The sequence below is a fragment of the Rhodococcus sp. T2V genome (assembly GCF_029269925.1).
GTDB lineage: Bacteria > Actinomycetota > Actinomycetes > Mycobacteriales > Mycobacteriaceae > Rhodococcus_F > Rhodococcus_F koreensis.
Genome location: NZ_JARJBD010000086.1, coordinates 1 through 44,828, shown reverse-complemented (window position 1 = coordinate 44,828; position 44,828 = coordinate 1). Strand labels below are relative to the sequence as shown.

Genomic DNA, 44,828 nt, shown 5'->3' with positions numbered 1-44,828 from the left:
CCTCGATCTTCCAGCGGTCGGTGAACAGCGCGTCGACGTCGATGCCGTGCTGCGCGACGAAGCGGGCGCATTCGCCCATCCCGACGTGGGAGAACGTGTAGGAGCCGATCCGCCCGCCGGAGTGCTCCGAAGGCAGTGCCTGTGCCGCAAGCGATTGCAAGGAGGGGCCGGTACTACTTGTCGGTTGACGCATACACCAGTTCGAGGATCCCGGACGGGAAGGCAGCGCTTTTCACCAAACGCAGGGTCATGGGCTGATCCAACTCCGGCAACAGCGCCGCCTCTTGCCCGTGGCAGCGGGCAACACCCACAGCCGGTACTCGTCCACCACCCCGAGCTTGATCAGCGAGTTCACGAACTCGATGCCGCCGGCGGCGAGGTCCTTGCCGGGCTCGGCCTCGAGCGTAGCGATCTCCTCGGCCGCGTCACCGCTGAACCATCCAGGTCCCAGTCGCACGGCTGATTTCAGGGTACGAGAGAGCACGACCTTGGGGATCTCGTTCGTGGCCCTGGCGGAGGGTGATCGGAGGTGGGCCAGTAGCCGGCCATGATCTCGTAGGTGTTGCGGCCTGTGAGGAAAGGCCCAGCATCACACAGCCGACTGACGAAGTATTTCATTTCTCTTGCTCGGGGGCGTCGATGCTCATCATGACGTCGGTGTGTCCAGCGGTATCGACTGCGGAGCCACTCGAAATTCATCGATGCAGCCGAGATCGTGTGCTGGAGACTGCTGGAACTTCTGGTCCCCATTAACCTGGGGTTATGGAAGCACTACGTGCGCAAGGAACCGATCCCGTCCGAGCCCGCGCGCACCCGACCTGAGGCACAGGATCCACAGGATGACGTTCCGAGACCTCCGCCGTAGTCTCCGACGACTTCTCCACGACCGGCGAGAGCCCCTATTCGTCGGCCTCACCTCGGCGCACGGACGGCTCCACACCGACATCTTCCATTTCAGCAGGAGTGGCGGCGTGGTAGGCAGCGGACTCTAACCCCAAGTTACGCCGGGTAGTGGTGGCGGTTTCGTGCGTGGCCTGCTGTTTCCTGGATTCTCCACTCGGTGGATGTAGTCAGAATACTGGGCATGTCACGACAGTAATGTGCTGCGAATTCGGCTAACATGACGGTTATGGCAAAGCGTGGCGACGCGGTTCATGTGGTCAGAGTGCGGAAGTCGCACGTGGACAAGCAGGGACGACACCGCGACTACCAGTCCGCCTATCTGCGGCGGACGTTCCGCGAGGGCACCCGCGTGCGCAACGAGACGGTGGCGAACCTGTCCACCCTCCCCGCGCACGTGATCGACTGGGTCGAGGCCGGGTTGAAGGGACAGACGCTGGTGCCCGCCGACACCGCCGCCACGGTGATCCGCTCCGTCCCGCACGGACACGTCGCCGCGGTCTGGGCCCAGGCCAAGGCGCTGGGCCTGCCGGCCCTGCTCGGTCCGGCCGGCCGGATGCGGGATCTGGCGATGGCGCTGATCCTCGCCCGGGCGGTGGCCCCGGCCTCGAAACTCGCCACCACCACCTGGTGGGCCGACACCACCCTCGGGGAGGACCTCGACGTCGCCGCGGCGTCCACCGACGAGGTATACGCGGCGATGGACTGGCTGACAGGCCGCCAGGACCACATCGAAAAACGGCTCGCCAGAAAACATCTGGACCCGAAGGTGAACCCCACCCGGATCGCGATGTTCGACCTGTCCTCGTCCTGGGTGACCGGCCGACACTGCGACCTCGCCGCCCGCGGCTACTCCCGCGACGGGAAGAAGGGCTGCGAGCAGATCGAATACGGGCTGCTCACCGACCCCGAGGGTCGCCCGGTCGCGGTGCGGGTGTTCGAAGGCAACACCGCCGACCCCACTGCCTTCACCCACGCCGTGACGGCGGTCAAGGACACCTTCGGGCTGGAGAACATGCTGATGGTCGGTGACCGCGGCATGATCACCGCCGCCCGCATCACCGCCCTCAAAGAACTCGGCGGCCTGGGCTGGTTGACCGCGCTGCGGGCCCCGCAGATCGCGGCGCTGGCCGCCGACGACGGGCCGCTGCAGATGTCACTGTTCGATACCCAGAACTTCGCCGAGATCAGCCACCCGGACTACCCCGGGGAACGGCTGATCGCCTGCCGCAACCCGGCCCTGGCCGACGAACGCGCCCGCAAGAGGAGTGAGCTGCTGAATGCCACCGAGGCGGAACTGGGCAAGGTCGTCGCCGCGGTCACCGCGGGCCGGCTGTCCGGGGCCGGGAAGATCGGGGTGAAGGTCGGCCGGGTATTGGGGAAATACAAGATGGCCAAGCACTTTCGCCTCGACATCACCGACGCCACGCTCACCGTGGAGCGCGACCAGACGGGCATCGACGCCGAGGCCGCCCTCGACGGGATTTACACCCTGCGCACCACCGCCACCGTCGACGAGCTCGGCACCGCCGCGGTGATCGACGCCTACAAGAACCTCTCCCGCGTCGAACGCGACTTCCGCTCCCTCAAGGCCATCGACCTCGACCTGCGCCCGATCCACCACCGCCTCACCGACCGGGTGAAAGCGCACGTGCTGATCTGCATGCTCGCCGCCTACCTCACCTGGCATCTGCGTAAAACCCTGGCACCGTTGACGTTCACCGACGAACACCCACCCGCACGGGAGGATCCCGTCGCCCCCGCGGCCCGCTCGGCGGCCGCGACCCGCAAGGCCTCACGCCGCAAAGACGACACCGACCAGCCCGTCCGCTCCTACCAAGGCCTGCTCGCCCACCTGGCGACCCTGACCCGCAACGACCTACGCTACGGCGACGACGGGCCGATCGTGCCCACCCTCGCCGTCCCCACCCCCACCCAACGGCGCGCCTTCGAACTCCTCGACACCACCATCCCCCTCACCGTCAGGTAGCCAGAACAACCACCACCGGACAGCAACGAACCCCCAGCTCAACCGCGGTTTCGCCCGTCCTCATGGCAGTAACTTCGGTCTAACGCTCGCGAAGGAGCAAGAGCATGGCAGATACCCGACCCCTGGACATCACCTTCACCGCCCGGCTGAGCAAGGTCCGTCCCGGGGACACTTGGACGTGCGTGCAGCTGCCCGACTCGGCACGGATATTCGGTACCCGTGGTCTGGTCAAGGTCGCTGGGACCATCGACGCGCACCCGTTCACCGGAGCGTTCATGGCACTCGGAGATGGCACCCACAAGCTGCCCGTAGCTGCCGCCATCCGCAAGGCGATCGGCAAGAACGACGGTGACGACGTCGAGGTACGCCTCACGGAGCGACTGAACTGAAGCCACCGAAGGCAGGACGTCCGGTACGGGATCCACTTTCGGGACGGCCCCTGCCCACCGTGCGCTGAGCGCGGAGGGTTCCCGCTGTCGGAGGCCCCGTCAGAGCTGGTCGGGGACCGCTCGGTGGGGCGTGCGGGCGATGCGGCCTCTCTGGAGTGGGGGTACAGGTATGCGGTGCCGATGATCGACCACACGATGGCCCAGGCAGTGCCGCATCCGATGCTGTGGGTCAGGTGTGAGGCGTCGTGCTCTCATTCGTACTTCGGCCGGGGATCCTCATGCGACAAGACGTTCGCCGAATCACGCACAGCGTCGGCGCCCACAGATGACCGAAGGCATCTTCGGTCGAGCCTTCTGACAGGAAGATGAGTTGCTGCCCTCGGCGTCACCCCGATGTGGTGACGATCTCACGTCGACCGGCAGCGAGTGCAATGCAGGAGAGGGCGGCGGAGGCTACGCCCAATCCCGTGCGAATCCAGTTCCAGCGATACCAGGCGGTCAGCTCGGCGTGCACGGCCTGGGGTGGGAACGCGGGGTCGAGCAGGGCGAGGTTCGCATCCAGGAAGTAGATGGGGAGCAATACGAATGTCCCGACCATGCACGTCGTCGCCAGAGCCCACGCGAAGCGGCCGGGTCGGCGACTCGTGACGGTCGAGTACGTCGTCATGCTCAGCAGCACGACCGAGGCGACCTCGAACGGGAAAACGGTCGCTCCGGTGGCGGGTCCGAGTCTCGCGAACTCCGACAGGAATGCCGCCGGATCCATTTCCCGCCAGTGCGGAACAATCACGGTCTGGGTGAGCAGGGCTCCCCCGGCGAAGGCCGAGGTAAAGGCAACCGCGGTGGTGTCGATGATGCGGGCTGCGGACCCGGTCGCGGGTCCGCGAGGGGGCAGCGCACTCGAGGGCTGAGCCATTGGGTCACTCCGGATCTCTCGCTCGATCGATTCCGGTCGGCGGCGTTTGCGTTGGCGACAATTCCGCACAACTCCATAGTCGCCGCCTTGACGCTCTTCGTCGACAAGCAAGGGTCTGCCTGCGCCGGTGATGGCTCGCTTTCGGGGCTGGGTTTGCCCATCGCGAGTTGGCGTCGAAGACAGGTTCAAGAGAATGGGGCGGCCATCCCTGAATATTCCGGTACCGGTGAACAGTTGGATTCGCATGCGGACGAGGCATTCTCGTGGTTCTCGAGGAAGGTCGATGCGCGCCCACAGGGGCGGGTGCGCAGCACTGGTCCAAACCGCGTCGCTGCTCATGACGGACCGATTCCCGCTGCCGGATGCTCGGTCGGTGATGAGGATGTCGCCGAGTGCGGACGGACACTGGCGGCTGCGATACTGAGCTGATGGACGGTCCAACTGCTCATGCCTTCGACAGTGCCGCGCGACGGTTTCTCGAGGTCAGCGCGTCCGCGACAGGTCACTATGACTCCCCCGGTCTCGGTGAGTGGTCCGTGCGCGACCTGCTGGGGCACACCAGCAGGTCGCTGACGACGGTGGAGACCTACCTCGACGTCGACGGCGACGACTCCGGCCCGGTAGATCTAGCCGACGCCGTCGCGTACTACCTGGCCATCGCCGGTGCCCTGGCTGACACCGCAGCGGTGGCGCAGCGGGGACGCGCCGCCGGCGCCGCGCTCGGGGAGGACCCGACGGCCGCGCTGACCGTGCTGGTTGCCCGGGTACCCGAGCGGGTCCGGGCCGCTCCGGCCACCGCCTTGGTGCGCACACCGTTCGGGACGATGACCTTGCAGGGCTACCTTCCAACCCGAACCCTCGAGCTGACGGTGCACACCTGCGACTTGGCAGCCGCCCTCGGCGTCAGCGCCGACCTCCCCCACGATGCAGTAGCCGAGACGTTCGCCGTCATCGGTGGCCTGGCCGCAGCGCAGGGAACAGCACCCGCCGCGCTGCTGGCCTTGACCGGCCGCCTCCCCCTGCCCGCCGGTTACTCGGTCCTCTGACGCATCACCGCTCTCCCACCATCCAGCGTCGACCGCGTGCCGCGAACCCATTCGCATCCGGGCACATTGCGCGCGCTCGATCGGGATCACGACGAAGTCCGGAATCGCGCGCCGCCCTCTCGTGTGCGGTCCTACCCTGGGACGCGAGAGACGGAAGGTGGATCAGTCATGCTGCTGCAGAACCGCACCGCGATCGTCCACGGGGGAAGTGGCGCTGTCGGCTCCGCGGTCGCGCGGGCGTATGCGAGGGAAGGTGCCGAGGTACACCTCACCGGACGCACGCGAAACACACTCGAAAATGTCGCCCACCGCATCAGGGACGACGGCGGGATTGCGCACTTCGCCGTTCTCGACGCGGTGGACCGGGACGCAGTCGAACAACATGCCGCTGCGGTGGCGGATCAGAGCGGCCACCTCGACGTCTGCTTCAACGCCACCTTCAACGACGACGTCCAAGGCACGCCGCTCGTCGACATGCAGGTCGGCGATGTCATGCAGCCGGTCGCCAAGGCGGTCACGTCGAGCTACACCGTGGCTACGGCCGCCGCGCGCCACATGGTGAAACGCGGCACCGGCGTCATCCTCGTCATGGCCGGCGGACGGGAGGCGATCCCGAACCTCGGTGGCTCCCACGTCGCGTGGGCCGCACTCGCCGGCCTCTGCCGGCAGTTCGCCGCCGAACTCGGTCCGCAGGGTGTCCGTGTCGCCTGGCTGCTGTCGCCGGGCTCCCCGGAACCGGACGAGCCAGATCTGGACGCCACGCGTCTGCTGCTGCCACGTCGCCCGAGTTATGCCGATGTCGCGAACGCTGCCGTCTTCGCCGCGTCCGACTGGGCCTCGACGATGACCGCGACCGAGATCAACCTGACCGGGGGCGCCGTCGTCGACTGACGAGGTCTGCAGGATGGACGAACGCCCGGATCAGGAGCGACGCGGTGATCTCAGCGTGATCCGCTCCTGACCGGTACGCGTCGGCAACCACTGGCATGGTTTCTGAACAACGCTGTTGCTCAGTGTTTTTCGAGGCGGTCCTCCGGCCCGAACAAGGGGGGATTCAGGCCGGAAGACCTGGCTGGCGCGCCGCCATCGCATGCTGCGCGCGCAGCGTCCACACGGAGTACCCGCGACTGACCGGTTCATGCCCCGGCGATCACCCTGATTCGCGCAGCAGAATATGCGACGGTTGACCCACGAGATCTCCAGCGCCGAATGTAGAGCGGAGGACATCATGTTGCTCGACGGGGTCAACCATATTGCCTGGGTATCCAAGGACGCCGCCCGCCTGGGCAGGTTCTATGCCGACGTATTCGACGCCGACGTCGGACCGACACGGCCGCACGGCCGCGACGGAGGAGAAACGATGACCGTCATCCGGATCGGCCCGCATACCGAGTTGAACATCTTCGTGATCGACGGCAACACCGAAGCCGAGCGTCAGACACCGATGTGGGGGCGGGGTCGCATCGACCACGTCGGTCTGCAGGCGGCCTCACCGGAGGCCTTCGAGGTGATCCGGCAGCGGCTGATCGACGCGGCCGCCAGCGATGGAGCCATCAACGACTTCGGTACTGCACAGAGCATCTTCTTCCGGGACCCCGACGGCCTCGAAGGGGAAGTGCTGATAGCCACGGCAGGATGAATACCGACCACTCGGCGCTCTCGTTTGAGGCGCCGAGGCCACGGGTAGGCGGAGAACACGGCACCGGTCGGAAGGTTGCAGTCCTACGACGAGTGGACGGTCGACGAGCTCGAGAAGCGAGCCAAAGAACTGGGTGTGAACGGCTACTCGAAGCTGAACAAGCAGGAACTCATCGACAAGCTCCGCAATCACTGAGGCGGCACGCCCTCAATCATTGCCGTGAGCAACAGGGTTGGTACGACGCGTCCGCGGGGCGATCCACAGTGTGGGCATGTTCGTTTGGGTTCTTCAGTTGGGGGCACGCTGTGTAGAGGGCGTTCGGACGACGGTCCGGCTGACCCGCTCGTGCCACACAACAGTCAGGAGATGTCATGCAGAAAGTGTTGACCTTCGCAGCGGGCGCGGCCGTGGGCTTCGTCCTGGGCACCCGATCCGGCCGGCAAACCTACGAGAAGATGAGACATCAGTCCGTCGAACTCTGGCACAACCCCACCGTGCAGGAGAAGGTGAGCGACGCGACGGAAACCGTCAAGCACAAGGCGCCGCAAGTTCAGCACAAGGTCGGTGAACTGGCGAAAAAGGCTACCCACCGGCACACCGACACGAACTCGACGACTGCGCCCACCAACGGAGCGTCGCTGGGTGACGCTGCAACCCCGGCTCCGGCGGCCCCCACTCCGACCGACGCGGACACCGCGACGGGTCTTCCGCCGACGCGCGGCCAATCTGCGGGGTGAGGCTGGATCATTCGTGCCGGATCATGCAGTCGGCAGTCGCGAGCACGCCCGAGTGATGCGGAACGCGATGCCGTGGTGCCCGTGTACCCATCCAGGCACACGTCAAGGCGTCGATGCGGCGTCATGCAGTTCGGCGTACGAATCTTCCATCGCCACCGCCAGCCGGGCAATATCGGGCAGCGCCTCGGGGTCGGTGCAGAGCCCGATTCCGACGACACCGGCGCAGGAAATCGCTGAGATCCTCAGTGCGTGGTGAACGGCGGGCTCCGAGGACGAGAAGAGCCGCTCCACCCGACGTCCGGCAACGCTCACCGGCACCGGCGGGCCCGGGACGTTCGAGATCGCGAGGCTGAATTCCCGCGCACTCCCGGCCAGACGCTGTACAGCTTCCCCGACGCGCTTCACGCGTCCGAGAGCGTGGAAGAGATCATAGAGTTCGTCGGCGTCGTCGAGGTGCTTGCGCTTCCTGGTCTCGGCGCTGATCCGGTCGAGTCGGGTGAGCGGATCCGGCTCGGCGAGCGGCAGATCGATGTTCAGGAAGGAATCGCGGTTTCCGACCTCCGCTCCCTCATCTCGGTGGTGAAGACTGACTGGAACCTGAGCCCGAAGGCGCGGGAGCGTGCCCGCTCCGGCGGAGAGCCAGCTCCGCAGGCCGCCGGCGACGATCCCCAGGAGCACGTCGTTGACAGTGGCGCGAGTGGGACGCGAGGCCCCGATGGTTTTCAGCTCCGAGAGCGGGGCGACGGTGAACGCGAGCTCGCGGGCGGCACTGATCGGACGGTCGAAGGGCGAGCGTGAGCCGCGGTGGCCGAGCTCGCGGTGCATCGCCGCCGGCATCCGCAGCACCTCGTCGACCTTCGAACGCTGCGTCGAATCGGTGCGAACACCCGGTCGCGACCGGCGCGAGCCCGGTTCGGCGTGTCGATCCCAGAGAACGTCGTCCAGGAAGCGCACCGCAGCAATCCCGTCGGCCATCGCGTGATGGATCCGGACGGCGATCGCCTCGCGCCCGTCGCCGAGGGGTCCGAACAGATCGAAGGTCCACAGTGGACGCTCGCGGTCGAGGTGCTCGGACATCAGCGTGCTGACGGCCCGCCACAGATCGGCCCGCGACGCACACGCAGCATCTTCCCGGCGCCGGATGTGGTAGCTGATGTCGAAGGCGGTCGCGGCGGTCCAGCGCGGCTCCGAACCCGAGGTGTCGATCCGCTGCGTCGCGCGCGGCTGGCGCGAAAGGCGCTCGGCCACCGCAGTTCGCAGGGCATCGAGGTCCAGCGGGCCGGAGCCGGGCTCGAGGATCACCAGCTTCAGGGTATGGCCGGATATCACCGTCGATTCGAGCCCCAGAATATGGGCATCGTCGGCGGAGAGCCGATCGGGATCCTCGCGGGTCACCTCGGCAAGTCTATTCGCCTCTGTACCTCGTCGAACCAGGAACGTCGAACCAGGCCCCCGGACTTCACCCAGTGGACGCCGGACTCCCCGTGACGGCGACCGCGGATCCCACCCATCGGCGCAGATACGCACGCAGTTCGTCCTGGCTACGCGGCGGGTTTCCCGGCGAGATGAAGAACGACTGCATCGTCCGCAACTGATACTCGACGAGCTCACGCAGGGCGTGCTCCCCGTAGCCGTGCCGCTCCCAGTCGACATCGAAGCGCCGGATCATCGTCATTCCGAAGGCGAGGGCTTCCTCGGATGTGATTCCCTCGGTATGTGAATGGGAACCGGACAGCATGATGCCGAGTTGCGGAACGCGGGGCGCTTCGTTGAGCGTGTAGATCACGGCCTCGACCACAGCCTCTGCGGGATCCTCGATGCCGGCGACGTGTTCCGTCAAGCGGTCGAGGAATCCGTCGACCGCGGCGATGGCTGCGGCCCGCAGGAGTGAGTCGGTGCTGGGAAAGTACCGGTACACCGTCTGACGGATGACGCCGAGGGATTCCGCAACGTCGGCGATGCTGATCGCCGTGCCTTTCCGGCTGATGAGCTCGACTGCGGCGATGACGATTCGCCGGGACGCTTCCTCGTCACTTCCGGGTGGGCTGCCACCCCACCCACGCCTGCCTGCCATTGCCCGTTCCCCTACCTCTCGCACTGCGCCGTCGGCCCGGACGGGCTGCACGGGACGACGGCACAGTGCCCGACCTGGACTCAGAGGTTACCGCGAGCGCGTCCCGCTTCCGGCCACCGCAGTTCTCCCCGAATCTGTCGAAAGTAATCATACAGCGACTAGGGTATGTGTATGTTATTGAGCTTGGTCTCCACTTGCCCGCAGACTTCAGCCCACTCGGCCGCACGAGACGAGGAATTGCACATGTCCGACCTGCATCCCAGAAAGATGGATTTCGCGTTCGACGAACGGGACGTCCCGTTCCTCTGGAACCCCGACAACCCCGCCTGGTCGAGCATGTCGAACGCGATCTCGTTCCTGGCCATTGGTTTCGAGAAAATGATCGTCAAGGCGATCATGCAGGCCAAACCGCTGATGACCGATCCCGAGGTCGCGGAGGAAGCCGTGGCGTTCATGCGCCAGGAGGGCCACCACTCGACCGCACACCGTCAGCACGTCAAGGCCCTGATCAGGCGGTATCCGGGACTCCAGAACACGCTCGACGCGGTGATCGGCGAGTACGACCTCCTCACCGAGGCGACGAGCCTGAACTACCGACTCGCCTACACCGCAGACCTGGAGGCGACGTTCACACCGGTGTTCAAGCTGATGCTCGACAACGACGCGACCCTCTTCCGGCCGGGCGACGACCGGGTTGCGTCCCTGTTCATCTGGCACTTCGTCGAGGAGGTCGAACACCGAAGTTCAGCGCTGGTGATCTTCAATTCCCTTGTCGGAGAGGAGCTGTATCGGATGAGGATGGCGCCGTCGATCTTCACGCATGCGATGAAGGTCGTCCGAATCGCCTGCGCCGGGTTCAACCAGCACGTCCCGCTGAGGGAGCGGAAGGTCGATTCGATGTCGATGTTCGCGACGCACCGCACCAAGCAGAAACTGCTCACCGCGTTCGCGCCCTACCTGAGCAAAGGAATCATGCCGCGCGCGTTCGACGACCTCCCCCGCGGGGAACAACTCACCGCCCTGGCCGGCGTCGTCCGGAGTCAGATGCCGAAGCACAACCCGACGCACGAGAAGCTGCCCGCGCTCGCCGACGAGTGGTTCACCCGATACGACGCCGGCTACGACTGCACCCGCTGGTACACCGCCGAGTCGGGTGACCGTCGGACCGAGTCCGCGGCGGCGGTGGTCAACTGATGACCGATCTCTGCTCACCCACCTTCGACCAGCTGTCGACGGCGCTCGGCTTCTCGTGCGCCGAGGCCGGTGGACTCGTCGAGGTCCGCAATCCGTTGGCCCTGGAGAACTGGACGCTGCCGGTTCTCGAGTTCACGATCGTGCTCGGGTCGGTGCTCGCACTCGTGTTCGCGATCCTGCGCTGGCGCCGCAACGGCGATCCGACCACGCTGGTGCTCTGGTTCGGCGCCACCGCGTATCTGTTCGTCATCGAACCGCCGCTGTACTTTCCGGCGGCGTTCGGGATCGAGGAACACGTGGACACGATGTTCGCGCACAACGTGTTCACGGTGGACTTCCTGTGGGGCCGGCTACCCCTGTACATCATTGCGATCTATCCGCTGATGGCCACGGTGGCCTTCGAGCTCGTCCGGATGCTCGGCGTCTTCCGGAAGTACGGCGTGCTCGTCGGCGCGGTCTGCGTGGGCTTCGTGCACCACGCGTTCTACGAGATCTTCGACCAGCTCGGACCGCAGCTGAGGTGGTGGGAGTGGTCGACCACCAACCCGGTCAACCAGCCCATGTTCGATGCGGTCCCACTGCCGAGCGTCGTGGTGTTCGCGGCACTGTGGCCGATGTCGCTGGCGCTGTGCGTCCAATTCTTCGTGGGTCGCCACACCGACCGGGGCCGAACCTTCACCGGACTCGAACTGGTCTGGCGGACAATCGTAATCGACCTCCTGGCGTCGGCCGGCACGTTCATCCTCCCGATCCCCGCGACAGTCTTCGGGATGGAGAGCACCACGGTGCGGGGATTCCTCTACGCGGCGGAACTCGTCGTCGTCGCGCTCGTCGCGATCCCGGTCCTGGTGCGACAGTGGTCGCGGCTGCGCGGGCGGACGCCGGACGTTCCCGCCTACTCGAACGACTTCGTTCGTGTCTACAGCGTGGTGTACCTCGGCGTGATGGGCCTGCTGTGGGGGACTGCGTTACCGGACTACCTCGCCGCCGTCGACGGCGTCACGAGCAACGGCGATCCCATCGGAAACATCTGGTACACGATCGCCTGCTTCGCGATCGCGATTCTGTGCGTCGCCGCCACCTTCACCGTGCCGCGGAATTCCGTGGACGGACGCGGCCCGGTCGCCGGCAACAGGGAGCCACACGCCGTCCGATAGTTGCCGCGCATCCTCGTGACCGACGACCGCCTCCTGCCAGTCCCGGTCGGTGACCGGGCCGAGTGGCACAGGACCGGGTATGTGGTGTACAACATAGTCGGCCACGATGTGAACCAGATCACAGACGTGACCCCGAGGCACACATATCGGTACCCGACGAAAGCAGGACGCATGGCGACAGTCTCGATCACCCCGGCAACTCCCACCGTGTCGCGGACGCCCCGCCACGGCGGCTCCATGAGCACCGCGGAGATCAAGTCGAGGATCGAGGCCATGTTCGCCGACGACCGCACGCCCGCCCGACGCGCGGGCACCGCAGTCTCCCCGTAGCTGCAGCGGACGCTGTGCTGCCCTCATCCCACTCGACCAGCAGCAGGTAGACGTTCGGGCGCTCGTGGCCGCGTGACAACTGCGGTCGGCGGAATCCGGGCATCGACGAGATGATCGGCTGTGCCTGCCCGAATGCAGATTCGAACTCGGCGACCCTGTCTGGGGTCACGGACAGCAGTGCGTGTTCCACGATCATCCGCACAGTATGCGACTTCGCACGGACCCAACGATCTCGGGGCGTCGGCACAACCGCCGACGCCCCCTCTTTCTACCCGTTACGACACGACGACCCGCGTCGCCTTGTCGGCGATCATCACGTGGTGAGCGAGGACGGGTCCGATGCCTGCGAGGGCTTCCGGACTCGTCATCTGCTGGTGCGACACGGGAACGTTGTGCACGAGGATCTCGCCGCTGATGTGCCGCCGCCACGCGGAGACTCCCGTGGGAGCGTCGACGGAATCTGCCGCTCCGAAGTAGAGCAGATCGACGCCGCTCGGTGTCGACGGGCGGTGCGCGAGCGTGAGGTCCACAGTCTGCGTGAACACCCGGTGCACGGCCTCGAGGTCGCCCGCGGTCACGGCCGCGAATGGTCCGCCGGTTCGCCGCAGCACCTGCACGGCACGATCGGCGGTCGTCGCATCATCTCCGTCATCCGGGACCACCGCGCCGAACTCCGCGAGAAGCGCTGCCATGGTGGGCTTCTCGGCCGTGCGATCGAGGCCCCCGGCCAGATGGGTGTCGAGCATCGCGAGGGTGACCACCTCGTCGCCGGCGGCCGTGAGCTGCACCGCCATCTCCTGGGCGATCTGGCCGCCGACCGAATAGCCCACCAGGTGGTACGGGCCGTGCGGCTGTACCGCACGGATCCGGTCGACATACCGAGCGGCGAGGTCCTCCAGGGAGCCGACGTGCAGGTCCGGGTCGGTCAGCGCCGGGGACTGCAGCCCGTACACGGGACGGTCGCCGAGGTACTGCACCAGTCCGGTGAAGCACCAGGCCAACCCGATCGCGGGATGGATGCAGAACACCGGGCTGCCGGTTCCAGTGGTGCTCAGCGGCAGCAGCACGTCCAGTGACCGGTCTGCCTCATCCTCCGATCCGGGATCCTCCGGCGCCGTGACGATCATGTGTGCCAGGGATTCCGGCGTCGCATGGGAGAAGATCCACTGCACCGGCACGGCCCGCGCGGAAGACTCGGCGATCCGGGCGATCACGCTCGTCGCGGTGAGCGACGTGCCACCGAGCGCGAAGTAGTTGTCGTCGAGGCCGACACGGTCCAGTCCGAGCCCCTCGGCGAACGCGGCGGCCACCACCTCCTCGGTCGCGTTGCGCGGCGCCCGGTACTCGGCGCGCCCCGCGGTGAAGTCCGGTTCCGGCAGGGCCGCGCGGTCGAGTTTCCCGTTCGCTGTCACCGGCACGGCGTCGAGCACCGTCACGGTCGCAGGGACCATGTGCGGGGCCAGGCGCGCGCGGGCGTGTGCCAGGACGGCCGAGGTGTCGAGTTCCGATCCCGCGACGGGGACGACGTAGCCGGCCAATCGTTCGCCGCTGGTGTGCACGACGGCGTGGTCGATTCCGGGGTATCCGAGGAGGGCTGATTCGATTTCGCCGAGTTCGACACGGAAACCACGAATCTTCACCTGAAAATCCGAACGACCCACATACTCGAGCACCGGCCCACCCGGACCCTCCCGCCACCGCACCACATCCCCCGTCCGATACATCCGCTCCCCCGGACCACCGAACGGATCCGCAACGAACCGCGCCGCCGTCAACCCCAACCGATTCCGATACCCCCGCGCCAACGCCGGACCCGACAAATACAACTCCCCCGCCGCCCCGAACGGCACCGGCCGCAACCGCGCATCCAACACCAACTCACCGAACCCACCAACCGGACCACCAATCGTCACCGACTCCCCCACCACCAACGGCTCGCTCGCATTCGACATGATCGTGGCCTCCGTCGGCCCATACGCATTGAACATCTCCCGACCCGGCGCCCACCGAGCAACCAACTCCGCCGGGCACACCTCACCAGCAACCACCAACGTACCCAACGCATCCAGACCGGACGGATCCAACGACGACAACGCCGTCGGCGTCAACACCGCATGCGTCACCCCCTCACAATCCAGAATCCGCGCCAACTCCTCCCCGCCATACACCGTCGGCGGCACCACCACCAACCGGCCACCCATCCCCACCGCCCACACCAACTCGAACACCGACGCATCGAAACTCGGCGACGCACACTGCAACACCCGCGCACCGGCGACAGATCCAAAACCCGAACGCTGCGACGCCACCACATTCGCCAACCCCCGATGCGTCACCACCACCCCCTTCGGCAGACCCGTCGACCCCGACGTATAGATCACATACGCCGCCTGACCCACCCGCACCGGAGCACCCCGATCCACATCCGACACCGCCCCCGCCGACACCGACGACAACCGCTCCACCATCTCGACATCATCGAGCACCACCCACCGCACCGCACCCGGCAACCGCTCCACCGAAGCCGACACCGTCACCCCCACAACCACACCCGAATCAGCAACCATATGCTCGATCCGACCCACCGGATACTGCGGATCCACCGGCAAAAAAGCCGCCCCCGTCTTCGCCACCGCCCACACCGACACCACCGACTCCACCGACCGCGCCACCGCCACCGCCACCACCGACTCGGCACCCACCCCCACCTCCAGCAACACCCGCGCCAACCGATTCGACGCCGCATCCACCTCCCGATACGTCAACCGCCGCCCCCCACACACCACCGCCACCGCATCCGGATCCACCCCCACCGCCGCCGCCAACAACCCCGGCAACGACACCTCCGGGACCGACCCACCACCCACCACCGGCGTCAAACGATCCAACTCCCGCGCGCCGAGAACGTCGATGTCGCCGATCGGGCGATCCGGCAATGCGGTGACCGCGTCGAGGATCCGGACGAACTGATCCGCGAAGCCGCGGACGGTACCCGCGTCCAGGACGTCGGTGGCGAAGCCGAATGCGGCGGACATCCCTGCGGGCGCGCCGGTTTCGTCGATGTTCTCTCTCAGCGTCAGGAACAGATCGCATTTGGCGACCTCGACGCCGGCGTCGACGACCTCGACGGTCAGACCGGGCAGTTCGAGTCGGCTCTCCTCGGTGTTCTGGAATTCGAGCAGCACCTGGAACAGCGGGGCGTGCGCCGTGGACCGCACTGGGTCGACCGCCTGCACGACCCGGTCGAACGGCACTTCTGTCTGCCCGAACGCGCCGAGATCGGTGTCGCGGACGTGCGCCATCAGGTCCGTGAAGGAGCGTTCGGGTGCGACGTCGGTCCGTAGCACCACGGTGTTGACGAACATGCCGACCATCTCGTCCAGTGCCGCGTCGCCGCGGCCGGCGACGGGCGTGCCCACTGCGAGATCCGTCGCACCGCTCAGCCGACCGAGCAGGACGGCGAGAGCGGCGTGCGCGACCATGAACAGTGTCGAATCATGACTCCGAGCAAGTTCGGACAGCTTCCTGTGCAGGTCCGCGCCGATCGCGAACGGCACGGTGGCGCCGTGCGAGGACCGCTGCAGGGGTCGCCGGCGGTCGAGCGGCAGCTCGAGCAGCTCGGGCATCCCGTCGAGGGTCCGGCGCCAGTAGTCCAGCTGCGCCGAAATGGGAGAGTCCGGGTCGGTGTCGCTGCCGAGGGTGCGGCGCTGCCACAGCGCGAAGTCGGCATACTGCACCGGCATCGGCGACCACGCGGGCGGACGTCCGTGTGAACGCGCGGTGTACGCGACCATCACGTCGCGAGCCAGCGGCGCCATCGACGACCCGTCCGCCGCGATATGATGCAGGACCAGGGCCAACACGTGTTCGTCCGGACCGACTCGCAGAAGTGCGATGCGCATCGGGACCTCGCTGCGCACGTTGAATTCGGCCGACGCCAGTGACACCAGCTCGGTCCGCAGCGCCGCTTCGTCAGCGACGGTGACCGGAGTGAGGTCGAGGGTCACCTGGTCCACGGGAAGCACCACCTGGTGCGGGCCGTCCGCGGAGCCGGGGTAGATGGTGCGGAGTGGTTCGTGCCGGTCGACGACGTCCTCGAAAGCGGCGCGCATGGCCTCGATGTCGAGTTCGCCGGACAGGCGCAGCGCGATCGGAATGTTGTAGGCGGGCGAAGCCGTGTCGACCTGGTTGACGATCCACATCCGCTGCTGAGCCAGCGACAGCGGCAGGCGATCGGGGCGTACGCCCCCAGTGAGTGCAGCACGCGCCCCGACGCGGCGATCCGCGTCATCGGCGCGGGCGGCGAACCCCACCACCGTGGGTGCCTCGAACAGCTCGCGGACCCCCAGGCCGGTACCCAGGGCGGAGTTGATGCGGGCGACGACGCGGGTCGCGCTCAGCGAATTGCCGCCCAGATCGAAGAAGTTGTCGTCGAGTCCGGCCCGGTCGAGTCCGAGTACATCGGCGAAGGCATCTGCCACGGTCCGCTCGGTCGCACTGTCCGACGCACGGAAGACGGTGCGTACCACCGCGAAATCCGGTGTGGGCAAAGCCTGCCGGTCCAGCTTGCCGACCGGGGTGAGGGGCAACTCGTCGAGGATCACGATAGTCGCGGGCACCATGTGCGCGGGCACACTGCCGCGCACATGGTCGGTGACCTCGGCGACGTCGGGTTCGCCGGCACCGGACGGCAAGACGTAGGACACCAGTACGGTGTCCCCGGACGGGGCGGTGCGACCGAGGGTCACCGCGAACGCAATACGGGGATGCTGCGTCAGCACCGCATCGATTTCGCCGAGTTCGACACGGAAACCACGAATCTTCACCTGAAAATCCGAACGACCCACATACTCGAGCACCGGCCCACCCGGACCCTCCCGCCACCGCACCACATCCCCCGTCCGATACATCCGCTCCCCCGGACCACCGAACGGATCCGCAACGAACCGCGCCGCCGTCAACCCCAACCGATTCCGATACCCCCGCGCCAACGCCGGACCCGACAAATACAACTCCCCCGCCGCCCCGAACGGCACCGGCCGCAACCGCGCATCCAACACCAACTCACCGAACCCACCAACCGGACCACCAATCGTCACCGACTCCCCCACCACCAACGGCTCGCTCGCATTCGACATGATCGTGGCCTCCGTCGGCCCATACGCATTGAACATCTCCCGACCCGGCGCCCACCGAGCAACCAACTCCGCCGGGCACACCTCACCAGCAACCACCAACGTACCCAACGCATCCAGACCGGACGGATCCAACGACGACAACGCCGTCGGCGTCAACACCGCATGCGTCACCCCCTCACAATCCAGAATCCGCGCCAACTCCTCCCCGCCATACACCGTCGGCGGCACCACCACCAACCGGCCACCCATCCCCACCGCCCACACCAACTCGAACACCGACGCATCGAAACTCGGCGACGCACACTGCAACACCCGCGCACCGGCGACAGATCCAAAACCCGAACGCTGCGACGCCACCACATTCGCCAACCCCCGATGCGTCACCACCACCCCCTTCGGCAGACCCGTCGACCCCGACGTATAGATCACATACGCCGCCTGACCCACCCGCACCGGAGCACCCCGATCCACATCCGACACCGCCCCCGCCGACACCGACGACAACCGCTCCACCATCTCGACATCATCGAGCACCACCCACCGCACCGCACCCGGCAACCGCTCCACCGAAGCCGACACCGTCACCCCCACAACCACACCCGAATCAGCAACCATATGCTCGATCCGACCCACCGGATACTGCGGATCCACCGGCAAAAAAGCCGCCCCCGTCTTCGCCACCGCCCACACCGACACCACCGACTCCACCGACCGCGCCACCGCCACCGCCACCACCGACTCGGCACCCACCCCCACCTCCAGCAACACCCGCGCCAACCGATTCGACGCCGCATCCACCTCCCGATACGTCAACCGCCGCCCCCCACACACCACCGCCACCGCATCCGGATCCACCCCCACCGCCGCCGCCAACAACCCCGGCAACGACACCTCCGGGACCGACCCACCACCCACCACCGGCGTCAAACGATCCAACTCCCGCGCGCCGATCGCGGCGAGTGGAGTGCCGGGGTCCGCGGCGAGCAGTTCGTCGATCAACCCGACGACGGCGGCGTGATGCGACCGCAGTTCGTCGTCGCGGTAGCGGTACGGGTTGGCTTCGAACTCGACGATCGTCGATGCCGGGGTGCCGCTGCGATACACGTTGACGGACAGGTCCGGGACGGGACCGGTGGTGAGGATCCGGAAGTCTCCGGTCAGCGACCCGAACGTGAGGTCCTGATCGAACAGCATCACGTTGATCATCGGTCCCGAGATCCTGCGGGCTTCGGCGGACACACCCAGGTCGCGCAGGATGTCCTCGACGTTGCCGCGCTGGTGTCGCATCGCTCCCATCAGTTCGTGCTGCACCCGGGCCACGAGGTCGCCGACCGTGTCCCCGGATCGGACCTGCACCAGCAGGGGCGCGACGTTGGCGAGCATGCCGCTGGACCGTCGCAGGACGGCGGTGGTGCGGGCAGACAGCGGAATGTCGACGAGGACGTCCTCCCGTCCCGTCCGCCGCGAGAGATGGCAGGCGAAAGCGGCGATCAGCGCGGCGGCCGCCGTCGCGCCCGGCCGGCCGCCGGTGTCCTCGAGCCGGGCGACGGTATCGGGCGACAACGCCGTGCGCACGGTCAGGCTGCGGGCGGCGGGGGGAGCCTCGACATCGGTCAGGGAGGCCCCGTTCGTGCGCCGGTGGAGTCGTTCGGCCCAGTAGTCGCGGTCGGACGAGAACCGGTGGGATGCCCGGTAGTCCTCTTCGAGGCTATGCAGGGTGTGCAGGTCCGCGGCACGGTTCGGTTCGGGAGAACGGTCTTCGACCGCCGCGGTGTACAGGGCGGCGACACGGTTGACCAGCGTCATCGCCGCATATCCGTCAAGGGCGACGTGATGGATCCGGCTGTACCACAGGTGCCGCTCGTCACCCACGCACAGGAGCGACGACTCGCACAGGTGGTCGTGTTCGAAATCTACTCGTGCCGTGTAGTTGTCGTGCATCCACTGCTCTGCCGCCGCCATCGGGTCGGATGCGCCGCGGAAGTCGACGACGCCCATGGCCGCATCGGCAGGCGGATCGATCATCTGGTGTGGTTCCCCGTCGACGTCGATCAGACGCAGGAACACCGACTCGTATTCGTGACCGGCCACGAGCGCGACCGCACGGAACAATTCGACGTCCAGCGGCCCACGAATGTCGACGAACTGCGCGATGCAGATCGGCACATCCGGGGCGAGTTGCTGCGCAAACCACAACCCGTGTTGTGCCGCAGACAGCGGGAAGGGATCCGTTCGGTGCTCACGGTAGATCGCTGGTGCGGCGTGTTCCATCACATCACCAATCAGGGTGTTTGCGCCGCTGGGCTCACGGCGGGACGCTCGGTCCGTCTGTACAGGGGCGCCGGACAAGCCGGTGCCACTACAGTCCCTTGGAACGCCGTGCGCGAGAACACACCCTAGGTGTGTGGTGTGGGCACCCAGATCACTCCACGAGCGACTCGCTCTTCAGCCAGTCGTACGCGACATCTGCGGGATCCTCGCCGTCGATGTCGACTCGGCCGTTCAGTTCCTGCATCAAGTCGTCGGTCAGTCGCTCGGAGACCACACCCAGCAGGTCGGCGATCTCCGGATATCGAGTGATGATCTCGTCCCGGACCACCGCGGTGCCGCTATAGGGCAGGAAGAACTTGCGGTCGTCGTCGAGAACTGAGAGGTTCAGGTTCTTCACGCGACCGTCGGTGGTGTAGACCATTCCGAAGTTGCAGGGCGCTCTGCGCCGTGGACGTGTACACCACACCGGCATCCATCCGGGTGACGTTGCTCGACGGAACACCGCCGGGCGCGTTGAGCGGGATGCCGTAGGTCTCGAGCATCGGAACGAACCCGTCCGCACGACTGAAGAATTCGTCGTCGACTCAGAATGTCCGTTCGGATTCCGGCAAACGTGCGACATCCGAGAGCGACGTGACGCCCAGCCGCTCGGCGGTCGGTGCCGATGCGGCGAAGGCGTACGTGTCGTTGAAGTTGGCCGACGGCAGCCATTCGAGGTCGTGGTCGCGCTGCTCGACATCGTGCACGCGCTGCCACAGTTCCCCGGGATCCGAGATCGTCTCCGTCTCACCGCGGTAGTTCACCCACCCGGTGCCGGTGTACTCCCACAGGATGTCGGCGTCACCGTTGAGTTGTGCTTGCCGTGAGGACGCGGATCCCGGCGCGCCCGTGAGGTCGGTGACCTTCGCGCCCGCCGCGGCCAGGCAGGTCGCGGTGATCTTCCACCAGAACCACCGAGGCGACCTCGCCCAACCAGGCCCGCTCCGGGGTCTTCTTCGCCGCGGTGACCACCCGCTTCTGTACGGCGGTATCGGACAGGCTCACCCCGGCCGCATACGCATCCTGGCGGATGCGCAGGCAGTCATTGAACACCACCCGCGCACACCCGAACGACCGGGCCAGCATGTCCTGCTGACCGGGCGTCGGATAGACGCGGTACTGGTATCGCAACTGCGCACCCACAGAATATCCTTGGTCTATAGTTTCTGAACCGGGATACAGACGCGGCCGCTCTGTTGTTTCCGCCCTGCACGTCCATTTGGTCTTTGTGACCAAGTATCGGGACGGAGTCCTCACCGACGAGATGCCGAGCACGTGCGAACAGGTGATGCGCAGCGTGTGCGACGACTTCGGTTCTCGGCTGGTCGAGTTCACTGGGGAGGGCGACCACGTGCACCTGCTGGTCGAATACCCTCCGACGATCCCAGTCTCGAAGCTGGTGAACAGCATCAATGGCGTCTCCGCACGCCGCCTGCGCGGCCAGCACCGCGAATGGGTGAACCGGCACTCCATGAACGGACATCTCTGGTCCCCGAGCTACTTTCGCCGCATCGTGCGGCGGGGCACCGATCTCGATCATCCGGCAGTACATCGAGCAGCAGCGACAACCGCCTCGCGCTCCCGGTCGGCCGAAGTCGATGCACTAACCCGGCCCTGAAGGACCGGGCCTGCGCGCTACGCTCTGCGCCATGTGAACTCCTTCTGTGGGACCGGCAGCGGCATCGCGCGGCACCGTCCATTGCGTCCGGGGCAAAGGGTTCAGGCGGTCCGGCGGACCGTGTGGGTGGCCGCGCACATCGGGCACCACGTCGCCTCACCGACGATCCACCCGTTGGTGCGCGCAAAGGCGACCGCCTCCGGACGACCGGCGACGGCGGCATCGAATCGGTGCTCACACAGATCGCACCGCAGCATCCATCCACGCTTCCCTGAGGACCGCACCAGTATGTGAACAGTCATGTCACCCCCGTGACTTCGTCAGACTTCGTTCTCAGCATGGCACACCCTGCCCCGCGCTGAGTTGTCCCACACCGGCGCTCCGGGCCGCCGCCCGAACCGACTCTCGTGTTCGGCTGCAGGTGCGCCGTCGCGACGGAGGCGCGACAATTCCTCGACACCAACGGATTCGGAGGTTTCGAACACGCCGACCAGTCGCCGGATCCGCCCTCCGCAGTCCGTGCTGTGGGCGCGAACCCGAGTAACCATCACGCCGATCCGAACCCTCTGCCGCATCCGCGAGGGGCATTAGCATCGTTGGTATTCAGCGGTTTCCGGTGTCTGTTCGCGCGGACGGTCCGGCGTCTCGCCGGCACTCCCCACCCGAAACACACCAGTCATCTGCAACCAACTCGCGCGGTCAATGGAGTCGATCCAGTATGTCGAACAATGAAAATGTCAACGCCGGTCGCCGGTGGAGTGCGATTACGCGCCGCATCGTAGCCGTGACGGCGCTCGGAGGCGTGGCGCTGCTCGGCTTCGCCGCACCTGCCGCGGCGCATGTCCACGTCGACAGCGCGGAGCAGCTCTCGAAGGGCGGATACGGCCTGGTGCGCCTCATCGTTCCCACCGAGTCGGACGACGCGTCGACAATCGGCCTGACCCTCACGGTCCCCGAGGGCGTCGACTTGACCTCGGCTCGGACGCTGCCGATTCCGGGATGGACGGCGACGGTCGAACGTGAGCAGTCGGGCGGCGGGGAACGGGTGTCACGAGTCAGATGGCAGGCGACGGACCCCGCGAATGGATTGAAGACAGCGGAATTCGGGGTGTTCACCCTGTCGGCGGGGCCGTGGCCCGAGGACGTCGACTCGGTTCCGCTACCCACTGAGCAGTTCTACAGCGACGGATCGGTGGTGTCCTGGAACGAGGTTGCCGTCAACGCGGGCATCGAACCCGAACACCCGGCTCCCGTCGTCACGCTCGCCTCCGGTGGCGCGCACGGCGACGGGCACGGCGGCACAGCAGATTCGGCATCGGCGGACGGTTCGTCCCATGTGGCCGCATCCGACAGCGATTCGACAGCGTGGCTGTGGCGCACGATCGCTGTGGTCGCCCTGGTGCTCTCGCTGGGGGCGGCAATCGCGGTGATCACCCTCGTGCGTCGGGGTCATGTCCGAACCTAGCCCGCCGGTGCTCGTGCAGAACGACAACCGCCGATTCGCGGTCACGATGACGCGAGCTGTTGCGTTCGCCTGGCTACTCGCGCTCGTTGCGACGGCAGCATGGTTGGCGCCGCCCGCGTCGGCCCACGCCACCATCGTCTCGGCCACTCCGGGCGATGGGTCGCACGTCGACGTGTCGCTGGAGGTACTGGCCTTCGAGTTGAGTGAGCCGGTCACGCTGGTCGAGGGGTCGGCGCAGCTGATCGACAGCACCGGTGCCCGCCATGCGGTCGCGATCGACCGGGTCGAGGACGGCGGCCGCCGGATCGTGTTGGTGGTCGACGGAAAGATTCCCGACGGGGCGTATCTCGCTACGGCACGGGTGATCTCCGCAGACACCCACGTGGTGTCGCTGTCGAGCAGATTCACGGTGGGCTCGGTCACCCAGTTCGGACACACCCTAGACGCCGGTGCGACAACGACCGGAGCCGAGCAGTACCTCCGCTACCCGAGCAAGTCGGCGGTGTACCTCGGAGTCGTCCTCTCCTCGGGTCTCATGATCGCCGGCCGCTGGGTCTGGCCCACTGCACTGGGCGACCGCCGTTTTCGCACGGTCTACCGGGTGGGAACGGCGGTGTCGACCGTCGGGCTGCTCGGTCGATTCATCGTGCAGGTTGCGGGACAGTCGGGCGGGCTGGTCGACGCGTCGGCGTCGGCTGTCGCAACCGTCCTGGGCGGTCAGCTGGGTGTCGCGATCGTCGTGGCGGTGGTGCTGAACCTCGCCTGCTTCGCGTATCCGCCCGGGACGAACCGGACCGCCGACGTACTCGGGTACCTCCAGGCCGCGTCGGCGGTTGTCGCGATCACGCTCGGCGGTCACGGGGGGTCCACCGAAAGATGGCCGCTGGCGTTCATCGGCACCGCGGCGCACGTATACGCCGCCGCGGTGTGGCTCGGCGGAGTGTGCATCCTGGCTCTCGTAGTCGACGGTGTCGCGCAGCTCGAACGATGGCATCGGGTGGCCGCAGGCCATGTGGTGCTCGTGTCCGCCACCGGTCTGACCCTCGCGATCCTGCAGGTCCGCCCCATCGAGGCGCTGTTTCGCACCTCGTACGGACTGGTGCTGACCGTCAAGGTCGTACTGGTCGGGCTCGTCGTGGTCGCCGGTTACCTGACATACCGTCGGTACCGTCACGGAACGACCGACCCGGCCGGGGACCGCGGTGAGAACCCGCGGCGCTCGCGCACCGTGATCGTCGAGGCCGCTCTCGCGGTCGCGGTCCTCGCTGCGACATCGTTGCTGTCGTCTCTCACACCTGCCAGGGACAGCTACACCACGAGTGTGCACACCGAGCTGAATTTCGGTGCGTCGGAGATCCTGGACGTCGAGATCGACTCCGTTCGCCGCGGCCCCCAGACCTTGACCGTCCGGTTCCGGACCCCGGATGCGGGGTTCGCCGCGGGCGCAGCGCTGCCCGACGTGGACGTCGAACTCTCCTCGGCCGTCGCCAATGTCGCACGGATGCCGGTCGAACTCACCAGAACGGGACCCGACGGCGACGGACTCACCTGGATCAGTGACGGGATGATCGTGCCGACCGCCGGGGAGTGGAAGGTCACCGTTCGGTTCGAGGGCACCCACGGACCCAAGCTGGCGTCCTTCGATTACGAGGTCCTCTAGAGAATCCGGCACTGTCGACAGGCCCCCGACCGTGCGTCACTCGCTCTCCGCCGCGGCCACCGGAATGTTCGCGCCCCGGAATTTCGTTTCCAGGAACTGGGCCAGTTCTGGGCTTTCCAGCGCACGTGCCAGTTCGAGCACTCGCTGGTCGCCCGCCAACCTCGACGGCGCGACGAGCACATGCGCATAGGGATTCCCCGGGCCCGGTTCGATCGCGAGCGCGTCTTCCGCCGGCGTCAGACCGATGGATGCCGCGTCATCCGGATTGAGGACCACTGCGTCGTAATTGTCGTACAGCGACTGGAGGTAGTCGTCGTAACCGAGTCCCAGGAGTGTCAGGTGCCGGAGCGAGTCCAGCACGTTCGCCTGGGTAATCGTGAGATCCACCGCCGAGGTACCACCGAACGGGCGATCCAGCTTCACCAGCCCCGCGCTCTGCAGCAGATAGAGCCCACGCGCGAAACCGGTCGACGTCGCGGGGAGCACGACCTGCGAGCCATGGGGAAGACTCCGTCCGGTCACCTCGTCCGCCACCAGGCCCACGTTCACCCAGCTCTCGGTGTCTTTCACGTCCTTCCATTTCGACGAGTACAGGCCGTATGGAACGACATTCACCTTCGACACAATGCTCAGATTGTCGTACGAATGCGTGCCGAGATCGGCTTCGAACGCGGGGATGTGCTGATAGAAGGATAGGTCGCCGTCCCCGGCAGCCACCTTCGCGTTGGAATCTTCCGACGCGTCGACGAGTTCGATTTTCGCCGAGGCCGGCAGGAGATTCTCGACCGCGTACTCCACTATCTCGCGGTCGTCACCGGCGCCGACGTAGACGACGAGCGAGTCCCCGGAACCCCCGGCGGTCTCGTAATCGACCTGTGTGTCCGACCCGCAACCAACCAACCCTGTAACGGCCGCGAGCGCGAAGGCGACGGTCGCGAGGACGCGGCGCCGGTTGAGAACCACATTTGCGCTGACGAGGCTGTGGTGACTTGCGCGTTGCATCTGACCACTCACTCCACTCTCAGAGGTTTTCGACACGGAAAGACCGGCACCCAGGAACCCGGGCGCGGGGTTCCTGGGTGCACGGAAGGCTGACGACGATCTATCGACCGTTGCGGACGTCGGTACGGACTCGCGTGTTCATCACTTGTTCGTCAGTCCTCGCTGCCATGCGGTCAGTCGCCATTCGGCACCGGTGAGCACGCCGTTGACGAGGATTCCGATGAGACCGAGGGTGAGGATGCCGGCATACATCTGCGGGGTCTGATAACGCAACGCGGCGTTGTTGATATAGATACCCAGACCCTGCGCACCACCGACGAGCTCGGCGGCGACGAGAGCCGTGAACGCGTTCGCGGCGGCCAGACGGATCCCCGGGAAGATCGCCGGGATCGCCGCCGGAAGAACCACGCGGCTGAAAATGTACACCCGCCCGGCTCCGAGTGTCCGGGCCGCATTCAGCAGGATGCGCTCCACACCCCCGACCGCTCCGACCGCGTTGATGAAGATCGGCCAGAAGCAGGCCCACACGACAATGGCCACCTTGGACTCCTCGCCGATTCCGAGGAACACGACGAAGACCGGCAAAAGCGCGAGCAGCGAAAGATTCCGGAAGAACAGCAGGAGCGGTTCAGCGAGCTTCTGGAAGATCCGGAACGATCCGACGACGATGCCGAGGGTGATGCCCGCCACGAGCGCAATGGCGAATCCGGTCAACGCACGCTCGACACTCGGCCAGATCTCGGAGCGCAACGTGCCGTCCGTAAGTCCGTCGACGAACGCCGTGGCCACATCCTGTGGCTTCGACAGATACAGTGCGCTGACGTACTCGGAATCAACGATCCACCACCAGAGCACCAAAAAGGCTGACAGCCCGATGATTCCGTAGATCAATCTATCGTATTTCACGAGCCACGGGTTGGGCGCCTTGGGCGGGGTGAGATCCTCGTCCAGCAGTTGCTCCTCGCCGCGTGCCGGCTCAGTGATCGTCGTTGCCAATGTGCACCTCCTCCTCGAGGACGCGTGCGACGCGCGACCGGATGTGCGCGAACTCCTCCGAGTTACGGGAGTCGCTGTCCCGGGGCCGCGGAAGCTCGACGTCGAACAGCGTCTTCACCTTGCCGGGTGCACGGGTCATGACCGCGATCCGATCCGACAGGAAGATGGCCTCGTCGATCGAGTGGGTGACGAAGAGGATCGTCTTCTTCGTGTCACCGGATTCCCAGATACGCAGCAACTCGCCCTGCAGGAACTCTCGGGTCTGCGCATCGAGGGCGGCGAACGGCTCGTCGAACACCAGGATGTCGGGTTCGTATGCGAGGACGCGCGCGATCGCGACCCGCTGACGCATACCACCGGAGAGCTGGTGCGGAAGCCGGTTGGCGGCGGCTTCCAGGCCCACCGTCTTCAGCACCTTGGCTGCCCTCGCCCTACGTTCCGCCTTGGGGACGCCGCGGATCTTCAGACCGACCTCGACGTTCTTCTGCGCCGTCAGCCAAGGGAACAGGGCGTAACCCTGGAAGACGACGCCGACGTTCTTGTTGACGCCTTCGACTCGTTTGCCGTCGACGAGAACAGCTCCCCCGTTGTGAGTCTCCAAGCCCGCGAGGATGTTCAGAAATGTCGACTTGCCGCAACCACTCGGCCCGAGGAGGGAGAGAAACTCGCCGCTCTTGATCTGCAGGTCGAATCCGTCGAGGACTGCGGTGGCGTCCTTGGTCGACCTCGATCCCGGTTTCGGATAGATCTTTGCGACGCGCTTCGCCTCGATCTTCCAGCCCGTACCGTGCGCACGGGGCGCGATCGGCCCCGCGTCCTGCTCGAATCGCTCAGCTAGCACTTGTTGAGTCATGTTGTGTGACTTCCTGTCGGGTGCGGATGGCGCCGGATCACTTTTCGAGACCCTCGATGTCGACAAGGTGCGTCTTGAAGATCCCGTCGTTCTGCTCTTCGGTCACGATCTCAGTGTTGTCTTCCTGGGATTCCAGAAGGTCTGCTGACTTCGCGTAGGGGTTGAAGGCATTGGTCGCAACATCTTCGGGCTTCAGATTCTCCGAGCCCGGCAGCGGCTTACCCACCTCTTCCACGAGATCCCACCACAGCTGCAGGCTCGCCTTGTCGAGCAGAGCGTTGGGTGCGTAGTGCCAGTTGGTGGTCTGCTCCACGGGATATCCAGTGGTCTTGTCGGCGATCTCCGCGGACTCCTTCGGGTGGGCGTTGGCCCAGTTGGCCGTCTTGGCGATCACGCCCACGAACGCACGCGCCGCGTCCGGGTACTTCTGCAGCCACGCGTTGCTTGCGACATACGGTGCCTGGCCACCCAGCGGGCCCCAGTCTTCGAAAGACGTGAAGGCCTGGGTGAACTTGTCCGGCTGGCTCTGCAGCACACCGACCAGCGGCGGGTGGAAGACCCCGAGGTCGACCTCGCCTCTCTCGATCGCGGGTGCAATGAGCTCGTTCTTGAGCTCGAGGAAGTTGACCTTGTTCAGGTCCACACCGTTGTTCTGCAGGTATCGCTTGATCACCAGGTCTGTGCAACTGTTGGACCCGGAAAGACCAATCGTCTTGCCCTCGATGGCCTTCAGGTTCTCCTTGGTGATGTCCGAGCCCGCCTTGGTGAAGTAAGCCATGTGCGGCATGTCGGGCAGGTCGAGCATGCTCGAGGCGATGGCCGTGAACTTGAAGCCCTTTACCTTCCCGTCGATGTCGTTGTTGAACATGCCCGTCGCGATGTCGATCGCGCCCTGATCGAGCAACTGCACCGCGGGCACAGCCGTGGCAGGCCCGACGTACTCCGGACGGACCCCGGCGTTGTCCCAATACCCCAATTCGTCAGCGATCCTCACCAGCGACAGGGCGGTGGGTGAGTTGGCGAAGCGGAACGTCACCGCCCCGTCGTCATCGCTACCACTGCCGCACCCGGCCAGCACCAGCGGCGCTGCAACCAACAGCGCGGACCAGGTGGCCAACTTCTTCGTCAGGCGCATGTTGCAAGAGACGCTCATGCTCGCGCCTCCCGGTGCGTGGTTCTGCCACTCACGGCATTTCCTCTCTCTCGCGGTGGATGTGGTCGTCGGTTCCCGGTTGGCCGGTCACTCCCGAGGAATAATTCGATTGAGAAGATAATGCTCGGGCACAGGCTTTCCTACGGATAGATTCACCATGAGCCAAGCTCCCATGACCCGAAGCAGTATTCGACCGTGTAAAGCGCAGTTGCTCAACGGATGTGGACTTGCTCGACCGGGTAAGAGGTGACGGAATATGAAGAATTCATTAACGATGGAGCAATGATCTTGTAGATGGGAATTGTGAATCTTTCGTTCCCAGTGCAATAGGATGATCAGCTCATGATTCACTGCATCTGAATGTCGACCTCATCCCCCGCGGGCGTGTACCGAGACTGTGTGGCCGAAGGCTCGGCCGGCCGACGCTGCGCTCTGTTCCGCCCCGATCGTCCGTACGGCCCAATTCGAGCAGTACGTTCGCTGACTCGGCGAGTTGCGGTGTCCGCATCTGGGACAACCACAGACCTGGACCGACTAACGCTGCGCTGACGTCGCACAGACGAGCGAGCCGTACTCGGTCCAACTCCCGTCATAGTTCTTGACGTTGTCGTTGCCGAGAAGTTCCGTCAGCACGAGTCACGGCGTATCCCGTCCTGCAGATCCTCCTTCCAGTCGAGTTTGACGGCGCCGTCGATGTGGCCGCCGTCGTAGGCGGTGGTGTCTCGCCGACCTGAATCGAGCGACCAGCGGGTAGATCTGAGAGTTTGCACGGCGAGGATGGCACCGGCAACCCCGGTCGAGAACGCGGTCGCGACCAGAACCGCGACAAGCACCGCAGTCGTGATCGAGGCAGCGAACCTGGGGCCGCGTACATCGACCTGATCGCCGACCGACGTCGTGGTGGGTTGGGCTGAGGATGTGGACATCGCCACGCTCCTCCAAAGGAATTGGCAGGGGATGGCAGGAACGGGTTTCCCGTCAGGAGCGGCGACCGGCATCGGCGGCCAGTTGGTGGAGGACGGCGACCATCCGGTCCACCTCCTCACAGGTGTTGTAGAACGACAACGACGGCCGCACCGTGCCCTCGACACCGAATCTCCGCATGATCGGTTGCGCGCAGTGATGTCCCGCGCGCACCGCGATGCCCTTCGAGTTGAGCGCCTTACCCACCTCGAGCGGCTCGTACCCGGCGAGCACGAACGAGATCACGCTCGCCTTTTCCGCCGCGGTACCGATCAGCCGCAACCCCGGAACGTTCTCCAGTTCTGCGGTGGCGTATTCGAGTAGGACATGCTCGTAACGGTTGATGTTCTCGATCCCGATCCGCTCCACGTACTCGATGGCGGCGCCCAACCCCACTCCGTCGGCGATACTGCCGGTACCGGCCTCGAATCTCCCTGGTGGCAGCTGATAGGTGGACCGCTCGAGGGTCACGTCGGTGATCATGTTCCCACCGCCCTGCCACGGCGGGGTATCCGCCAGTACATCGGGCTTGCCGTACAACGCGCCGATCCCCGTCGGGCCGAAGATCTTGTGCCCGGAGAAGACGAAGAAATCGGGGTCCAACGACTGCATGTCGACCCCGGTGTGCGGCACCGACTGCGCACCGTCGACCAAGACGATCGCACCCGCACGGTGCGCTTCTTCCGTGATCTCGCGCACCGGGGTGATCGTGCCCAGCGCATTCGATACCTGGGCCACGGCCACCAGCTTCGTACGGTCCGACAGCAGCCTGGTGTACTCCCCCATCATCAACTGTCCCGAGTCGTCCACCGGGATCACCCGGATCACCGCGCCCGTCTCCGACGCCAGCATCTGCCACGGGACGATATTCGCGTGATGCTCGAGATGCGCGATCACGATCTCGTCGCCCTGGCGAATGTTCTTGCGTCCCCACGTCTGAGCCACCAGGTTGATCGCCTCGGTGGCGCCGCGGACGAAGACGATCTCCTCCGCCGACGAGGCACCGATGAACCGTGCCACCGTCTGCCGTGCTTGCTCGTAGGCATCGGTCGAACGCGCCGCCAATTCGTGTGCGGCGCGATGAATATTCGAATTCTCGTGTTCATAGAAATAGCTGATCCGGTCGATCACCACCTGCGGTTTCTGCGTCGTGGCGGCGTTGTCGAACCACACCAACGGATATCCGTTCACCCGCTCACGCAGGATCGGGAAGTCACGTCGAACCGCATTGACGTCGAATCCGGGATGCGCATCCACCATGGCGGGTCCGTGCGGCCCGGCCCGGCCCATCGGCGGCGCAGTGTCGGTCGCTCCCGTGCCTCGGTCGAGAAAGTAGAAGCTCGGTGCTCCCACGTCGGAGGTCGATGGGACGAACATCGACGCGCGCGCCCGATCGGACACCGCGGGCATCTCTTGTGGCGAGACAGGGATCGTGTACCCGCGACTCGTGTCGACACCGCCCGACCCGGACCGATAACCGTTCGGTGGGTCGAGGAAGTAGAACGACGACGATGCAGGGGCGTCCGTGGACACGCCTGGGAGTTCGGTGGTCAGTTCGGACGGTGAGACGCCCTCGTCTATCCACGGCGCGGCGACCTCGGCTGGGGTGGCGCCATACGACGTTGCGGCGCTACTCGCGGATGATCCGTCCGGCGGGCCGGTCGGTGACGCGGGCGCGACGGGCACCTGGCTCTCGAAGCCCTGGGGAACGGTGACCGTATCCAGCGACGCGCCTGGCACCTGACCCGGCTGACTCGCGCCGTCTGCCGCGGCAGTTGCCGGTGACGCGGCGGCACCCGACCCCGGTAGGCGCGAGAAATATTCGCCGGCCAGCCTGTTCAACGTCGCTTCGTCGGGCAGTTCCCATCCGCCGACACCTGGCTGGTCGTCCGGCTCACTTCCGGTATGAGGGGGCGTAGTCATGGAACTTGTCCACCTCCGCGTCCTCGAGCAAGGCGATAGCGTCGTCGGTCAGGATCGCGAGCGAGCAGTACAGCGAGACGAGATACGACGCGATTGCGCTGCGGTCGATTCCCATGAATTTCACCGACAGGCCCATCCCCTGCTCGCCGGCCAGGCCCGGCTGGTACAGACCGACCACGCCCTGGCGGGACTCGCCGGTTCGGATCAGCAGGAACTTCGTCTTACCGCCCTCGACCTTGACCTTGTCCGAAGGGATGATCGGGATGCCCCGCCATGTCACGAACTGGGAACCGAACATGCTCACGGTCGGCGGCGGTACACCGCGGCGCGTGCATTCCCGGCCGAACGCGGCAATCCCCTCGGGATGGGTCAGGAAGAAGGCCGGCTCCTTCCACACCCTGGCGATCATGTTGTCCAGATCGTCCGGCGTCGGGGGCCCACCGACCGTGGAGAGTTTCTGCTTCTTCGCCGTATTCGCGATCAACCCGTAGTCCGGGCTGTTGATCAGCTCGCCCTCTTGGTGCTCTTTGATCGCCTCGATGTGAGGCGCAGCTGCTGCGCGATCTGGTCGTGCGGGCTCGAGTAGAGGTCGGACACCCTCGTGTGCACGTCCAAAATGGTGTGAACGGCCTTGAGCCGATACTCCCGCGGTTCCTTCTCGTAATCGACGAACGTCTCCGGCAGCGGGGACTCGTCGAAGTTGTCACACTTGATATCGACCGACTCCGGATGCACCACCCGGTTCAACCGGTAGATACCGGCTTCCACCGGGATCCAGCTCAGGCAGTGCACCAACCACCGTGGGGTGATCGACTCCATCTGCGGAACGGACTTCGTCGCGTTCGCCAGAGTGCGCGCGGCATCATCACCCAATGCCATCGGCTGCGGTTTTGCATTCGTCATCGGCCACTCCTGCCCGAGCGTCAGCGCCGGACAGCCGCCCGACAGTGCCCAATCCTAGGCCCTTTACCTGCAGGAATCGACCCCGTTCCCCGACCACTCGACGATCGGTGTACGAACAGAATCGTCGCGACGGGCCCTGCACATGGCGGTCCGCCCACCGCTGGTAGACCTTCAGACTGGAGTCGCCGAGCCCGTTCGTATGGTCGTGGGCGGCGACCCAGTCCATGAGGTCGTCGAAGCGTTCCTTGTAGCCGTCGGTTTGCTGCCACAGCACGTCGTTCCACAGCCACTCCTGGTCGACCGCGGAATCGAGGACCATGCGACCGGTGCGGTGCGGGCTTAAGACTCTTTCCAGTGAATCTGCACGATTCGAACCATTCCCATTCCATGGCGATTCGACGACAGTGATCCGATCGATCCACACCCGTCATCGATGAAGGGACCACCGAGTGAGCGGCCGGCTTCACATCAACGTCGATATCCTCAACGCCGGGGTGTTCGGTGGATCGTGGCGATTCCCAGGGACGGACGGCCAGGCCAGTTACGCGATCGACCACTACACCTCGATCGCGACGTCGTCCGTACAGGGACGCCCGGTCGTCGTCGCCGCCGACCCGGACGTGCTCGGCTGGGCGGCGGCGGCACGGTCCGCCGGCGCCAGTGCGCACACACTGGCCGACGTACTCGCCGGATGGATCGACGACGTCCTGGCCGCGGTACGCACGCTCGTGCCGCTGCTGTCCGCCTCGACAGGACCGACGCTGCGGGCATCCCTCGGCCTGCGCGACACCGTGGAGACGTTGTCATGACCGCTGTGTACCCGGAACACGAGTCGATCGAAGCGACATCGGTCTCCGGACTCACCGTGGCGGGTATCCGCGCCGCAGTCCGGCCCGTCCTGCGCCGTCTGGGCGATACCGCCGGGGCGCGGGAGAAGGCGCGCGACTACGCTTTCGCCGAGGTCCGTGCACTCGCGGACGCGGGGATTGCGCTGGTCGGCGTTACCCGGGACGACGGCGGTGCTGGTGGTTCGCTGCGTGATGTGGCCGACGTCGTCATCGAAGTGGCGCGCGCCGACTCCAGTGTGGCGCAGGCATTGCGCAGCAGTTTCCTCGTCGCCGAGCAGGTATCGACCCGGCCCGATCTGCCGCACCGCGACGTGATTCTGACGCGGCTGCGCAACCGGGATCTGTTCGCCGGAACGAGCAATGAGCGAACCGGAGGCGCGAGCGGGCAGGTCAATGCGACGGCCCGGCGTGAGGGTGCGGGCTGGGTGGTCGACGGCGAGAAGTACTACTCGACCGGCGGGCTGTACGCATCCTGGTTCTCGACCCAGGCACTCGCCGAGGGCGGGACGGTGGTTCGGTTCACCGTGCCCGTCGACCGCGAGGGAGTCGAACGGCTCGACGACTTCGACGCCGTCGGTCAGCGGCTCACCGCCAGTGGCACCACCCGCCTGACGAACGTGCGCGTATCCGACGACGAGGTGACCTTCCCCGACCAGGCCCAGCCCGACAACCCGTGGCCCGGCACCTTCGCGCAGTTCTATCTCGCGGCGATACAGGCCGGTGTGGCAGCGCGAGCCCTCGACGACGCGGTCGGGTACGTGCGGGAGAAGGCCCGGCCGATCAAGCACAGCTTCGCGGACACCAGCGTCCAGGATCCCTATGTGCGGCAGACAATCGGGCAGATCGCCGGCCGCGCCCAGGCGGCGCGGGCCGTCGTGCTGTTGGCAGCCGAGACACTGGAAGGTGTCCGGGGACTCACCGGGCCCGCCGCACGCACCGCCGGTGCTGCTGCCGCGGTTCACGTCGCGCACGCGAGTGCGATCGCAATCGAGTCCGCGCTCGACGCTGCGGAACTGCTCTTCGACGTGGGCGGTGGCTCCATCACCAATCGAGACCTCGGATTCGACCGGCACTGGCGCAACGCGCGCACGGCCGCCAATCACAACCCGCGGCAGTGGAAGCAGGCGATCGCGGGGGCATACCACCTGACCGGCGAGGAACCACCCACCACCGGCCTCTTCTGACCACCGACCCATAACAACAACCGATCAGAACGGAACAGACGACAACGATGACCGCCAGCCCCTTCGATCTCACCTACGCCGCCGCCGAGGACCGCTACGAGAAGGTCCCCTACCGTCGCACCGGAAACTCCGGCCTCGATCTGCCTGCCTTCTCGTTCGGTCTGTGGCAGAAGTTCGGTAGCGACTACGCCTTTGCGACCCAGCGGGAGATCATTCTCCACGCATTCGACCTGGGGATCACCCACTTCGACAACGCCGACCGCTACGGCCCACCGCACCGCGCGGCCCAGCAGAACTTCGGCAGGGTTCTCGCGAAGGACCTCGCGCCCTACCGGAACGAACTCATCCTGTCGACCAAGGCAGGCAACCCGATCGGTCCGAGCCCCTATCTCAAGGGCGGCTCGCGCAAGTCGATCCTCACCTCGCTCGACCACAGTCTGCGCGACCTCGGCACCGACTACGTCGACATCTTCTACCACCACAGCCCCGACCTCAGCACGCCGCTGGAAGAATCGGTCGGTGCACTGGTCAGTGCGGTGGAGCAGGGCAAGGCTCTCTACGTCGGTATCTCCAACTACCTCCCCGATCGCACCCACGAGGCCGCCGAGCTGCTCCGCCAGGCCGGTGTCCCGCTGCTCATCCACCAGGCGCGTTACTCGATCTACGACCGGCGCCCCGAACGGAACGGCCTGCTGGACACCGCCCATCAGGACGGATTCGGGCTCATCGTGTACTCGCCGCTGGCGCAGGGCCTCCTGACCGACAAGTACCTGGAGACGATTCCCGAACACGCACGGGCGCAGAACAGTTCATTCCTGACGCCGGATGTGATCGACGAGACGTACCGGCAGCGCACCGCCGAACTCAACAAGATCGCCGAAGCCCGCGGGCAGTCACTCGCCCAGCTCGCGTTGCAGTGGGTGCTGCGCAGGCCGGAGGTCACGTCGGCACTGATCGGTGCGAGTTCGACCGCGCAACTCGACCACAACATCGCCGCCCTGAACTTCCCGGCGCTCACCGACGACGAACTGGCGCTCATCGAGGAACACGGCGTGCACGGCACGGGGCTCGAGCTCTGACCGAGCAGATTTCGGCAGACGACAACTGAAAAGCCCGCCCGGGCCGATGCTGCGACAACCGCGGCATCGGCCCGGGCGGGCAAGCGCTTCCGCGCTCACTCCGCCAGTAGCGGCAGCAGCTGAGTGCCCTGACGTTCGATCTCCCGCAGATACGGGGTGTCCGACAGCACGAAATGGGTGATGCCGAGGTCCTGATACTTGCGCAACGACTTCGCGACGTCCTCCGGCGAGCCGACCAGCCAGGTCGTGCCTGCGCCGCCGCCACCGAACTTGCCGGGTGCGGTGTACAAATTGTCGTCGAGCACCTCGCCGCGAGTAGCGAGGTCGAGGAGTCGCTGCTGTCCCACGGCGGTCTGGCGGTGCGGGTTCTGTGCCGGTGCACCCTGGTTCTTCGCCATCTCCGCTACCTTCGCTTCCGCTTCGGCCCAGGCCTGCTCGGTCGTGTCCCGGACGAGGGTGGTGATCCGCAGACCGAACTCGAGCGGTGCGTGCTCTCGGCCGAGTTCCTCACTCAGCGCCCGCAGGCGCTCGATCCGTTCCCGCACCCCTTCGAGGGGTTCGCCCCAGAAGAGTTGGACGTCGGCTTCGGCGGCCGCTACCCGCTCAGCGGCGTCGGAGGCCCCGCCGAAGTAGAGCTTCGGGTGGAGCCGGTCTCCGCGCGGCGCGATCCGGGGCAGCACCGTGGAGTCGGTGACCTGGAAGTGCTCGCCACGGTAGGTGACGTTCTCCTCCGTCCACAGCTTGCGGACGAGTTGCAGGAACTCCTTGGTCCGGGCGTAGCGGGCGGCCTGGTCGCTCTCGCGTTCGCCGTACGCTCCCAGGTTGTCCTTCCCGGACACGATGTTGACCCGGACCCGGCCACCGGACAGATGGTCGAGACTCGCTGCAGCGGAGGCGAAGTGAGCCGGGGTCCAATACCCGGGCCGAACCGCGACGAGTGGCTCGAACGTCGACGTCCGGGCAACGAGGGCCGTGGCGACGGTGAAGGTGTCCGGGCGACCCCAACCGGTGCCGATCAAGGCGCCCTTCCAGCCGTGCTCCTCCAGGGCCTCCGCCTGGGCCGTGAGGGTGTCGAGGCTGTTGTGGTCGACCGTGACGGGCTCGCCGCGGTGTCCCGGCGTCACCTGATTCGGGATGTACCAGAGGAATTCGAGACTCATGGGATGGTGATTCCTGTTCGGTGGTGGTGATCAGCGGGCGAGTTCGGCGAGCTGGGCTCGGCGAACGTCGGTGGTCTGTCCTTGGACCAGGACGAAGAGCGCCGACCGCGCGTGGAGCTGCGCCGTGTCGTCGCCACTCAGTCCCCGACCGGCCCGCGCTATGAGCAGTGCCCGGGTGATCGTGGACAACGCCTCGCCGCTGGCGACCTTGGTCGCGAGGCGTTCGCCGATCCGATGCGGACCGCCTCCCGCGGCGGTGGCCTCATCGGACAGCTCGTACGCGGTGCCCCGAATCCGCGCGATGCGTGGTCGCCACGTCGCCGCCACGTCCTGGGCCAGCGGGTGTCCGGACTGCTCCAACTCTCGGAGAACTGCCTCTGCAAGCCCGAAGTGGTGACCGCGTGCGTCGCTCGCCGTGCCGATGTCGTTGAACCGCGTGGTCTCCAGCGATTGGGCGGAGAGCACGTGCTCGTCGGGTACGAACACGTCGTCGAGCTCGACCCGCGCGGTCTTGCTGCCGGCGACGGCGCCGAGTCGGAGCGGGCCGACGCTGCGCGTGCGGTCGCTCACCGGCACGAGCGCGGTGACCACGGTCTCCGTCTGCCTTTCCACCGCGGCGACGGTCAGGGCGTTGTTGAGCCCCCACCCGCTGACCCAGGAGATGGCGCCGGTGAAGATCCAGCCGCCGCTCGCCCTTTCCGCCGCGATGTAATGGTCGGGAAACCTCCGGACGTCGCTCACCCCGGCACCGAGCACGAGTTCGCCACGCAGAATTCGCTCGGCGAGCTCCGAAACCGGTTCGCCCGGTTTACTGGATTCCACGATTCGCCCGGCCATCGGCGCGTGCTGAGCCCAGACGAGCCACGTGTTGAAGCACGCGCCGGCGATGATCTCGTGCAGGCGGCGATCGGAGTTGCGGTCGATGTCGAGGCCACCGTATTCCCGCGGCGCTTGATGGTTCAGGAGCCCCAGCGCAGCGAGTTCGTCGATACGTTCTCCGGTGACCCCGTCACGGTCGGTCGACAGGGCTTCGGGGCGCAGTACTCGTTCGGCGTACTCCCGCACCCGAGCGACGAATGGGTGGCGGTCGGCGGCGGTCACGGATTCTGCCGCACTGACGGCCGTGTTCGCCGCTGTCATGTCGTCCCTTCCCTACTTCGGTCCCAGAGGGATGCCTGGCCCGCGACAGAGTGACGGTGGCCCGCATCCGGACATCGAGAGACTAGCCCCGGTTGTCACCGTCGCTCGGTCACCGCCTCCGTCCTCCACGACGAGAAACAGGGCCTGACGTGGGACAGTTCGGTCCGATCGGACATTAATTCGTCCCGATCGGAAACATGCAGCGCAACTGCACCTTCGGCTGCCGAAGTTTCGATCGAGCTGAAGTAAAGGGGCGCTCGAAGAGACGACGAACCGTAGGCTCGCAGGCGACCATCCGGAGCGACCGAGAGACCCCGTGGTTCGTGGTGCGACCGACCCGTTTCACCGTCACTGCTCTTCCCGAGACTGGAGTCATCGTCGATGACCTCGAATACCCCGTTGCATCTCGCCGCCGCCCTCGACGGTGCGGGCTGGCATCCCGCCGCGTGGCGCGAACCGAACTCGCGCCCGGACGAGTTGTTCACCGGCGCCTATTGGACCGACCTCGCTGCCGTCGCGCAGCGCGGCCTGCTGGACTTCGTCACCATCGAGGACAGTCTGGCGGCACCGGTGAATAGCCACGCACCCGACGCGGCCGACTCCGTGGACCGGGTCCGGGCGCGCATCGACGCGCACCTCGTCGCGGTGCCGCCGCACCGTCCCGGAACTCACCGAGCAGGACTGGGCGGCCATCGCGAAGGGCACGCTGCCGCAGGTGTTGGTCGACCTGTTCGACGAGGCCGGCGACTTCGTCGAGGTCGTCCGCCGGCTATGGGACAGCTGGGAGGACGGCGCAGAGATCCGCGACGTCGAGACTCGCCGGTTCATCGACCGTGACAAGCTGCACTACATCGACTTCGAGAGTCGTTACTTCAGCGTCCGCGGCCCCTCCATCACACCGCGACCCCCGCAGGGGCAGCCGGTGGTCACCGCACTCGCCCACCAGGCACTGTCGTACGAACTGGCAGCACGCGGTGCCGACCTCGTGTTCGTCTCCCCGGCCGACGACGTCCACACGCAGTCCGTTCTCGCCGATGTCGCCGCGGCGTCCGAACGGGTCGGGCGCACCGGTGAGCCGCTCCGGGTCTACGCCGACCTGGTGGTGTTCCTCGACAACGACCGCGAATCCGGCGCCGACCGGCTGCGCCGACTGGACGACCTCGCCGGAATCCAGTTCGCCTCCGACGCCGGCGTGTTCACCGGCTCCGCGGACGAGCTCGCGGACCGGCTCGCGGCATGGCAGCAGCTGGGATTCGACGGCTTCCGGTTGCGGCCGGGTGTCGCGGTCGACGACCTGGACGCCGTGTCGTCCCGGCTGGTGCCGATCCTGCAGCAACGCGGCCTGTTCCGCACCGCGTATCCGGACACCTCCCTGCGTGGGCTGCTGGGCCTGCCCACCGACGTCCCGAACCGCTATGCCACCGGCTCCCCCGCCGCCTGAGCCACTGCCTTCAGACAAGGACACGTTCACGATGAGCGCATCCAAGAAGCAGGTCATCCTCGGCGCCTACCTCGGCGGCGTCAACCACCACACCGCATGGTGGGATCCCCGGGCGGGCAGCCAGATCGAGTTCGATTCGTTCGAACACACCGCGCGGACCGCCGAGCGTGGCAAGTTCGACTTCTTCTTCCTCGCCGAGGGTCTCGCCCTGCGCGAGCGCGCCGGGCAGATCTTCCGGAACGCGCGCCCTCCCGTTCGCTGACCGCGGTGCCGAACACGATGCCGTCACCGATGCGGCGCAGCCACTCCTGCCCACGCGGGGTGTGACGCTCGCGCCAGCGGTCGTCCACGAACCGCGCGTGCACCCGAAGCGCGTGCGGCAGATTCGAGTCCGCGGCCGCGACCTCGATGACGAGCACGTAGAGCTGTCGCAGGCTGGCACCGTCACCGCCGAACTCCCGCGGAACCCGCACCGCGGGGAACCCCACCTCCCGTAGCCACACGGCCTGCTCGAGGGCAAGGCGGCCACTCGTTTCCCGCTCGAGCGCCCCCTCGGCGATCCGCGCGAACACCAGGGCGGTACTTGGCGAGCAGTTCCTCGTCGGTGGGGCGGGCATTCACGCTCACGGGATCGACGGCACGATCGGTGGTCATCGGTTCTCCTGGGTGGAAAGGGCGGTGCGCGGGTCGGGAAGGCCGAAGCGGCCACGGATGGTCGGCGAGTCGTACTCGGTCGGGAACACGCTCTCGGCCTGGAGGATCGGGACCACCTGCTGCACGAAGCGCTCCAGATCGTTGTGCAGCAGGGGGAAGTGGGCGTTGTAGCCGGACACGGCCCCGGCCGCCCACCAGTCGATCAGCGCGTCGGCGACCTCCTTGGGGCTCCCGATGACGAGTCGATGGCCCCCTGCGCCACCGACCAGTCGGATGATCTGCCGGGTGGTGGGTTCCTCGGTGCGCACCAGATCCTGCACCGCCCTGCTGAAGCCGACCGGGCGGGTCTGGTCCTCCTGCGGCTCGAACCATTCTGCCTTCAGCGGTCGGTCGACGTCGACGGACCGGGGAAACGCCGGGTTCAGCACGCGTTGCTGCTCGAGGAAGCGGGCGATCAGATCGTCCTCGCTGCCGGCGCCGCTGAAAACCTCGTGCCGACGCAGCGCTTCCTCTCGGGTGTCGCCGAGGTACACGTTGACGCCGGGAAAGAGCCGGATGCTGTCGGCGGGCCTGCCGTGCCTGCGGGCGGCGGCGTCGAGTGTGGCCGCGTAGTCGAGTGCCGCCTGCTTCCCCAGCAGCGCCGCGTACACAATCTCGGCGTGCTTGCCTGCGAAGTCGATACCCTGCGCGGACGCGCCTGCCTGCGAGATCACCGGGTGTCCCTGCGGACCGACCGGGACGTTGAGGGGGCCACGCACGTCGAAGAACTCGCCGTGATGGTCGATCGTTCGCGCCGTCGTCTCGTCCCACAGCGGACCCGTGGGCTCAGGTCCCTCCGGGGTGTCCCAGGACAGCCACAGTTCCTTGACGACCCGGAGGAACTCGTCGGCCTTGCGGTAGCGGTCCTCCCGGTCGAGCAGTTCGTCCGCCGAGAAGTTCGCGGCGATGTCGGGGTTGAAGTTGGCGACGGCGTTGAAGATCACCCGTCCACCCGCGATGGAGTCGAGACTCGCGAGTCGGCGGGCGAGGTTGTACGGCGAGTTGTAGCTCGTCGACGCCGTCAGCACGAAGCCGATGTCCGGGATCGCGCCCGCGATCGCCGAGAACAGCACGATCGGGTCGAACAGGTGGCTCGGCCCGTTGTCGGCGGTGCGTTGCAGCGCCGGATGATCCGAGACGAACACGGCGTCGAGGGTTCCCGATCGCGCGATCTCGGCGGACCGCCGATAGTGCTCCCAGTCCGCGAAACGGTTCCATGTGGTACCGGGCCAGTTCCATGCGTTCCTGGACGCACCGGCACCGACGATGGACGCCGCGAGCGTCAACCTCCGCTGTGGTCGCCGTGCCGGCGTGTCGGTTCCGGTGCTCATGTCGAATGCTCCGTTCGATGGATGGGGATGGGCGCAGCATCAATAGGACTCCGCCGCAGCACTTTCAACTGGGCACGAGTGGGCTCCGCCCCGGGGACCGCCGGTGGTTCGCCGCAGGGTCGGCGAATGTGGGGCGAAGCGCCCCTCCCATCTCACCGACCCACAGCCGGTCCCGTCAACGAATACGATCGCGGTGGTTGAAATGCCGAACACTGCTGGGACAGTGTGTTTCTCGCCGAAACTTCGCCTCACGAGTCCAGCCGATGACAATACTGGAACCAGCGTGATTTCATTTCCGAACTCGGCGCATCGGTGCGGGTCACGGGCGGGCGCACGGTTCGGGCATCACGCTCACGACCGTCGGTTCCCGACGCCCGGGGCTACGGTGTGGCCATCGGCCGCCGCGCCGCGAATCATTCCAACCGCTACCCAGCGAAGGTGGGCAACACTCCGCGAGCACTTCATCGATCGACAAGGCCTCCACCGTCGAGAAGACCATCGACGTCGACACCCTCCGGCTGTGGCTGGCCGACGATGCGGAACTCGCCGTCCTCGACATCCGACCGAGCGACGAGGTCGGCTATGCGTCGCCGCTGTTCGCCACCAACATTCCCGCGGACCGCCTCGAGGCCGAGATCGACCGGTACGTGCCCCGCGCGGTCGTACGGACCGTCCTCGTCGACGGTGGTGACGGCGTGGCGAAGCGCCTCGCCGAGCGCCTCGCCGAGACCGGGCGCAGCGAGGTCCACGTCCTCACCGGCGGCATACCCGAGTGGACCCGGAACGGCACCGAGGACCTGCCGACCTTCGACGTCCCCGGCAAGGACTTCTCCCTGGGAATCCGCGACGAACGCGACACCCCCTCGGTGTCCGCCGCCGAACTCAAGACCCTCAAGGACCAGGGCGCCGACGTCGTCGTCATCGACACCCGCACCCTGCCCGAGTTCACCGCCGGCCACGTCCCCGGCGCGGTCGGCGTGCCCGGTGCGGAGTTGCTGCTGCGGTTCGCGGACGTCGTGCCCTCTCCCGATACCCACGTCGTCGTCTCCTGCGCGGGCCTGCCCCGCGCGATCATCGGCGCCCAGACCCTCATCGACGCCGGTGTGCCGAACCAGGTTTCCTACCTGCACGATGGCACCCGGGCGTGGAAGGAGGAGAACCTCGAGCTGGAAACCGGCGCGACCGCCGTCTACGCACCGATCGACCACGCCGCGAGGGAGGCAGCCGCACAGCGCGTGGAAGCCATCACCGCCAACGACACGTTCCCCCACATCGACGTCCAGACCGCGCAGGTGTGGGCGGCCGACCCCGACCGCACCACGTACCTTCTCGACGTGCGCACGCCGGAGGAGTTCGAGCAGTCGCACCTACCCGGATCGATCACGTCCGAGGGGGGACAGCTGCTCGGGGTCTCCTACCGCACCATCGCCGTGCGCGGCGCGCGCGTGGTCTTGATCGACGACCTCACCGGAGCCCGCGCCGCGGTCGTCTCGCACTGGCTCCAGCGCCGCGGATTCGAGATCGCGCTGCTGCTACACGATTTCGAGTCGGGCATCGCCCGATGACCTCCACCCTGGACGTGTCGATCGACGCGAGCAGCGCCGACCGGGTCGACGCCGCCGACGAGCTCCCACTGGTGTCGCAGGTTCGGGACTTCGCGTACAACACGCTCGCACCCCGGGCCCTGCAGACCGATCGCGAGGGCGTCACCGCCGACACCGTCGAGGAACTGCGGCGCCTCGGGCTGCTCAACCATCTGGCCCCGGCCCGGTTCGGTGGCGCCGAGTTGGACAAGGCCGCCGAACGCCGGGTCCACGAGCACCTCGCTTACGGCGACTTCAACACGTGGCTCGCCTGGGCACAGCACACGGGGTTGATCGTCCACTTTACCGCTCTGGCCGACAGTGGCGAACCGATCGGCGAACTCGGTGAGCGGGTGCTTCGCGGGGAGATCCTCACCGGAACCGCGATCAGCGACGCCCGGCACTACCCCACCCGATATGTCCGCGCCGACCCGGCCGACGGCGGATGGACAATCACCGGCACGGTGTCCTGGGTGAGCGGCTGGGGGATCAACACCCTGCTGTCCGTCGCCGCGATCGACCCCACGACCGAGACCCAGCTGCTCGCGCTGATCCCGGTCGACGACGTGCGGCTGCGCGCCGAGCCGCTGGGTCTCGTCGCCGCCACCGGAAGCCGCACGTGGCGAGTCACTTTCGAAGGAGCCTTCGTCGCCGAGTCGGACATCGTCAAACACACCCCGAGATCCGAATGGAATCGGCGTGATCAGAACATCGTCAGCGACGTCAGGCCGCAGGTGTTCGGGGTGGCGCGCGCGATCCTCGACGAATTGGACGCCTCCGGCACCGAAGCGGCCGTCGCGGTAGCGCAGGCATGGGCACCGCAGTTCACCCGCTATCGGGCACTGGCCTACTCCCTGACCGACCGCGCGGAATCGGATCCGAAAGGCCCGCAGCACTTCGAGGACCGGCTCACGCTGAAGGTCGAGGTGCTCCGTTCGCTGCACGAGATCGCCCGGGCACTGACCGTTTCACGGGCGGGCTCGGGGATTCTCGACACCGATACCGCTGCGCTGCACGCCCGTTCCGCGCAGTTCCTTCAGATCCAGAGCCAGAACGAACACTCGCGGGCAGCCCAGCTCGCGCACATCGCGGCGGCGGCACGACACTGAGAACCTGTGGCGTGGCACGACACACAGGGGAGTCTCGCACGCGATTGCCGTTAGATTCACTGCGCTTTAATATCGTGCCCGCCAGGCACTTTGACCATATATTCCTGCCCATGGAAACAACAGTTCACGCCCCACGGCCGGTGCGCGAGCGCCGCCGACGATTCCGAGGCGTGTTCGGCGTTCTCGCACTGACCGGTGTCCTCGCCCTGACCGGATGCAGCAGCACCGTCGACGCCGCGGGCGGCACCGGAAGCGGCGATCCGCAGAGCGGCGGCACCCTGCGGATCGCGCTTCTCAGCTCCCCCGAGTCGCTCGACCCACACCTGAACACGTCCTTCGCAGCCAGCAACTACGGCAACAGTGTCTTCGACAAACTGACCTGGCAGGATCCGGAGACCGGCGAGATCGGTCCCTGGCTGGCCACCGCCTGGGAGGTCAACGACACCAACACCGAATTCACGTTCACGCTGCGTGAGGGCGTCACCTTCAGCGACGGCACCCCGTTCAACGCCGACATCGTGAAGAAGAACTTCGACCAGTACGTCTTCGGAGATCCAGCGCTCGGCATCAAGCCCAACGGCGCCACCCACCTGAAGTCCTACCAGGGCAGCGAGGTCGTCAGCGACAACGTCGTCAAGATCGTCTTCAAGTCCTCGTCGGCCAGCTTCCTCCAGTTCATCTCGTACTCCGGCAACAACCAGCCCGGAATCATCGGCCAGAAGACCCTCTCGTCGAACGCCGAGCAGCGGCTCGACCCGACGAACATCGTCGGCACCGGCCCCTTCGTCGTGACCGAGTGCGCGCCCAAGGAGCGCACGGTGCTCACCAAGCGCGCCGACTACAACTGGGGGCTCTACTGACCGATCTGTGGGCGATGTGAGGGCCGTATAAGGGCGCACGCCGT

Annotated in this window: 35 protein-coding genes and 8 pseudogenes; 21 read left to right on the top strand and 22 right to left on the bottom strand. The window is 66.4% G+C overall.

Annotation, left to right across the window (positions count from 1 at the left end; translation table 11 throughout):
* Positions 1-247: 247 nt before the first annotated feature.
* On the bottom strand, positions 248-538 hold the full coding sequence (locus P3H15_RS42150) for a dihydrofolate reductase family protein (protein ID WP_346348838.1): 291 nt from the start codon (positions 536-538) through the stop codon (positions 248-250).
* A gap of 591 nt (positions 539-1,129) precedes the next feature.
* On the opposite strand from P3H15_RS42150, the gene P3H15_RS42145 reads away from it, so the two are divergent.
* Together P3H15_RS42145 and P3H15_RS42140 are read left to right on the top strand one after the other, a co-directional pair.
* Positions 1,130-2,890 (top strand): IS1634 family transposase, encoded by a 1,761-nt coding sequence (locus P3H15_RS42145; protein ID WP_276142708.1) that lies wholly within the window; start codon positions 1,130-1,132, stop codon positions 2,888-2,890.
* Positions 2,891-2,994: 104 nt separating this feature from the next.
* Positions 2,995-3,279 (top strand): DUF1905 domain-containing protein, encoded by a 285-nt coding sequence (locus P3H15_RS42140; RefSeq protein WP_276142707.1) that lies wholly within the window; start codon positions 2,995-2,997, stop codon positions 3,277-3,279.
* Between the two features lie 385 nt (positions 3,280-3,664).
* On the opposite strand, the gene P3H15_RS42135 is transcribed toward P3H15_RS42140, so the two are convergent.
* Complete coding sequence (locus P3H15_RS42135; protein ID WP_276142706.1) at positions 3,665-4,195, bottom strand: DUF1772 domain-containing protein; 531 nt, start codon at positions 4,193-4,195, stop codon at positions 3,665-3,667.
* Between the two features lie 428 nt (positions 4,196-4,623).
* Here P3H15_RS42135 and P3H15_RS42130 point away from each other — a divergent pair, with 428 nt between their 5' ends.
* From P3H15_RS42130 to P3H15_RS42110, 5 genes and pseudogenes are all read left to right on the top strand, one after another.
* On the top strand, positions 4,624-5,241 hold the full coding sequence (locus tag P3H15_RS42130) for a maleylpyruvate isomerase N-terminal domain-containing protein (protein ID WP_276142705.1): 618 nt from the start codon (positions 4,624-4,626) through the stop codon (positions 5,239-5,241).
* A gap of 168 nt (positions 5,242-5,409) precedes the next feature.
* Positions 5,410-6,132, top strand: a complete 723-nt coding sequence (locus tag P3H15_RS42125) for an SDR family NAD(P)-dependent oxidoreductase (protein WP_276142704.1) — start codon at positions 5,410-5,412, stop codon at positions 6,130-6,132.
* Positions 6,133-6,469: 337 nt separating this feature from the next.
* Entirely contained in the window at positions 6,470-6,880 is a 411-nt protein-coding gene (locus tag P3H15_RS42120; RefSeq protein WP_276142709.1) for a VOC family protein, read from the top strand.
* A gap of 69 nt (positions 6,881-6,949) precedes the next feature.
* Positions 6,950-7,075, top strand: a pseudogene (locus P3H15_RS42115) (Rho termination factor N-terminal domain-containing protein); the annotation flags it as partial.
* Between the two features lie 176 nt (positions 7,076-7,251).
* Positions 7,252-7,617 (top strand): YtxH domain-containing protein, encoded by a 366-nt coding sequence (locus P3H15_RS42110; RefSeq protein WP_276142703.1) that lies wholly within the window; start codon positions 7,252-7,254, stop codon positions 7,615-7,617.
* Between the two features lie 102 nt (positions 7,618-7,719).
* Here the strand turns inward: P3H15_RS42110 and P3H15_RS42105 are convergent, their stop codons facing one another.
* Positions 7,720-9,012: a wax ester/triacylglycerol synthase domain-containing protein gene (locus tag P3H15_RS42105; protein WP_276142702.1), complete on the bottom strand. Its 1,293-nt coding sequence runs from the start codon at positions 9,010-9,012 to the stop codon at positions 7,720-7,722.
* A gap of 64 nt (positions 9,013-9,076) precedes the next feature.
* Positions 9,077-9,691: a TetR/AcrR family transcriptional regulator gene (locus tag P3H15_RS42100; RefSeq protein ID WP_276142701.1), complete on the bottom strand. Its 615-nt coding sequence runs from the start codon at positions 9,689-9,691 to the stop codon at positions 9,077-9,079.
* A 243-nt stretch (positions 9,692-9,934) separates the two neighbouring features.
* Between P3H15_RS42100 and P3H15_RS42095 the strand changes: the two genes are divergently transcribed.
* From P3H15_RS42095 to P3H15_RS42085, 3 genes are all read left to right on the top strand, one after another.
* On the top strand, positions 9,935-10,885 hold the full coding sequence (locus P3H15_RS42095) for a metal-dependent hydrolase (RefSeq protein WP_276142700.1): 951 nt from the start codon (positions 9,935-9,937) through the stop codon (positions 10,883-10,885).
* Positions 10,885-12,042 (top strand): hypothetical protein, encoded by a 1,158-nt coding sequence (locus P3H15_RS42090; RefSeq protein WP_276142699.1) that lies wholly within the window; start codon positions 10,885-10,887, stop codon positions 12,040-12,042. The genes P3H15_RS42095 and P3H15_RS42090 overlap by 1 nt, the downstream gene beginning before the upstream one ends.
* Positions 12,043-12,213: 171 nt before the next feature.
* Entirely contained in the window at positions 12,214-12,372 is a 159-nt protein-coding gene (locus P3H15_RS42085; protein ID WP_192582079.1) for a hypothetical protein, read from the top strand.
* 22 nt (positions 12,373-12,394) lie between these two features.
* On the opposite strand, the pseudogene P3H15_RS55600 reads toward P3H15_RS42085, so the two are convergent.
* The 4 genes and pseudogenes from P3H15_RS55600 to P3H15_RS42065 all read right to left on the bottom strand — a co-directional run.
* A pseudogene (locus tag P3H15_RS55600) lies at positions 12,395-12,568 on the bottom strand (antibiotic biosynthesis monooxygenase); the annotation flags it as partial.
* Positions 12,569-12,647: 79 nt separating this feature from the next.
* Positions 12,648-19,781 carry a non-ribosomal peptide synthetase gene (locus P3H15_RS42075; protein WP_276142697.1) on the bottom strand — a complete coding sequence of 2,378 codons (7,134 nt, stop codon included), beginning with the start codon at positions 19,779-19,781 and terminating at the stop codon, positions 12,648-12,650.
* Between the two features lie 151 nt (positions 19,782-19,932).
* Positions 19,933-20,722 (bottom strand): annotated as a pseudogene (locus P3H15_RS42070) (glycine betaine ABC transporter substrate-binding protein); the annotation flags it as partial.
* Complete coding sequence (locus tag P3H15_RS42065) at positions 20,622-20,963, bottom strand: helix-turn-helix domain-containing protein (RefSeq protein ID WP_276142696.1); 342 nt, start codon at positions 20,961-20,963, stop codon at positions 20,622-20,624. The pseudogene P3H15_RS42070 and the gene P3H15_RS42065, both read right to left, overlap by 101 nt.
* 16 nt (positions 20,964-20,979) lie before the next feature.
* Here P3H15_RS42065 and tnpA point away from each other — a divergent pair.
* A pseudogene (gene tnpA, locus P3H15_RS42060) lies at positions 20,980-21,427 on the top strand (IS200/IS605 family transposase).
* A 112-nt stretch (positions 21,428-21,539) separates the two neighbouring features.
* On the opposite strand, the gene P3H15_RS42055 reads toward tnpA, so the two are convergent.
* A complete protein-coding gene (locus P3H15_RS42055; RefSeq protein WP_276142695.1) occupies positions 21,540-21,740 on the bottom strand; it encodes a hypothetical protein in 201 nt (66 codons plus the stop codon).
* 416 nt (positions 21,741-22,156) lie between these two features.
* On the opposite strand from P3H15_RS42055, the gene P3H15_RS42050 reads away from it, so the two are divergent.
* Together P3H15_RS42050 and P3H15_RS42045 are read left to right on the top strand one after the other, a co-directional pair.
* A complete protein-coding gene (locus P3H15_RS42050; protein WP_276142694.1) occupies positions 22,157-22,903 on the top strand; it encodes a YcnI family protein in 747 nt (248 codons plus the stop codon).
* Positions 22,890-24,563 (top strand): CopD family protein, encoded by a 1,674-nt coding sequence (locus tag P3H15_RS42045; RefSeq protein WP_276142692.1) that lies wholly within the window; start codon positions 22,890-22,892, stop codon positions 24,561-24,563. Before P3H15_RS42050 ends, P3H15_RS42045 begins: the two co-directional genes overlap by 14 nt.
* 36 nt (positions 24,564-24,599) lie before the next feature.
* On the opposite strand, the gene P3H15_RS42040 is transcribed toward P3H15_RS42045, so the two are convergent.
* The 9 genes and pseudogenes from P3H15_RS42040 to P3H15_RS41995 form a co-directional block, all read right to left on the bottom strand.
* Entirely contained in the window at positions 24,600-25,565 is a 966-nt protein-coding gene (locus P3H15_RS42040) for a MetQ/NlpA family ABC transporter substrate-binding protein (RefSeq protein WP_276142691.1), read from the bottom strand.
* Positions 25,566-25,706: 141 nt separating this feature from the next.
* Positions 25,707-26,561, bottom strand: coding sequence for an ABC transporter permease (locus P3H15_RS42035; RefSeq protein ID WP_244163791.1), 855 nt, complete (start codon positions 26,559-26,561; stop codon positions 25,707-25,709).
* The gene (locus tag P3H15_RS42030; RefSeq protein WP_276142690.1) at positions 26,542-27,414 is read right to left on the bottom strand and encodes an ABC transporter ATP-binding protein; all 873 of its coding nucleotides are present in this window, start codon (positions 27,412-27,414) and stop codon (positions 26,542-26,544) included. The genes P3H15_RS42035 and P3H15_RS42030 overlap by 20 nt, the downstream gene beginning before the upstream one ends.
* 37 nt (positions 27,415-27,451) lie before the next feature.
* Positions 27,452-28,567, bottom strand: a complete 1,116-nt coding sequence (locus tag P3H15_RS42025) for an ABC transporter substrate-binding protein (RefSeq protein ID WP_276142689.1) — start codon at positions 28,565-28,567, stop codon at positions 27,452-27,454.
* Positions 28,568-29,101: 534 nt separating this feature from the next.
* Positions 29,102-29,200, bottom strand: a pseudogene (locus P3H15_RS42020) (hypothetical protein); the annotation flags it as partial.
* 2 nt (positions 29,201-29,202) lie between these two features.
* A pseudogene (locus P3H15_RS42015) lies at positions 29,203-29,289 on the bottom strand (sulfurtransferase); the annotation flags it as partial.
* A gap of 256 nt (positions 29,290-29,545) precedes the next feature.
* Positions 29,546-31,453: a family 2A encapsulin nanocompartment cargo protein cysteine desulfurase gene (locus P3H15_RS42005; protein WP_276142688.1), complete on the bottom strand. Its 1,908-nt coding sequence runs from the start codon at positions 31,451-31,453 to the stop codon at positions 29,546-29,548.
* Positions 31,425-32,356 (bottom strand): annotated as a pseudogene (locus tag P3H15_RS42000) (family 2A encapsulin nanocompartment shell protein). Before P3H15_RS42000 ends, P3H15_RS42005 begins: the two are co-directional and overlap by 29 nt.
* Complete coding sequence (locus P3H15_RS41995) at positions 32,319-32,675, bottom strand: hypothetical protein (protein ID WP_276142687.1); 357 nt, start codon at positions 32,673-32,675, stop codon at positions 32,319-32,321. The pseudogene P3H15_RS42000 and the gene P3H15_RS41995 overlap by 38 nt, the downstream one beginning before the upstream one ends.
* A gap of 130 nt (positions 32,676-32,805) precedes the next feature.
* On the opposite strand from P3H15_RS41995, the gene P3H15_RS41990 reads away from it, so the two are divergent.
* Genes P3H15_RS41990 through P3H15_RS41980 form a run of 3 tightly spaced genes read left to right on the top strand, consistent with a single transcriptional unit; the run spans position 32,806 to position 35,467 of the window.
* The gene (locus P3H15_RS41990; RefSeq protein ID WP_276142686.1) at positions 32,806-33,165 is read left to right on the top strand and encodes a hypothetical protein; all 360 of its coding nucleotides are present in this window, start codon (positions 32,806-32,808) and stop codon (positions 33,163-33,165) included.
* The gene (locus P3H15_RS41985; protein ID WP_276142685.1) at positions 33,162-34,388 is read left to right on the top strand and encodes an acyl-CoA dehydrogenase family protein; all 1,227 of its coding nucleotides are present in this window, start codon (positions 33,162-33,164) and stop codon (positions 34,386-34,388) included. Before P3H15_RS41990 ends, P3H15_RS41985 begins: the two co-directional genes overlap by 4 nt.
* 47 nt (positions 34,389-34,435) lie before the next feature.
* Positions 34,436-35,467 carry an aldo/keto reductase gene (locus tag P3H15_RS41980; protein WP_276142684.1) on the top strand — a complete coding sequence of 344 codons (1,032 nt, stop codon included), beginning with the start codon at positions 34,436-34,438 and terminating at the stop codon, positions 35,465-35,467.
* Positions 35,468-35,562: 95 nt separating this feature from the next.
* On the opposite strand, the gene P3H15_RS41975 is transcribed toward P3H15_RS41980, so the two are convergent.
* The gene (locus tag P3H15_RS41975) at positions 35,563-36,627 is read right to left on the bottom strand and encodes an LLM class flavin-dependent oxidoreductase (RefSeq protein ID WP_276142683.1); all 1,065 of its coding nucleotides are present in this window, start codon (positions 36,625-36,627) and stop codon (positions 35,563-35,565) included.
* A 30-nt stretch (positions 36,628-36,657) separates the two neighbouring features.
* Positions 36,658-37,767, bottom strand: coding sequence for an acyl-CoA dehydrogenase family protein (locus tag P3H15_RS41970; protein WP_276142682.1), 1,110 nt, complete (start codon positions 37,765-37,767; stop codon positions 36,658-36,660).
* A gap of 715 nt (positions 37,768-38,482) precedes the next feature.
* On the opposite strand from P3H15_RS41970, the gene P3H15_RS41965 reads away from it, so the two are divergent.
* The gene (locus tag P3H15_RS41965) at positions 38,483-39,208 is read left to right on the top strand and encodes an LLM class flavin-dependent oxidoreductase (protein WP_276142681.1); all 726 of its coding nucleotides are present in this window, start codon (positions 38,483-38,485) and stop codon (positions 39,206-39,208) included.
* Between the two features lie 31 nt (positions 39,209-39,239).
* A pseudogene (locus tag P3H15_RS41960) lies at positions 39,240-39,443 on the top strand (F420-dependent methylene-tetrahydromethanopterin reductase); the annotation flags it as partial.
* A gap of 415 nt (positions 39,444-39,858) precedes the next feature.
* On the opposite strand, the gene P3H15_RS41955 reads toward P3H15_RS41960, so the two are convergent.
* Together P3H15_RS41955 and P3H15_RS41950 are read right to left on the bottom strand one after the other, a co-directional pair.
* Positions 39,859-41,232, bottom strand: coding sequence for an NtaA/DmoA family FMN-dependent monooxygenase (locus P3H15_RS41955; protein ID WP_276142680.1), 1,374 nt, complete (start codon positions 41,230-41,232; stop codon positions 39,859-39,861).
* A 461-nt stretch (positions 41,233-41,693) separates the two neighbouring features.
* On the bottom strand, positions 41,694-41,981 hold the full coding sequence (locus P3H15_RS41950) for a hypothetical protein (protein WP_276142679.1): 288 nt from the start codon (positions 41,979-41,981) through the stop codon (positions 41,694-41,696).
* Between P3H15_RS41950 and P3H15_RS41945 the strand changes: the two genes are divergently transcribed.
* From P3H15_RS41945 to P3H15_RS41935, 3 genes are all read left to right on the top strand, one after another.
* Positions 41,928-42,797 (top strand): rhodanese-like domain-containing protein, encoded by an 870-nt coding sequence (locus P3H15_RS41945; protein WP_276142678.1) that lies wholly within the window; start codon positions 41,928-41,930, stop codon positions 42,795-42,797. The two genes, P3H15_RS41950 and P3H15_RS41945, sit on opposite strands and share 54 nt — an antisense overlap.
* Positions 42,794-43,924: an acyl-CoA dehydrogenase family protein gene (locus P3H15_RS41940; RefSeq protein ID WP_276142677.1), complete on the top strand. Its 1,131-nt coding sequence runs from the start codon at positions 42,794-42,796 to the stop codon at positions 43,922-43,924. Before P3H15_RS41945 ends, P3H15_RS41940 begins: the two co-directional genes overlap by 4 nt.
* A 110-nt stretch (positions 43,925-44,034) precedes the next feature.
* Positions 44,035-44,784 carry an ABC transporter substrate-binding protein gene (locus P3H15_RS41935; RefSeq protein WP_276142676.1) on the top strand — a complete coding sequence of 250 codons (750 nt, stop codon included), beginning with the start codon at positions 44,035-44,037 and terminating at the stop codon, positions 44,782-44,784.
* The last annotated feature ends 44 nt before the right edge of the window (positions 44,785-44,828 follow it).

Excerpts from the sequence above, each read along its gene's own strand:
- P3H15_RS42145 (WP_276142708.1), top strand. The coding sequence starts at position 1,130 with ATGGCAAAGCGTGGCGACGCGGTTCATGTGGTCAGAGTGCGGAAGTCG.
- P3H15_RS42140 (WP_276142707.1), top strand. The coding sequence starts at position 2,995 with ATGGCAGATACCCGACCCCTGGACATCACCTTCACCGCCCGGCTGAGC.
- P3H15_RS42135 (WP_276142706.1), bottom strand. The coding sequence starts at position 4,195 with ATGGCTCAGCCCTCGAGTGCGCTGCCCCCTCGCGGACCCGCGACCGGG.
- P3H15_RS42130 (WP_276142705.1), top strand. The coding sequence starts at position 4,624 with ATGGACGGTCCAACTGCTCATGCCTTCGACAGTGCCGCGCGACGGTTT.
- P3H15_RS42125 (WP_276142704.1), top strand. The coding sequence starts at position 5,410 with ATGCTGCTGCAGAACCGCACCGCGATCGTCCACGGGGGAAGTGGCGCT.
- P3H15_RS42120 (WP_276142709.1), top strand. The coding sequence starts at position 6,470 with ATGTTGCTCGACGGGGTCAACCATATTGCCTGGGTATCCAAGGACGCC.
- P3H15_RS42110 (WP_276142703.1), top strand. The coding sequence starts at position 7,252 with ATGCAGAAAGTGTTGACCTTCGCAGCGGGCGCGGCCGTGGGCTTCGTC.
- P3H15_RS42100 (WP_276142701.1), bottom strand. The coding sequence starts at position 9,691 with ATGGCAGGCAGGCGTGGGTGGGGTGGCAGCCCACCCGGAAGTGACGAG.
- P3H15_RS42095 (WP_276142700.1), top strand. The coding sequence starts at position 9,935 with ATGTCCGACCTGCATCCCAGAAAGATGGATTTCGCGTTCGACGAACGG.
- P3H15_RS42090 (WP_276142699.1), top strand. The coding sequence starts at position 10,885 with ATGACCGATCTCTGCTCACCCACCTTCGACCAGCTGTCGACGGCGCTC.
- P3H15_RS42085 (WP_192582079.1), top strand. The coding sequence starts at position 12,214 with ATGGCGACAGTCTCGATCACCCCGGCAACTCCCACCGTGTCGCGGACG.
- P3H15_RS42075 (WP_276142697.1), bottom strand. The coding sequence starts at position 19,781 with ATGGAACACGCCGCACCAGCGATCTACCGTGAGCACCGAACGGATCCC.
- P3H15_RS42055 (WP_276142695.1), bottom strand. The coding sequence starts at position 21,740 with ATGACTGTTCACATACTGGTGCGGTCCTCAGGGAAGCGTGGATGGATG.
- P3H15_RS42050 (WP_276142694.1), top strand. The coding sequence starts at position 22,157 with ATGTCGAACAATGAAAATGTCAACGCCGGTCGCCGGTGGAGTGCGATT.
- P3H15_RS42045 (WP_276142692.1), top strand. The coding sequence starts at position 22,890 with ATGTCCGAACCTAGCCCGCCGGTGCTCGTGCAGAACGACAACCGCCGA.
- P3H15_RS42040 (WP_276142691.1), bottom strand. The coding sequence starts at position 25,565 with ATGCAACGCGCAAGTCACCACAGCCTCGTCAGCGCAAATGTGGTTCTC.
- P3H15_RS42030 (WP_276142690.1), bottom strand. The coding sequence starts at position 27,414 with ATGACTCAACAAGTGCTAGCTGAGCGATTCGAGCAGGACGCGGGGCCG.
- P3H15_RS42025 (WP_276142689.1), bottom strand. The coding sequence starts at position 28,567 with ATGAGCGTCTCTTGCAACATGCGCCTGACGAAGAAGTTGGCCACCTGG.
- P3H15_RS42005 (WP_276142688.1), bottom strand. The coding sequence starts at position 31,453 with ATGACTACGCCCCCTCATACCGGAAGTGAGCCGGACGACCAGCCAGGT.
- P3H15_RS41995 (WP_276142687.1), bottom strand. The coding sequence starts at position 32,675 with ATGGTCCTCGATTCCGCGGTCGACCAGGAGTGGCTGTGGAACGACGTG.
- P3H15_RS41985 (WP_276142685.1), top strand. The coding sequence starts at position 33,162 with ATGACCGCTGTGTACCCGGAACACGAGTCGATCGAAGCGACATCGGTC.
- P3H15_RS41980 (WP_276142684.1), top strand. The coding sequence starts at position 34,436 with ATGACCGCCAGCCCCTTCGATCTCACCTACGCCGCCGCCGAGGACCGC.
- P3H15_RS41975 (WP_276142683.1), bottom strand. The coding sequence starts at position 36,627 with ATGAGTCTCGAATTCCTCTGGTACATCCCGAATCAGGTGACGCCGGGA.
- P3H15_RS41970 (WP_276142682.1), bottom strand. The coding sequence starts at position 37,767 with ATGACAGCGGCGAACACGGCCGTCAGTGCGGCAGAATCCGTGACCGCC.
- P3H15_RS41955 (WP_276142680.1), bottom strand. The coding sequence starts at position 41,232 with ATGAGCACCGGAACCGACACGCCGGCACGGCGACCACAGCGGAGGTTG.
- P3H15_RS41940 (WP_276142677.1), top strand. The coding sequence starts at position 42,794 with ATGACCTCCACCCTGGACGTGTCGATCGACGCGAGCAGCGCCGACCGG.
- P3H15_RS41935 (WP_276142676.1), top strand. The coding sequence starts at position 44,035 with ATGGAAACAACAGTTCACGCCCCACGGCCGGTGCGCGAGCGCCGCCGA.